This is a genomic window from Tenacibaculum sp. FZY0031 (genome assembly GCF_036350695.1).
Taxonomy (GTDB): Bacteria; Bacteroidota; Bacteroidia; order Flavobacteriales; family Flavobacteriaceae; genus Polaribacter.
Window position 1 is genome coordinate 141,601 of the sequence record NZ_JAZDVY010000002.1, and the last position, 48,174, is coordinate 189,774.

Consider the following 48,174-nt stretch of genomic DNA (forward strand, 5'->3'; position numbering starts at 1 on the left):
CACAATAGTCACTCCTGGTAACGGACCTGATTCATCTGAAACTACACCTGTAATTGTTCTTTGTTGCGCTGCAAGTGCTATTGAACTCAACAATAGCATTACATAAAATAGTTTTTTAAACATAGCTTTTCGTTTTAAAGTTTACATAAAACTAGCTAACCTTATATTTTTATAAAACCTTAAATGAGTAAACAAGCTTATTAGAAAAGTAAACGATACTTTTTAGTGAGGTAAAATTTTAGCGAGTGTTTTTTTACGTTGGATTTTTTTTGTCTCTGTTTCTACAAATCTATCTACAAAGTAAATATCTTTTGGAGTTTCATATTTAGTCAGATTCTTTGCTTCGTTCAAGATAACATTGTATTCTTTCCCTTCTATGACAAGTACTAACTTCTCTCCTAGTCTCTTGTCTGGAACACCAATAACAAAAAAACGATTCGAAATAATTTTAGAGAGTTTTTCTTCAATTTTCTCTGGATGTAGCTTAATTCCACCAGAATTAATGACATTGTCATAGCGACCTAGCCATTCAAATTCTCTTTCAGAAACCAACCGAACTACATCGTTTGTTATAATTTTTTCTTGAGCTACTTTTGGTGCCTCAATTACCAAACAATTTCGATTGTCTTGTGAAAGATGTACATCAGGTAAAGTCTTGTAATAAGATTTCTCACTATCGTTTGAAATGACATTATTCAGTTTTTTCACAGCAATATGTGTAATGGTTTCAGTCATTCCATAGGTAGCAAAAACTTGAGTAGATAAGTTCTGAATTTCTCCTATCAAGTCATTAGATACTACTCCACCTCCTACAATTAGTTTTTTTACTTTTTGTAAATCTTTTAACGAGTTTTGCAACTGCATTGGGACCATTGCAGAAAAATCATACATTGTATCTATTCCTTCTAATGGATTAGAAATTGCTTCTACAACATCAAGCTTCCACCCTAACGTTAAAGCTCGGACTAGCATCATTTTTCCTGCAATATAATCGGTAGAAAGACACAATAAAGCAGTAGTGTTTTCTTTCAATTCGAAAAAAGTTCCCGTTGCCTCTGCTGAGTTTTTCATAAACTCTTTTTTCAACGGAATTGGTTTCGGTTTTCCCGTAGAGCCAGAAGTTTGTACTATGACAAAATCTTCAGCATTAAACCAATCTGATAAAAATGAAAAAACAGAATTATTTATTGTTTTAGAAAAACTCAAGAGTTCTTCTTCCGAAGAAAAAGATATTCCATTTAACTGAAAACTTTTATGAAAATTTAGGTTATTCACTACGTCCAGAACACTGTTTTTATAGTTATTGGTTAATTATTTCTGGTTTTTCTATATTTCCAAACAGTTTTTCTTTCCAATTTTTCCAACCATATTTTTTTGAGAACAGTAGTAACATTAAAGGATATAAAACAAATACTGGTAAAAACATTTCTATCCCTACCGAAGGATCTGAAGTATCAACAAATAAAGCATCCGTTTGAAAAACGGTCCAATCTGTTGTTACCAAGAATGCAGCTACAATATTATTAATAGCATGCAAACCTAATGCTAATTCTGTTCCTTCATCCATTAGTGTTGTTATTCCGAAAAAGAAACCTGTTCCTATATAAAAAACCATTGAAATATACCCTAGCTTCTCTACTTCTGGATTTGCTCCGTGTAATAAACCAAAAGCTACCGAAGTTACTATTAATGGAACCCATCTGTTTTTAAACCAAGTACCAAGTCCTTGCATAAAATATCCTCTAAAAAGTAATTCTTCAAAACTTGTTTGAATAGGCAAAAACAAAAATGATACTATCACTAAAGTGAAAAAAGGCAGAGGTTTAAAGTTCCATGTATAATTTTCAGGAGATAAAAGAATATCAGAAGACACTACTACTACAGATAGTATTCCCCATACAAAGAAACCAAACCAAAAGCGATTCCAATCTATTCTATTTCTACTTGTTATAACTGTTTTAATAGCTCTTTTATGAATATATTTTATTCCTAAAAATAACGAAGCTAATCCAAAAGCAAACATCACCACCATCATAAATAAAAACAGGTTTTTATTTATTCCCAGACTCATAAAACTATCATCTGCCGCTCTTAAAAATTCACTCGTATTTTCAGAATGTAAAACTGCTGTTATTGCCAGAGGAATTACACCAATAAATTGCCACCCCAATAAAACTATAAAAATAACTAGTAGGTATACATACCACTGATTTTGTCCTTTATAGGCTTGTTGTATAAAATTCATAATTAAATATTAACGTTCCAGTTTTTATTTGTGTTATACCTCAAACTTCCATTCAAAACTTCCAACGGACTTTCAAAATTGTTGGTAAACAAGCTTCCTGTTCCTAACCCTTGTGGTAATGGATTATTTAACGTGTACGTCCATTGTGCGATTGCATTTAACCCTATGTTACTTTCCAAGGCACTGGTTATCCAATTACCTGCGTTATGGTTGGATGCTATTTGAATCCATTCCTTACTACCTTTAAACCCACCAACCAAACTAGGTTTTAAAATAATATACTGAGGTTGGATTGTAGCTATACAGTTTTCTTTTTCTTTGGAAGAGAAAACGCCTATCAATTCTTCATCTATCGCAATTGGCAAGGGTGTTTTTTCACATAAACTTGCCATTTCTTGCCATTGTCCTTGTTTTATTGGTTGTTCTATAGAGTGTAATTCTAACTCAGATAATTTTTGTAATTTTTCTAAAGCATTTTGGGGTAAAAAAGCTCCGTTAGCATCTACACGAAGTTCAATTTCTTTGGCTGAAAATTCTTTTCGTATTGATTGTAACAAGGCTATTTCTGTATCAAAATCTATCGCTCCAATTTTCATCTTTATCGTAGTAAAACCTTGTTGCAACTTATCTTTTATTTGTTGTTGCATAAAGGCTTTATCTCCCATCCAAATTAATCCGTTTATAGAAATTTGTTGCTTTCCTTCGGTAAACTTAGATGGAAATAATTCAAATGGTGTTTGGTTTTCTATGGATAAAAATGCCTGTTCTAATCCAAATTGTATCGACGGAAACTCGTTGAGTTCAAGTAATAATTTCTCTAAGCCAGAATTAATATTGTTACACACCCACTGTAATTTCTCTTCATAATCGGGTTTATCATCAGCACTTAAACCTCTGAATAAACCGCATTCTCCAAAACCTTTCTTTCCTTCATTTTCTAAAATTAGAAACCAAGTTTCCTTGGTTCTTAAAACTCCACGAGAGGTACCACTTGCCTGTTTAAAATTCAGTAAGTATTTATGGTAGGTAGCTTTTATCAATTGTTCGTGTTTTAATTATGAGCTTCAGAAGCTTTTTTAAAATTTTCTAAATATTGCTGACTCATTTTTTTCAATGCTCCTTTAAAATATGGAAATAAACAGCTCATTACATACGATTCACTAGTACAGGTAGTAGTTTGTACTATTTTAGTTGAGTTTCCTTCAGAAATAAATGTATAATCATCTGTTTTTAGCATATTTTCTGCATCAAAGTGAAGAGTAAGTTGTTCATTTTCTTTATACGCTAATACTTCTTCTGTCATAGTTATCAATTTACCTTGATTTTCAACAACTACTTTATATTTACTTCCAATTTTATTGGGCTGTTCTTTTAAAATTTCTATTGATTTTACTTCTGGCATCCATTCTTTCATCAGTTCTTTATCTTGAAAATCTATAAAAACTTCATTCACTGGCTTATTAATTGTTACCTCATTCACATATACAACTTCTTTTACTATGAGTCCTGTTAGGAAAAAAGCAAGAATTAAAACTGTTATTACTCCTAAAATTATTTTAATTTTTTTCATGTATATAATACCTAAATAAAAGGTTTACTTAAATAGTTATTGTTTGTCCGATTTCTAAAATTAACAATTCTTTTTTTGCTTGAGCAAACTTTTCTTTAGCTTCTTCTACATCTATTTCGATTGGAGGAAAGGTATTAAAATGACATCCTATGACCTTATTACAAATCACTAAATCACTTGCTATAATAGCATCATCAACTCCCATGGTAAAATTATCTCCTAAAGGAAAAATAGAGGCTGTTAAGTTTGTAGACATCGGTATTAATTGCATATCCATTGTTACCGCTGTATCTCCAGATATGTACAAGGACTTTTCTCCTGCTGTTATTACAAAACCACCCGGTTGCCCTCCATAACTTCCATCAGCAAATGAAGAAGTGTGAATAGCGTTGACATATTTGGCTGAAAACACCTCGTTTTTATATGTACCTCCATGGTTCACGGCATGTCCTTTTAAATCTTTAGCAGCATAATATGTTACAATTTCAAAGTTTGAAATAATTGTAGCTCCTGTTCTTTCTGCAATGTGCTCTACATCCAATACATGATCTTGATGCGCATGTGTAAGTAATATATAATCTGCTTTTACTTGATCTACGTCTATATTAGTAGCTAATGGGTTTCCTGTAATAAAAGGGTCGACTAATATGTATGTTCCGTTAATTTCAATACCAAAACATGCGTGACCGTAAAAAGTGATTTTCATGTATCTATTCTTTTCGTTTAATTCGTTTCTTTATGAATATAATTAATAAAACTATTAAAAGTATAAATGGCCAAATATTTATCAAACCGATAAAGAACCATTTTATATTGTCTACTCCATTACCAAAAGCATCAGCTATACGTCTTCCAAAACTTTTGGAATAAGTGTTACTTACTTCTTTTTTATAAAATCGAATTGATAAGGTTGAAAACGACACTTGATTTTGTAAATACTTCAAACGTCCTTCCATCGATTCAATGTCAGATCTTACATTGGCTAGTTCTCTTTCAACTTCTAAAATTTCTTTTACCGAACTAGCTTTATTTAGTATTTCGCTATATCGTTGTTCTACTTCTTTTTTTACTTTCAAACGTGCTTGTACATCCAAAAATTGTTCTGTTACATCGTTAACAGAGATATTCTTATTATCAAACCTTGCTACTTTTGATGAAATCTCATTTAAAAAAGTATCAAAACTTTCTGAAGGAATTCGAACCGTTAAATTTGAAGTAATATTTTGAGAAGATTTGTACTCGTTATCAGCAGAAATGTATCCGTTATATTTTTTTACTGCTTGCTCTATATGATTTCTTGTCTCTAATAAATCATCTGTCTCAAATGAAATATCTCCTGTTTTAATAAGTTTTCTTTCAATTGTTACTTCTTTATTCTCTGATGCAACTTCTGATGCTTCTACAATTTCTTTAGTAATATCAAAATTTCCTGAAGTTTTAAGCTCTCCATAAGAGGTTGGGTTCGCTCCTTTGCTATTGCAGCTAATAAATAATAGAAACGTTCCGAAAAAGACTAAAATAGTTCTCATAGTATTAAATTTTCTCGGGAAGTTACAAAATTTGACCTAATCCGAATAAAATTGAAAAAAGAAAGGTACTGAGCGCCACTTTTTTAAGCTCTCCATCTAACAAGGCTTCTTCTTTATTTTTATATACAAAAACTAAATGTTTTACCAAAGGAAGGTAAGCTATGACAAACAAAAATTGGTAAGGTGACTGAAACTTAATTACCGTATATAATAAAGCAACTATAAAAGACGCTATAATTAAAAAATAGTGATAAAATTTTGCAGATTCTCCTCCCATTTTCACTACCAACGTATTTTTTCCGGATTTTGCATCATTCTCTCTATCACGCATATTATTTAAATTAAGCACTGCAGTACTTAACAATCCAACTGTAATTGCTGGTAAAAAAATGATAAAGTTCAATTGTTTTGTATATAAAAAATAGGTTCCAACGACTGCTAACAATCCGAAAAAGATAAAAACGAAAATATCTCCAAATCCACTATAACCATAAGCAGATTTCCCAACGGTATATTTTATAGCAGCAACAATTGAAGCGATTCCTAATCCGAAGAAAATTACTGAATACAAAAAATTGTCTTTACCAAAGGAAACATAAATCAGTAGCAATGCAATAATAGTCGTAATGACTCCTGTAACAATCATTGCGTTTTTCATTTGTTTTGGAGTAATCGCTCCTGAAGCTACCATACGTGCTTCTCCTTCCCTTTCATTATCTGTACCTTTTATTCCATCTCCGTAATCATTGGCAAAGTTAGATAATACTTGAAAACCAATAGTGGTTAAAATTGCTAACCAAAAAATAGAAGACTCCAATATATTTTTTCTTCCTACACAAATAGTTGTATCAAAAAGAGTTGAAGACACTTTCAAAAAAGATTCATTTAATCCTAAAAAGGCTCCAACAATAATTCCTGAAACGGATAATGGTAAGGTACGTAAACGTGCTGCTTTTATGTAGTTTTTCATTGAGATAGTATGATTTTCAAAGATAGTTATTTACGCATAAAAAAAGGAAAGCTACGCTTTCCTTTTATCTTAAAGTATATGAGTTGTTTATTTATTTACTACTGCATCAAAACCTACTTTTGTTCCTGGTTTATCTATAAAATATTCTCTTTTATCTACTAAAACATTATCTCTAAAGATTTCCATTGTTAGTGTATAGACACTAAAATTGTCTGTGGCTTTATCTTCGTATTCAAAAGCTAAGTTAGCAGCAAAATTAATTTCATCTGTGTATGATTTCTTATAAGGAAAAACATTAGTTGTTGTAGTATTATCGTACTTAAAAAAACCTGATTCTAAAAAAACAGTTTTAATTCTTCCATTGTTGTCATTACTTGTACTCGTAATATTAAATGTTATTGTTGCCAAGTTTCCATTTCCATCAAGAGAAAAATCGGTATCATCACAGGATGTTAAAAGCACTAAGCATAAAAAGGTAAAAAGGTATCTCATTCTTTTTTGTTTTTGAATTATTTTTCAACAAACTTACTACAAAGAAAAAAGTGTGCTACTCTCGTAACACACTTTTAAGAAAACTTTATATCTCTTTACTATAGGTTATTTGCTTCCGCAATTAACTCTGCAATGTCTTTTACTTGTATTTGCGATTCTTTTTCTTTGAATTTTACACCATCGGTCATCATGGTATTACAGTAAGGACATCCAGTAGCAATAATTTGCGGATTTGTTTCTAACGCATCTTCTGTTCTTAACACATTTATATCCTTATCTCCTTTTTCTGGTTCTTTAAACATTTGTGCTCCTCCTGCTCCACAACATAATGCTGTTGACTTATGACGTTTCATCTCAGTCATCTTTACTCCTAAACGACGAATTAATTCACGTGGACTTTCATATACATCATTTGCACGTCCTAAGTAACATGGGTCGTGATACGTTAAACGCTTACCGTTTAAATTTTCGTCTTCAATAGTTAAACGCCCTTCTTTAATTAACTTACTAATATACTGAGTGTGGTGATACACTTTATATTTCCCTCCTAATCCAGGATATTCATTTTTTAAGGTATTAAATGAATGTGGATCGCAAGTTACAATCGTTTTTACTTCGTAGGCATTTAATACTTCTATATTAGTAACTGCTTGCATTTGAAATAAAAACTCGTTTCCGGCACGCTTTGCTGCGTCTCCTGTTGAACTTTCTTCGGTACCTAATACTGCAAAATCAACCCCAGCTTGTTGTAATATTTTTACGAAAGCTCTTGTTATTTTTTTTGCTCTATCATCATAACTTCCTGCAGCTCCTACCCAAAACAACACTTCTGGTTGTTTTCCTTGAGCCATCATATCTGCCATTGTTGGTACGTTCATAATTCTTTATCGTTTAATTGTTGAACTGTTTTTTTTGTTTACAACCTCAAACAGAGGTTACTTTTTAATTTTTACGGAATAAAATAGTTAAAAACTACTACTCTTCGTCTTTCCAGTTTAATCTATCCATTTGACTATACTGCCAAGGTGCTCCGTTATTTTCAATATTGGTCATCATCATATTTAACTCTTGTGGAGCTGCTGATTCTTCCATTACTAAATAACGACGCATCTCCATAATAATAGATAAAGGATCGATACCAATAGGACATTCTTGTACACAGGCATTACAACTTGTACACGCCCATAGTTCTTCTGGAGTGATGTAATCGTTTAATAATTGCTTACCGTCATCTTTAAACTCTCCTCCATTTTCATCAATATTCTTTCCTACTTCTTCTAAACGGTCACGTGTTTTCATCATAATAGCACGTGGTGATAATTCTTTACCAGTTAGGTTGGCAGGACAAGATGATGTACAACGTCCACACTCAGTACAAGTGTAAGCATTCATTAACTGTACCCAGTTTAAATCAGTTACATCTGAAGCTCCAAATTTTTCTGGTTCTCCTTCATCCTCTCCTTCTTCTGGCATAGCATATGGGTCAGCATCTGGATCCATCATCATTTTTACTTCCTTCGTTACCGCTTCTAAATTATTAAACTGTCCTTTAGGGTTTAAGTTTGCAAAAAACGTGTTAGGGAAAGCTAATAAAATATGTAAGTGCTTAGAATAGTATAAATAGTTTAAGAAAATTAAAATTCCTACAATATGCAACCACCAAGCTGTTTTTTCAATGGTATGTAATGATTCATTAGAAAAACCATCAAACCAAGGTGCAATAAATTGAGAAACTACATTTCCTACTCCTGCTTCTTGAAAATGTACATCTGTCGCATTCATTACCAAGAACAAAGTCATTAATACCATTTCAAAATATAAAATAATATTACCATCATTCTTTGGCCAACCTTCCATTTCTTTGTTCCAAAAACGTTTTACTTTCTCTATATTTCTACGGAACCAAAAAATTGTTACAGCTACAAAAACTAGTAATGCTAACACTTCAAAATTTCCTATCAAGAACCCGTATAAAGCATCTCCAATAATTGGTTGAAAAACACGATGTGTACCAAATAATCCATCAATAACGATTTCTAACATTTCGATATTGATTAAAATGAACCCAACATATACAACTATATGTAAGATACCTGAAACTGGACGTCGTACCATTTTATATTGCCCTAAAGCGATTTTTGCCATGTTTTTCCATCGTTCAGGCTTTCTATCCGTTCTATCAATATCCTTCCCTAATTTGATGTTTCGTATTAACTTACGAACATTCATTACAAAATACCCGATACCTGCAATTAAAATAAGTGCAAAAAAAATGTTTGGTACGTATTTCTCCATCGTTCTTTAATTATTAAGTTTTGTTAGATTTATAAAAATGTAAGCTTATTTATTACTTACATTTTTGGTATTATTCTCTTCGTTATACGGCTTTGCTTTTTTCCCAAATAATGAGAAGTGTACAAAACGTTTTGGGTTTAGCTTCATTTCTCTTAACAATTCTTCTAATTCTTTAGAAGCATTGGTAAGATTAGTATACATTTTTTCATCAGTCATTAACTTTCCTAAAGTTCCTTTTCCTGATTTCATATTAGCTAACAACCCATTTACATTTGCTAAAGTTGCTTCTAATTTTTTAACGGATTCTCCTAAGTTAGCCTTTGCTAAATCATCTGATACTTTAGAAAAATTGTCTGTTATCTTTTTGGCATTAGCCAAGGTAGCATTTAAGTTTCCTTTATTATCTGCTAATAATGAATTTACAGAAGATAATGTTTTACGAACATCAGAAATAGTTACTTCCAAACCTAAAATACTTCTGTTTAAACTCTGACGCGATTTTTCGTCTAATACTTGATTGAATCCAATTAATAAAGAATCGGCTCCTACCAACACATTTTCTAGTTTTGCTTGAATTGGGTTTAATTTTTCACCTACTGATGAAAATATATCTGACTCAACCTCTCCTTTTAAATAATCTCCTGACTTGGCTACTTCTCCATCATATTTAGGAATAATTGCTAAATTTTGACCTCCCATTAAGCTAGCTGAATAAATCTTAGCAATACTGTTTTTTGAGAAGTTAAAGTCGGTATCTAATGAAATTTTAACAATTAAATTCCCCTTTTTATCTGGGTTCTCATTGAATCTAATTTCATCCACCTTCCCTACTTTTAAGCCATTAATGGTGACTGAGCTCGCTTCATTCAAACCATTAATATTATTGTACTCTACAAAAAAGTGTCTTGCATTAGCACTGAACAAATCTTGTCCTTTTAAGAAGTTATAACCCCAAATAAATAGTGCAATAACAACGACAGCAACAATTCCTGTTTTTAGTTCTTTAGACATAGAATATATTTATACGAGCGAAAATAATAATAATTTTGGGAGTATAAATATAGAATACCTCTAAATTAACGGTTTTTCAGTGCTTCTTTTATCGAAATTCGTTTTCCATTTTTAAAAGCGACTACCCAAGCATCTTTATACCCTTTCCTTCTTACCTCTGGTAACACCTTCTTTATTCCAGATAAACTTGGTGAATTTCCGTAGTAATATTTGTAGTAATCATCTATAAATAAAGACTCAACATTTTCTAACCCTTTAAAACTACTTGTAGAAAGTTTTTTTCTAGAGGCGGCTATTTGTATTCTAAATACAACGTCTGTTGATACAGGTTTGGATTCTGTAGTTTTTTTCTTTGGGGGCGTTTCTTTTTTAACAACTTGCTTAGGCGTTTCTTTTTTTATAACAGGTTTAGAAATCTCTTTTTCTACTAACGGTGCATTCACTGTTAGTGTTTCACTAATTGTATTTAACTTTAATCGCTCAAAATATTTTCTTATTGCTTGAGCGATTGACTTCGCCATTTTTATTTGACCACTTCTAGAGTTTAGAAATTTTCCCTCATTCTTATTCGTTAAAAAACCCAACTCTATTAAAACACTGGGCATAACCGTTTCTCTTAACACTAAAAAGTTTGCTTGTTTTACCTTTCTATTATTTCTTTTTATGGCTACAAAATTATTTTGAACCAAGCCTGCGATTCCTAAACTATTTTCAAGGTTTTCTTCTTGTAGTACTGATAGTCCTATTACTGATTCTGGTGAATTCGGATCGTAATCGTAGTTCTGCTTATAATTATCCTCTAATAAAATTACCGAGTTCTCTTTTTTAGCTATTTCTAAGTTTTCTTTATTTCCACTTAATCCTAACACAAAAGTACTCGCTCCATGCGGATCTGACCTTCTAAAGGCATCACAGTGGATGGATACAAATAAATCTGCTTTCTTATCATTGGCTATTTTAGCACGATTATGCAGCTCTACAAAAACATCTTTTTTACGAGTGTAAACTACTTCAATATCTTTAGAGGTTAACAACTCCTTACCTACATCTAGCGCAACTCTTAAAGCTATGTTTTTTTCTCTAAAACCATTCCCTAAGTTCCCTGGGTCTTTTCCTCCATGGCCTGCATCAAGAACAACTGTGTATTTTTTTTGCGCTGAAACCGATAATATTCCCCCATACAAAATAGTTATAGAGGTTAGAATGATTAAGCTTAATTTTGAGATATTATATTTACGGAAATTTAAGAATTGCATCAATAAAATTTAACTATTTTTGGTTTTTAAAATATAGGCATTCAAATAACACGCCAAAGTTTTTAAATATAACACAAAAATAGTATTAATAATATTGCGAGCAAATCCAACTTACATACTTTTAGCTTTCTATCTTTTTTGTTTTCAATTAAGTACTGCGCAAGAATTTGGCAAGAAAGGTATTACTCCTCAAAAACCTAGTAAAGACTCTATATTCACTAGTCCTAAAGACACCTTAATAGGTTTAAAAAACAATGCTCTTGTTCATAGAAAAAGAGATACCATTGCTAACGATTCTATTAAACCGAAAGAAGTAATTGATGGTATAATTACGCACGATGCTGAAGATTACACCATACAAAATGCCAAAGACAAAACAATTACCTTATACAATAAAGCCCAAGTAACCTATACTGATATTGATTTAAAAGCAGGGATAATTATTCTAGATTACAAAAACAATATGGTATATGCTAAAGGTATAAAAGATAGCACTGGGTATCATCAAAGACCTCAGTTTAAACAAGGTGGACAAGAATCTGAACAAGACTCTATTCTGTTTAATTTTAAAACTAAGAAGGCACTGGTTTACGGTGTTAAAACAGATCAAGCTGGAATTATTACCTACGGAGAAAAAACAAAACGTGTAAACGACTCAACTATATACATGCGGAGGTTGCGTTTTACCACTTCAAAAAAGAAAATTCCAGATTATTATATTCAAACAAACAAAGCTAAGCTAGTTCCTGGTAAAAAAATTATTGTTGGTGGTAGCAATTTAGTATTGGCAGATGTTCCTACACCTGTTTATTTACCTTTTGCTTATTTTCCTTTAACGGATAAGAGAACCTCAGGTTTTATCATTCCTTCTTGGGGGGAAAGTAACAATCAAGGCTTTTTTATGCAAAATGGAGGGTACTACTTTGCTTTAAGTGATTATTTTGATTTAACGGTATTAGGTGATTTATATACCAATGGTAGTTGGGGGTTAAATGCTACTTCTAACTATTATGTTCGTTATAAATTTAGTGGAAACTTTAGTATACGTTTTGAAAATCTTGTTCAAGGGATACGTGGTTTAAGTGATTATCAAAAATCTTCCAACTTCAATCTCAGATGGAGTCATAGCCAAGATGCTAAATCGAGTCCGAACTCCCGTTTTTCCGCTTCTGTTAACTTAGGAAGTAGTAAGTATTATCGCCAATCTTTAAACGAATTTAATAGTTCTCAATTTTTAAACAACACCTTGAGTTCTTCTATTTCTTACTACAAGAAGTTTGTTGGTACTCCTTTTAATGTGAGTGTAACAGCAACTCACTCACAAAATACCAACACCGAGTCTATTACCATGACACTCCCTTCTTTACAACTTAACATGGATCGTATTTATCCGTTTGAAGGAAAAGGTGGGGTTAAAAAGAATGCCTTTCAGCGAATAGGCCTTAACTATAATATGCAAGGTCAATATCAGATCAATACTACTGATGATGAGTTTTTTACTTCTAAAATGTTTAAAACTGCTAAAAAAGGAGTTCAACACAACTTAAGTAGCAGTACAAGTTTAAAAGCTTTAAAATACTTTACGTTATCACCTAATGTAAACTATAAGGATGTTTGGTACTTTGATCGAATAAAAAAACGATACGACCCAACTGCGGTAAACAAAGATGATAATCTTGGTGCTGCTGTTAATGACACTATTAGTGGTTTTACTCGCTATAATGAATATAATTTAGCGGTTTCTTTGTCTACGACGATCTATGGAATATTCCCTGTCAATAAAGGGCGTTTAAAAGCCATACGCCATACGATTACCCCTGCTATTTCTTATCAATACCGCCCTGATTTTGCAGATGATTACAACTTAACAGTTCGTCAAAGTTCTGATCCAAATGACTTATTAACCTACTCTCCTTTTGAAGGTGGTATTTATTCGGTTCCAGGAAGTGGAATTTCAAATTCTATTGGTATTTCTGTAAAAAATGTTTTAGAAGCAAAAGTAGCTCCGAAAGAACCTGACAGTGACGAAGAAGATAAAAAAGTTATAATTCTTAACAATTTAAACTTTAGTACGAACTACAATTTTGCCGCTGATAGTTTACGTTGGAGTACTGTAAACGTTAGTGCTGGCACACGTTTTTTTAAAGACAAACTAGCTTTAAATATGCGTGCCGATTTAGATCCATATCAAGTAAACAGTAAAGGGGTAAGAATTAATAAATTTAACAGTAGTCTTTTTAGAATGACTAATTTAGGAGTAACAGCAAATTATTCTATTTCTAGTAAGGATTTTGAAAAAAACAAGGATGATAAAGACGACTCCGATAGTAAAAATGGAAATGGTGCGCAAGACACCCCAGATGTTTTTGGAGAAAATATAGGTCCGACTAACGGTTTCCCAAATAATAGAGATAACAAAAAAGGCGAAAGCGAAACTAAAGAAACCGAACTCTATAGAGCTAAAATTCCTTGGACTCTTAATTTAGTCTATAGTATGACCTATACAAACAATGGTTTAAACAGTAGAATTAATAACAATGCATTGATGTTTAGTGGTAATGTAGAATTATCTCCTAAATGGAAAATAGGCTTTTCTTCTGGTTATGATATTAAAGACAACGCTTTTACCTATACCAGACTTAATTTTTCAAGAGATTTAGACAGTTGGCGATTTAATTTTAATTGGACTCCTTTTGGTGTTAACTCGTCTTATAACTTCTTTATTGGGGTAAAATCTTCAGTGCTAAGCGATTTAAAATGGGATAAGAACAAACCCCCGGACAGAGTGTTGTTTTAAGGCTGTTGGCTGTTGGCTGTTGGCTGTTGGCTGTTGGCTGTTGGCTGTTGGCTGTTGGCTGTTGGCTGTTGGCTAAAATGTTTTTTTTAATTTTAAAACTTAAATAGATATGAAAAAAATAATCACTACAAGTAAAGCTCCCGCTCCAATTGGTCCATACAACCAAGCAGTACTTAGTGGAAATACTTTGTATACTTCTGGACAAATAGCTATCAACCCTGAAACTGGAGAGTTAGTTTTAGACTCTATCGAAGCAGAAACTCAACAGGTAATGCAAAACATGAAAGAAGTATTAGCTGCGGCTGGTATGACTTTTGAAAACGTTATTAAAACTTCTATTTTTATTTCAGACATGCATAACTTTTCAAAAATTAATGCTGTTTATGGTGAGTATTTTGATGACACCACTGCTCCTGCTCGTGAAACAGTAGAGGTTGCTAACTTACCTAAGTTTGTCAATGTTGAAATTAGCATGATAGCTATTAAATAGCTTAAAAAAACTAACCACTTCGTTGGCGGTATCAGTATTAAAACAACAAGTATTTTAACTTGTATAACACATTTGACTAAAATAATAAGATGAAGAAAAACAAATGGAATATTCTTACTTTTTTAATGTTATTACCAGTTTTTGCAATTGGGCAAATTCCAAAAGGTCATTTTTTAGACGCAGACGATTCTGCTGAAAAAGGGTATAAAGTCAAGCCATATAAACAGAAAAAAGAAGGTATTTATCATTATGCAATTCTAACTGAATTGCCATTCGAAAATGATTGTAAAAAAGACTTATCTGAAAAAGAACGAATTGACTGTTCTGAAAACAGACTAAACGAATTGATAAATGAAAAACTGAGTTTTGAAATTGAATTTAAAGGGAGCGTTTATGTCTATTTAACTGTAACTGAAAATGCAGAAATTCAAAACATCAAAGTAAAGTCCTATCCACAGACAAATGAAATAGACAACTTATTTAGGGAAGCAATTGAAAAAATTGAGGTTATCCCTGGAAAATACAAAAAAAAAGTTGTCAAATCGAGACTTTGGACCAGTTTCGAATACGAATAAAACGTGTAACCAATTCGGTAATTAACGGGTACACGAACACTATAGCCAAACATTTTTATCAATCAAAAAAGAGAAACAATTATGTTTCTCTTTTTTATTTATAATTTTTATATTGCTTTTATCAACAATTCTGCTGTAGATGGATTTGTAGCTAACGGCACATCGTGTACATCACACAAACGCATTAGCATAGATATATCTGGTTCATGTGGATGCTTTGCTAACGGATCTCTAAAAAACAAAACCATTTGACATTTTCCTTCTGCTACCCTGCCTGCAATTTGCGCATCGCCTCCAATAGGTCCTGATAAAAATTTTATTACTTCAAAACCTGCTTTTTCTGCTTTTTCTCCAGTTGTTCCTGTAGCTATTAATTGAACACTTTTTTGACGTAAGACTTCTTTGTGTTCATTTAAAAACTGAACCATTTCAGCTTTCATTCCATCATGTGCTATAATTGCTATTTCCATAAATAGTGTTAAAAAAATATTACCAGTTGTGCTTTTTGATATAATTCTGTCAATTCGAGTGAATTTCACGATTGCAATGAGTGAAATTTGTATCGAGAAAAAGAATTTTGATTGTTAAATTAGTTCTCGATACGATTTTTCGTACCTCAAAATCACTCGAACTGACAATCTATAATATTGTTGTTTCAAAATGCACTACGGATAAAATATTTATGCTTTTATAAAGAAGCCGAATACTCTAATAAGTCTACAATCTTAGTTGCGTAACCAAACTCGTTATCGTACCAAGATATTACTTTAAAAAAGTTTTCATTTAATTCTAAACAAGCATCGGCATCAATTACTGAAGTTCTCGTTTCTGACACAAAATCTTGTGATACCACCTCATCTTCAGTATATCCTATAATTCCTTTAAATTCACCTTCAGAAGCCTCTTGTAAGCTTGCTAAAATTTCTTTTAACGAAGTCGCTTTTTCTGTTCTAAACGTTAAATCTACTAAAGAAACATCTGCCACAGGAACTCTAACTGCCATTCCTGTTAATTTCCCTTCTAATTCTGGAATAACCTTTGTTACAGCTTTTGCTGCACCTGTTGAAGTAGGAATAATATTATTTACTACTGAACGTCCTCTTCTCCATTTTTTATTCGGTCCATCAACGGTGTTTTGTGTTGATGTGGCTGCATGCACTGTAGTCATCAACCCCTCTTTCAATCCAAAATTATCGTGAATTACTTTAGTTAATGGCCCTAAACAGTTTGTGGTACATGAAGCATTTGAAAAAATAATTTCATCAGCTGTTAAATCTTTATGATTTACTCCCATCACATACATATTAGCATCTTTTGAAGGTGCTGAAATAACTACTTTTTTTGCCCCTCCAGTAATATGCATTGCTGCTTTATCTTTATCGGTAAAAAAACCTGTAGATTCGATTACATATTCTGCCCCTGCTTCATTCCATTTTAAGTTTTCAGGATTTCTTTCAGCAGTAATTCTTATTGTTTGTCCATTTACTACTAAGTTTCCGTCTTTGACTTCAACAACTCCTTCAAATCGTCCATGAACAGAATCATACTTCAATAAATAGGCTAAATAATCTACATCTAACAAATCGTTAATAGCCACAACTTGAATGTTGTCTCTTTTCATTGCAGAACGGAATGCCAATCGACCAATCCTTCCAAATCCGTTAATTCCTATTTTTATCATTATTTAAAATTTTATATTCGTATTTAAGTGGTCATAATATCTGATACTCTTAATAGTTCGGTATCAATATTATGTTGCCCTTTGATTGCTTTTTCTAAATCGGTAGCAGTTACTTTATTATCTTTCAACCCCACCATTAAATTTGTTTTTCCATCAAGTAATAGTTCTACAGCACTTACTCCTAACCTACTTGCTAAAACCCTATCAAAACATGACGGAGAGCCTCCTCTTTGCATGTGCCCTAATACTGAAACTCTCACTTCGTATTCAGGTAAGTTTTTTTCTACGTAATCAGCTAATTCAAATACATTTTTACCGGTTTTATCTCCTTCAGAAACCACTACTATACTAGATGATTTTCCTGATCTTCTACTTTTCTTTAGAGACTCTAACATTCTTTCTAATCCTAAATCTTCTTCTGGTATTAAAATCTCTTCCGCTCCTGCACCAACCCCTGCATTTAATGCTATAAACCCTGCATCACGCCCCATAACCTCGACAAAGAAAAGTCGATTGTGAGAAGACGCTGTATCTCTAATTTTATCAATTGCCTCTACAGCTGTATTTAACGCTGTATCGTAACCAAGTGTATGACTTGTTCCAGAGATATCATTATCTATGGTTCCCGGAATTCCTATGATAGGAAAATTGAACTCTTTATTAAAAATCACTCCTCCAGTAAAAGAGCCATCTCCTCCAATCACCACCAACGCATCTACATTGTTCTTTTTTAGACTTTCATAGGCTTTTTGCCTCCCTTCTTTTGTTCTAAACTCTTTTGAACGAGCCGACTTTAAAATAGTACCTCCTTTGTGAATGATATTATTTACACTTCTAGCGGTTAACGGAATTAAATCTCCTTCAATCAATCCTTGATACCCTCTATATATTCCCATACAATCTGTTCGATAATAAGCACAAGTTCTTACAACAGATCGTATAGCCGCATTCATTCCTGGAGCATCCCCTCCAGAAGTCATCACTGCTATTTTTTTTATTTTTCTCATAAAACGAATATCAAATTTACTCAATTTTAGTCATTTTTAAACAAAAAACAATGATTTCATTTTTACTTTTTAATTGAAATTTAACGTTTCCTTTTGGTCGGTTACTTGCAACCTACATCACTCAACAAAGTACATAATTCTCTTTCTTCTAATTACAGTCGTATTACAAGGTTTTATTCTCCTTGTAATTAATTACTTTCATACTTAAGAGTTAACTTGTGAAGCACTAAAAAATTAGCAGACATAAGTTTGCAAAGAAAAAATAAGAACCACAAATTTTATTTGTGTTCTTAATTAGAAGATTTAGTAATAATTCTCAACAATTAATTTTAATAGCAATTTCGTAAGTAGTTACTGAATGGCTTTGTTGTAACTAGATATGATTTGTTGTATTCTTTTATTTTCAAAGACAGAAGGATACAACTCTTTTACAATTGTATGGTATTCGAAATCGATAGCCAAAGCATTATTTAAATGTGTTACACTATACTCTTCTTTTCCAAGAATCATAAATAACCCACAAAGCCTGTATTCAATTTCTGCAAACTCCTTATATGTTTTTTTCGCTTGAATTAATGTCTTAAGTGCTTCATTAAATTCACCTAAAAACAATAATAAATCTGCTAATGCCACATAGATTTCAATTTCTCTATCGCCTAATGACAAGCACGTTTTAAAAGCTTTAACGGACTCTTCGTAAAAATTAAGCTTCAAGTTGATGTCTCCATAACGTCTCCAGTACAAAACGTTTGCTTCATCTATATGAATCGCTTTATTGATATAATACAGTGCTTTTTGATAATTTTCTTGGTTATAACAAGCGTTTGTTAGCAAAATCCAACCTCTATCTAAAAGAGGATCTTCATGTACGGCTTTTTTATAAAAATGAATTGCGGTTTGAGTATTCTCAAGTTTCTCATAACATTCTCCTATTCTTATGTAGGCGTAAGCGGTTGGATCATCTAGTTCAAGGGTTACCAAATAATTTTCTATAGCTTCTTCATAACGCTTTAACTCTTCTAATGATTTTGCTTTCTCTAAATACCCTCCTATAAAACTATCATCAATTAATACCGCATAGTCAAAAGCTGTTAACGCTTCTTTAAACATTCCTAACTCAAAATACTGTCTTCCTAGTTGATGCCACGCTACTTCGCAATATGGGTTTTTATCTAAGTAAGAGTTTAAAAAATTTATTGCATCTTCATGACTGTCTTCCATATCAAAACAATACACAATATTGTATAACGAAGAATAATCTTCGTAATCTACCTCAATACACTTTGCAAAATTCAAACGTGCATTTTCAAAGTCATCAAGGTATAAGTACTCCATCCCTATCATTGACCAAATATCGGATGGATCTTCTATATACTGTAAAGATTCTTGTAAAATAGCAATTGCCTCTATGTGCTGTTTCTTTTTAGATAAAATAATTGCTTTTTGAATGAATACTTCATCATTATGGGGTTCTACGGCTTCGATGTTAGACAACATCTTAATTGCTTCATGCAATTCATCTTCAAAAATTAAAATTTCTACTTTCATTAACTTCAATTGAATTGAAGACGGATGCTGCTCCAAACCTAACTGCACCGCTTTTTTTGCCAACGACTGCTTACCTATATTTAAATAATGCTCTATAATTGTTTCAAACTCTACAGCATCGAAAAAATATACCTCGTTGGTTTTCAACATGGATTCAAATTTTGATATTGACATAGGCTACAGATTTGAATTTATATAAAGTTACTACAAGAATAATACCCATTTACTCAGGTGTTCATTTCTTTTCAACAATTTAATTAACAATAGCTACCTCTCTTTCTTATTAACACTTAGATATTTGAAAGAGTTAATTATTTTTCTATATTTGAAAGAACAAAAAATTAATATCTAATTTTAAACAAAAAATCATGAGTAAATTTGACGAGAAAGTAGCACTTTATAAAAAATTTATGGACGACAGAGATATTCGTTCTAACACTGAGTTATTAACTGCTGTTACAAAAGGATTAGGGCCTTCTATTTATAAAAATGATGCAGAAACAGTATCTGGTAGCGACCCTAAAGAACTAGAAACAGTTAAGAAGAACTTTTTAATGAAAAAATTAGGTTTAGCTGATGGACCTGAATTAGATAAGGCTATTGGAGAAGTGATGGAGAGAATTGGAAAGTCTGAAAGAAATAAGTATCGTGCAGTTGTATACTACATGTTAGTTAAGAAATTTGATAAGGAGTCTGTTTACGGAATGTAGTTGCTCTCTTTTTAAGAAAATATAAGTCCTGTATTTAAGTTTTAAATACAGGATTTTTTTATTTTAGCCACCAACAAACAACTTATATTTATGTCGCAATTTATCAGCGTTTTTGACATGCTTAAAATTGGGGTGGGACCTTCTAGTTCTCATACCTTAGGCCCTTGGAGAGCGGCTCAACAATGGATACAAAAATTAAAAGAGACCAATGAATTTCTTTTAATTGAAGAAATAAAAGTAGACTTGTATGGTTCACTTTCACTAACTGGTAAAGGGCATGCAACAGACTTAGCTGTTTTATTAGGTTTAAGTGGTGCTGACCCTGAATATATTCCTATTGAAACCATTGATGTTATAATTAGCGATATTCAAACCAAAGAATTTTTATTTTTTAATAACGAAAGAAATATTGTTTTTGCCAATGGTTCTGTAAAATTTAATAAAGAATTTTTACCTTTTCATGCTAATGGCATGACCTTTAGAGGCTATTCAAATGGTGTAGAAATTTCTACAGAAACATACTATTCTATTGGTGGAGGTTTTATTGTACAGGAAGATGACCACCTTGCTGAAGATATTGAAATTAACAAACAAAACTTCCCCTTTCCTATCAACAGAGCTACCGAACTCGAAGCGTATTGTGAAAAGGAAAGTGTAAACATTTCTGATATTGTTTATCAAAATGAACTTGTAATTAATTCTGCTGAAGATATCGACAAAGAATTACATCGCATATGGAGTACTATGTTAGAATGCATGTATATTGGTTGTCATACTCAAGGAATTTTACCTGGTGGATTGAATGTAAAACGTCGTGCATTTGAAACACACCAAAGACTTATAAAAGAAGCAGAATATACCAACCAACAAGAGTGGATTACCGCTATTAGGAGTACGGAAGTAAAATTCCGTGAAATTTTAAAATGGGTAAGCTGCTTAGCTCTGTCTGTTAACGAAGTAAATGCCTCTTTGGGTAGAGTCGTTACTGCTCCCACCAATGGAAGTGCTGGAGTAATTCCTGCCGTAATTATGTATTACCTAGTAATAGAAAACCACAACGCTACTTTTGAGCATGTTAAAAAGTTCTTGCTAGTTGCTGGAGAAATAGGAAGTATTTTTAAGAAAAACGCTACAATTTCTGCGGCTATGGGGGGATGTCAAGCTGAAATTGGGGTATCCTCTGCTATGGCGGCGGCGGCATTAACAGAATTATTAGGCGGAACCCCGTCACAATGTTTAGTTGCTGCTGAAATTGCCATGGAACATCATTTAGGACTTACTTGTGATCCTATTGGAGGGTTGGTACAAGTGCCTTGTATTGAGCGTAATGCTATGGGAGCTATTAAAGCTATTAATGCTGCTGAATTAGCCTTAGAAACCAACCCTAAAGAATCTAAAGTTCCTTTAGATAAAGTAATTGATACAATGTGGGAAACAGCTAAAGATATGAATAGAAATTATAAAGAAACTTCTGAAGGTGGCTTAGCTGTTACAGTTCGTTTAGCGGATTGTTAAGGGTTATTTTATTTCAATAGGTTCTCCTAAAAACTTAGGATTGACATTTAAGAGAATATCTACAAATACTTTTACTCTTGCTAAATATTCTCTTAATTGAACTTTTATAGCTTTTTTTCCAGAAACCCCTCTGGCGTTATATCCAATTGCATCAACACCAAAATGGTTTGCCAAGTACAAGGCTCTTTCGTTATGAAATTGTTGAGATATTATAGTTATAGAGGTTTGACCAAAAACTTCTTTCACCCGTACTACCGAATCTAAGGTTCTAAAACCTGCATAATCTAAAAAAATTGTATCCTCAGGAATTCCTGCTTCAATCAAATCATTTTTAAAATCAGTTGGCTCATCATATCCTTTACTCCCATTATCACCACTTACTAAAATGAAATCAATTTTTTTAGCTTTATACAGCTCTACTATTGCATTCAATCGAAACTGGTAGTACAAATTGACTCTACCATCAGACAAATACTTTGCTGTACCTAATAACAGCCCTACTTTATTTTTGGGGATGTTTTCTGTAGAGTTAAATAGTTTTCCTTCTGCATGATTAATTATTACTTTATTTGAAACATAAATAGAAGCAATAATTAACAAACAGCTTAAAAGAAAAAGAATAGCAACTTTTTTTCGTTTCATTTATCGTGTGAATACTAATTCTGTTTCAGTAGACATTTCTTCAGAAAAACCATATCCATCCACATCAAAACCTTTTAACTCTTCTAAAGTTTCCACATTATTATCTATAATATAACGTACCATCAATCCACGTGCCTTCTTAGCAAATGTCATAATAGTTTTGTACTGTCCGTTTTTTAAATCTTTAAAAACAGGAGTTATCATCGGTACTTGCAATACTTTTTTAGGAAGTGCTTTAAAATACTCGGTACTTGCTAAATTAATTAACAATTCACCTTCTCCTAATTCTTCATTTAACGACTCGGCCAATGTAGTATCCCAAAACTTATATAAGTTTTCTCTTCTTCCTACTTTTAATTTAGTTCCCATTTCTAAACGATAGGGCTGAATTAAATCTAACGGTTTTAACAAACCATATAATCCTGATAAAATTCTTAACTTCTCTTGTAAAACTGAAATTTTATCTTCTGCTATAGAGTTAGCATCTATCCCCCTATATACTTCACCTGTAAAAGCAAAGACAGCTTGTTTTGCATTGTTTAAAGAAAAAGGGGGTTGCCAATCTTGATTTCTATCATAATTTAAACTAGCTAATTCATCAGAGATCTTCATTAATTCACTCAATTTTTTTCTAGATAGTGTTTTTAGCTTTTTATTCAGTTTTTCAGATTGTTCTAGGAATCTAGGTTGTGTATACACATCGGTAGTCGCTTTGCTTTCAAAGTCTAACGATTTTGCTGGCGATATAATAATTTTCATGCTATAAATATTTGAAAGTAAAAATAAGAAGCTATTTTAAAATCATCAATTACTTCAGGTAATTTATATTGATTGTAGTATTGATATTTTTAATACTACACCTGTAGTCCATCATAAGCTAAAAACACATTTTCTGGTAATTCCTTTTCTACCTCTTCATGTAACCCTAAAAGTTCACTTATATGCGTTAAATATGCTTTTTTCGGTTTTATCTCTTCTATAAAGCTTAACGATTCTTCTAAATTAAAATGTGTTTTATGGGGTTCTCTTCGCAAACCTGTAACAATTAAAACATCAAGATTTTTTAGCTTTTCTTTTTCATTTTCTGAAATCGTTTTAATATCGGTTATATATGCGACATTATTAAAGCGATATCCGAGAATAGGTAAGTTACCATGCATTACTTCAATTGGCCTGACCTTTACTCCTGCTAACTCAAAACTTTCGTTATGTGAAATAATGGTTGGAGCCACACTCGGTGCACTTGGATATCTATTTTCGGTAGCAAAAATATAATCGTATCGCTTTTGTAAAACCCCTAGTACTCTTTCTGTTAAATATATAGGTACAGGTCCTATTTGAAAGCAGTACGGACGTATTTCATCTAAGCCTGCAATATGATCTGCGTGCTCATGGGTAAATAAAATCCCGTTGATTGATGCCACTTCTTCACGCATCATTTGCTGACGAAAATCGGGTCCACAATCAATCACATAATTAGCATCCTTCCATGAAACTAGCACCGAAGATCGTAATCTTTTGTCTTTGGGGTTTTTAGACAAAGCTACAGGATGTTTACTTGTAATCATTGGAACTCCAGTAGAAGTTCCTGTTCCTAAAAAAGTTATTTTTACTTGATTTTTTTTCTTCATTTCCACCACAAAAATACAACAAAAATTGTCTGTTCGTTTGTAATTTCAGTACATTTGTACTACGTAACAAAAAACAACAAAATGGCAATTACGTTAAAAGGAGATCAAAAGATAAGTACTGTACCAACTACCAAAATGAAATCGTTAAAGATTAACTTAAACGCTCATATATATGGAACTTTTGCAGAAATTGGGGCTGGTCAAGAAACTGTTCGTAATTTTTTTAGAGCTGGTGGAGCCTCTGGTACAATAGCAAAAGCAATGAGTGCTTATGACAAAGACTTCTCTGATGCCATTTATGGAATTGAAAAAGACAATCGTTATGTTACTGAGCCCCGATTAAAAAAGATGTTGAAGCATGAAATGGACTTAATTGAGGAGCGACTTGACCGCCAAAAACATCCTGATAAATTATTTTTTAGTTATGCTAATACGGTAGCAACAATTAACTTTACCAAGAAATTTAAAGGACATGGTTGGGTTGGTATTCGTTTTCAATTAGATCCATTAGAAGATTACAATGAAATTGTTTTACACCTTCGTTTTAAAGAAACGGATGCGCGTCAACAACAAGAAACATTAGGTGTTTTAGGTGTAAACTTAATTTATGGCGCTTATTACTTAAATGATAATCCGAAAGATTTATTAAAATCTTTTTATGATAATATTGACAAGGATCGCTTAGAAATTGACATGATTAATTTCTCTGGACCTCGTTTTATGTATGTTGACAACCGTTTAATGAGTTTACAGCTTGTTAAAAACGGAATGACAAATGCTGTAATGTTTGGTCCTGACGGTAATAATTTACTACCAGCACAAGTACTTTACAAAAAGAATATTTTGGCTCTTCGTGGAAGTTACAGACCTGTAACAAAGGTTAACATGGATATGTTTGAGCGTGCTAAACAATCATTCTATAACGAGAATAAAGTAGATCCTAAAAAAACAAAAATAATTTTTGAAATTACCTTAAGTAATCTTCGTGCTGAAGGAGAAATTAACGAGCGCGATTTCTTAGACAGAGCTGAACTACTATGTTCTCTTGGTTTAAATGTTATGATTACCAATTATCAAGAGTACTTTAAACTTGTAGAGTACTTTAGCGAGTATACTAAAGAACGAATGGGGCTTGCTATGGGAGTTTACAACTTGATTCAAATTTTTGATGAAAAGTACTACCGTGATTTAAGTGGTGGTATTTTAGAAGCTTTTGGTAAACTTTTTTACAGAGACTTAAAGGTATATATGTATCCTTATAAAAATGAGGAAACTGGCGAGTACATTACTAGTGAAAACCTAAAAGTTCACCCTAGGATGAAAGAGCTTTATAAATTCTTTAAAAATAATGGTCGATTAATTGATATTAAAGACTTTAATCCTGACATTTTACATATATTCTCTAGAAAAGTTTTAAAAATGATTAAAAACGGAGAAGATGGTTGGGAAGAGATGTTGCCAAAAGGAGTATCTGAAACCATCAAAGAAAAACGTTTATTTGGCTGCACAAAAAGAAATTAATTAATCTTTTTAAACCTTTTATTATCTTTAGAGTCTAACAACTAAACAGTTTTAGTTGATTGACGAAATTACACTTATAGATCAATTACAGCAACCTACCACTAAAGAGATTGCTTTTAAAAGTCTTGTATCGCAATATAAAGAGCGATTGTATTGGCATATACGAAAAATAGTGATTTCTCATGAAGATGCTGATGATGTTTTACAAAATACCTTTGTAAAGATTTTTAAAAATATTGATTATTTTAAAAGAGATAGTAAGCTATTTTCTTGGATGTATAGAATTGCTACTAACGAATCTATAACTTTCATCAACAAAAAAGCGAAAGAAAAAAACATCCATATTTCCGACTATCAACTACAACTCACTTCTACCCTTGATAGCGATTATTGGTTTTCTGGTGATGAGATTCAGCTTATTTTACAAAAGGCAATAGCTACATTACCTCAAAAACAACAATTGGTATTTAATATGAAGTACTTTGACGAAATGAAATACGAGGAGATTTCTGAAGTTCTTGAAACATCTGTTGGTGCTTTAAAAGCCTCGTATCACATAGCTGCAAAAAAAATAGAACATTTTATAAAGAACTATAATTAAACCTTTTACAAAAACAATAGTCTTACTAGGGTAATGAATGAAAAAATAAAACATACTATAAATTTCATAAACCAAAAAGCTGGTAAAAATTGTAGTTTTTCAGTTCCTCAAAACTATTTTGAAGAAGTTGAAGAAAGAATTAACACCTCTATTTTTATAGATAGTTTACCTAAAAAGAAAACATTCAATACTCCTGATGATTATTTTGACACAATTGAAGCTCAAATTCAATCGAGATTAATTAAAGAGCAAACTACTGAACCAAAAGTAATTTCATTACGTAAAAGAGTTTTACAGTACATTCCTCTAGCTGCTGCGGCTTCCGTTTTACTTTTCATCGGTATTAATTATTTTAACACCCAAAAAATTACTTTTGAAGATATAACCACTACTGATATAGAATCTTGGTATGAAAATGGATATGGTGATATTGACAATAGTGAGCTTGCGGCAACATTAAACACTTCTGAACTAGACGAAGATATACTCGCCTCTATTAGTGATGAAACATTAGAAGATTACTTAAATTCTGTTGATACACCAACACTTATAAACGAAATAGAACAATGATGAAGAAACATTTACTTATACTATTTATAGCTTTCATATCCTTCTTTTCTGTTCAAGCACAAACAAGAAAAGGAAATTATGAAAAGGTTAAAGCTTTTAAGGTTGCTTTTCTTTCTGAAAAGTTAAACTTAACAGAAGAAGAAGCCAATAAGTTTTGGCCACTATACAATGTATATGACAAAAAAATGATTGAACTTTATAAAGCAGAACGCTACAGTATAAAAAAGAAAATACTGAGTTGTGGAGGAATTGATAGCTTAACCGATAAAGAATCTAAAGAAATTGTCAACAAAATTAAGTTAGTTTCAAAAGAACGATACGAAACTAAGACTAATTTTTATGATAAACTTTCTATCTTTTTATCAGATAAAAAAATCCTCACCTTAGAGGTTGCTGAACACGAATTTCACCGAAAGCTTATCAAAAAGCTAAAGGGTGAAAAAAAGAAACATCGAAAATAAAAAAAGGAAGCTTTTAAGCTTCCTTTTTTTTTACTTATCGACTAAGGCTAAACAAACATATAAATCTGGTTTATTAGCCGTAAATTGTTTTAGCCAAATAGTTAGTTCATCTATTTCATAAGGTAATAATCTACCTAGTGCTTTTTCAAGCTCTTTACAAAATAAATCAGCGTTAAAACTAACTTTTTGAAGTACAGTTTTCGTGTACTCATACATAGCTCTTGCCATATTTATTGGGGTTATCTATTATTAAATACTGAACGTAATTTACGAAATTTTATTCCAATGTGAGTGTTAAAATTTTTCAAAAAAAAAAGCGAGACTTAAATAAGTCTCGCTTTGTAAACATGTAATTTACACTATTTATAAATTATTTACTTTTTCTATCAAAGCATTAGCTCTTGACTCTAACTCAGCATTTACTGATTTGTAGTGAGCTTTTTTATCTTCAACATTTTTTGCATTTACTTTTGCTATTAAATCATCAAAAGTTACAATAACCTCATCTACAATAGCATCTGCTTTTGCTTTATCTGCTTCTGGATTTAACTCTTTAGTGATGTGACAAATACTAATAATGTCTCCTAATGTATAGTTAATATCTTTCTTTAAATTTTTTATGCTTGCCATAATTATAAATTTTGATGCAAAACTAATCGATTTTATCTAATTCTTCTTGAAATTTTTCAAAAAACTGTCCTACATGATACCCATCTACCAAAGCATGGTTTACATTTATCGCTACAGGTAGTAGCATTTCTTCATTTTGCTGCTTTATTTTACCAAAGGCTAATTGAGGTACACTATCATTTTTATTTCCTGAAAAAGGTTCTTTGTGTCCTGTAAAACATACCCAAGGAATGGCCGAACAATGTATACATCCTATAGAGTACTTAGGAGGAAACAATTCATTAGAGTTTAAAATTCGTTCTTTTTCCTTTTGAAAGTTAAAATTGAATTCCTCAAAATTTTCAGAATAATCTATATACGAAAACCCAAAGGTATTATCTGGTCTTGCAATCGTTGCTGAAGCATTAATTGTTTCATAAATAGCTATTTTATCCTCTTCTAATCTATATTTTAAATTTTCAACTGTATTAATAGCTTTCATACAGGCATGTAAGTATCGAACAAAAAAGGACTGATTTTTTTCTTTTGCAGATAAATAAGCCTTAGATACAGTTACATCTGCAACTAAACCAAAAGTAGGATCTGCTAAAGTTCGAAAATGTTTAAATAATTCTTTCCTGTTCCAGTCCTCAATATCTAGGTACTTCATCTATAAAACTTTTAATACATCTGTAATACTAGACACTGTTTTATAAGCGTCTGATTTTTGTTCTTCATTAACCTCCTCATGCGCCCATGTTGTGTGAAACGGAACATGAATTGCAGCGGCTCCTATTTCTATCAACGGTAATACATCTGATTTTAATGAATTTCCTATCATTAAAAACTCTGAAGGATTAATATCTAAGCGCTTTACTAATTTTTTATAATCTGCTTTCTTTTTTTCACTCATCACTTCGGTATGATGAAAATATTTTAAAATTCCTGATTTCGCTAGCTTACGTTCTTGATCTAACAAATCTCCTTTGGTCGCTACAATTAGCTTGTATTTTCCATGCAATTCTTGCAACACTTCTTCAACACCGTCTAACAATTCAATTGGTTTTTCTAACATTTCTTTTCCTATTTCAAGAATCGATTCCATTTTTTTAGGGCTGATTTTATAGTTAGAAATTTCAAGAGCGCATTCTACCATTGACAACATAAACCCTTTTACTCCATAGCCATAAATTTTAAGGTTTTCTATCTCTTTTTTAAACAGTTCTTGATGAATTTTATTCTCTGTTTCGTAATCAGACAGCAATCGTGCAAAATCATCTTCAGCATCACGAAAATAAGTTTCGTTTACCCAAAGTGTATCATCAGCGTCAAAGGATATAATTTTAATGTTTTTCATTTTCAAGTTGTTTTATGGCTTTTTCTAAATCTTCAGGGGTATCTATACCGATACTCTCCACCGAGGTTTCTATCATTTTTATTCTTTTTCCTACTTCTAAGTAACGAATACATTCAATTTTTTCAGCAGCCTCTATAGGTGTCATAGGAGTATGGTAAAAATCAATCAATGCTTCTTTTCTAAAAGCATAAACTCCTTTATGCTTATAGTAACTGACTGTTATTTCTTTATCTCTATGATAGGGAATGACACTTCTCGAAAAGTAAATGGCAAAATTATTTATATCTGTAATTACCTTAACGTTATTGGGGTCTTGAATATCCTCAGCATTCGTCATTCTTACTTTCAGTGATGCTAAATCAATTTCTTTTTTACTATCAGATTTAAAAACACTAATCAATTTTGATAGCGACACTGTGTCTATAAATGGCTCATCTCCTTGTACATTTACCACAATATCTACCTCTAAACTTTCCACTGCTTCTGCTATTCTATCAGAACCGCATTCGTGTTCTTTTTTACTCATTAGTACCTTACCCCCTATCTTATCTATAGTATTGTAAATTACTTCCGAATCGGTTACTACATATACTTCATCAAATAAACTAGCTTTTACTGCTGCTTCATAAGTTCGTACAATTACAGGTTTCCCTCCTAAATCTTTCATCAATTTGCCTGGAAAACGTGATGCACTATATCGTGCAGGAATCATGGCTATTATCTTCATAAATAATCATAAGTGTTTACGTATCAAAGATACGTATTTATACTACTATTATAAAGCACTTATAAAACTCACATTGATAAAACTTTAACAATAAATATTTTTAAGTTTTGTTTCATTATTAAAAACTTTTACTACTTTTGGTTCTCTATGAAGGCGCTTTTAGGCACATACACGTTTATTTTTAACACAATCAATTCGATTATGTGTGTTGCCCGCATGCACAAACAGTATGTATACGTACCTAAAAGCACTCTAAAAAACAGATTTAAACATCGATTTTAAATAATCAATTTTAATATAAATTTAACCAAAGGTGCTTTTTAAAAAAAGCACCTTTTTTATTTACTAATATTTTAAATTTTAAACATTATGAACACTTTTAAGTATCGAAACTCTATTAGAAAACACTTAGCCTCAACTGTAATGTACTCAGTGCAAAATCCATTTTACAGAGACCCGGAATTACTAATACTTAATCCTTAAACTTATTATGAAAACGTTAAACATTACATTAAACAGTCAGCCAAATCAATTCATAGTTAACAAAAAACACCTTAGCAAAAACAAGGTGCTAAAAACATCAGTTTTATACGATAAAATTGAATCTAGCGCAAATACTTCTTTAAGCTTTTATCCAGATTCTTCTAATGTTAGTTTTAACAGCATCGAATTTGATCTGTTACATAACGCCTACCTTAATGATAAGCTTATTATTAAAAATAATATCAAAAAATTGAGTGATACTGAGATTGTTTTCAATATAACGGTATCTAAAAAAGATGAAAAGAAGCAAAATATTATCTGTACAGCTACTTTTGGCTATACCATTAAAAAAGCATCTTAATTATTTTGTGAAATTGATTTTAAAAATCGATTGAGCAGTCGTTTAGTTTGTTATAAGCTTAGGAGATTTTCTCTTAAGCTTATTTTATATATGTTTCTAATAACTCAGAAGAGTGCTGTTCTGATAAAATTTCTACTCCATCAATACATGCTGGTACTAAAATTGTTTCTCCTTTTCTTACAACCTCCTGTTGGTTTTTGTAAAAAAATGTTACCTCTCCTTCTACACACATGTAAATTATAAAACAATCTTTTTTAGATAAATCTACCCTCGTCTTTCCTTTTACAGGAAGTATGTTTGTTGTAAAATAAGGACAAGTAACTACCTGATTCGCTATGTTTTTTTGTTTTTTATACGCAGTTTTATAGGAATTCTTCGCAGAGAAATCAATCGCTTCTAAGGCTTTTTTTGTATGAAGTTCTCGGTAATTACCGTCTATATCTTTCCTATCCCAATCATAAATGCGATAAGTTATGTCTGAAGTTTGCTGAATTTCTGCAATTAATAAACCAGCACCAATGGCGTGTACTCTTCCTGGTGGCACAAAATAAACATCTCCTTTAGCTACCTCATCTACATTTAAAATATTTAAGAGAGTTTTGCTATTAAGGTGCTGTATGTATTCCTCTTTACTGGAGTTTTCTTTAAAGCCTATAATAATATTCGCTTCGTCATCGGCTTGCATTACATACCACATCTCTGTCTTTCCAAAAGACTCTTGAAGCCCCGCTAAATTGTCATCAGGATGTACTTGAATACTTAAAACTTCTTTAGCATCTATAAACTTTATTAATAATGGAAACTGTTCTCCAAAAGTGTTATAGACATAGGTACCTACTAAATCGTGCTTGTGCTCTTTTAAAAGACTTCTTAATGTTCTTCCTTTTAGATTAGCATTACTCACAACAGATTCATCTCCATCTACATCAGAAATCTCCCAACTTTCACCAATATTGGATCCATCAGAATTTTTATGAAGTAGTTGGTTCAGTTTTTTTCCTCCCCAAATTTTTTGTTTTAAAATTGGGGTAAATCGTAGTAATTGGTTTATCATAAATTATGTACCTCTATAAGTTACGTAGTTTCTTGGGGTTTCGTATAATGTAACTTCTAAGTCTAATTTTTCTGGAATACTTACACGTAACTTATTATAAATTACCACTGATATGTTTTCTACTGTTGGATTAACGTCTTTAAAATCCTCTACTTCAATGTTTAAATTTTTATGATCTAAAGCATCTTCAACTTTTAACTTAATTAAATCTTTCAACTTACCTAAATCGTATACATATCCCGTTTCTTGATCTATCTCACCCGTTAATGAAACAATTAACTCATAGTTATGACCATGATAATTAGGATTGCTGCACTTTCCAAAAACCTCATAATTTTTCTCATCAGACCATTTAGGATTAAATAACCTATGGGCAGCGTTAAAATGTGCTTTTCTATGAACTGTTACTTTAGGCATATTAAATGAACTTAGCTATTTTACTGTGAGACTCTTTAAAAATTATTTTAAACCAAGCTGTATACTTTTCTGGATGACTTTCTATATCATTTTTAACCTCTTCTAAAGGCATCCACTTGTATGAAGCTACTTCCTCTGGGTTTACAATAGGTTCGTCGTTAAACCTACCAAGCATTACATGGTCGTATTCATGTTCTGTTAAACCATTATCAAACGGAGCTTTATAAATAAAAGAAAATACTTCTTCCAATTCACACGAAAACCCCATTTCTTCTTGTAATCTACGTTTCCCTGCTTCAATATTTGTTTCCCCATCTCTTTGATGTGAACAACAAGTATTCGTCCATAACATAGGAGAATGGTATTTTTCAGCAGCTCGCTGTTGTAGCATTAACTCGTTTTTATCATTAAAAACAAATACCGAAAACGCTCTATGCAATAACGCTTTTTCATGTGCTTCTATTTTTTCCATTAGCCCTATAGGGTTGTCTTGCTGGTCAACTAAAATTACTTGCTCCTTCATACAGAAAATTTATGAAAAGCAAACTTACGAAAATCAGTTAATTTTAATCAGTTTATGCATAAAAACATAACGCTTATACCTAAATTAAAAAACTTGTTGTTTAGTTTTCTTAGCTTAGAAAAATTAAATTAATTCACTGCAAAATTTAATTAAAATGATTCAATTAACTCAAAAAAGGCTAAGTGCTATCAATCCTGATATTTTATTAGTTTATGGTAACTTACAGCCAAAAACACCTAAAGAATATTACACTGTAAAAGTTAATACTCTTATTCAAAAAAGACTCCCTGGTGCACCATCAATTTCTATTGATGAAGAGAACTTAACGACAGAAATTAAAGTGGCTAAACCAGAAGATGTTCCTAGTATTCCAAAAGAATTAGAACCAAATATGAATTGTCTTAAAAGAGGCATTATCGACGAATACCCGTTACTTCCTAACGAAGTAACCGTGAGTAGTAGAATGACTTTTCTATCAGAAGCATTTCAAAGTTTCCCTAAACGAACTCTTGTATATGAACTTACCACTAACAAAGCTATTTTATACTTTTTAATCAAAAATATAGGGCTTAATAACGATCGTAGTCTCATACTGCAAGAGTATGAATTTACAACACCTTCAAAGCTATACTCTAATTTAGATTCCTTATCATTAAAACTCAATGTTACAAGTATTGCTGTTTCTATTGGAAAAGGTATTGCTTCTGGAATGCTAAGCGCTATAGGAGGAGCTATTGCTAATGCTATTTTAGACGAGATTTTCCCACCAAAAATTCCTGATTATTTTGACGAGGTATACGCTCAAATTACCAAAATAGTTAAACAAGAAATACAACAAAGTAAAATTGATTCAATTAGCGGTGCTATAACTAATTTAGTTCAAAAAATTAAGAACGAATATGTGCCTGCTTTGCAACAAAGTAATATTAAGGATAAAGAAGATCGCCAAGCTCTTTTTAAGTTATTACAAAAGTATGATCAAACCTTTCTTTCAGGTGCAGAAGGTATGCTAGGTGCACTACAGCAAAAAGAGTATGCCAAAGCAGGCTTTACTGTTTTTATGCTGGGTGCTTCACTACAACTAAGTCTGTATCAAGAAATGGCAAATGTTGATCCAAAAAATAAAAAGAGCAATGGTGAATGGCAGTCTGCAAGTGAATCTAGCTATGGAAAACCCCAAATAGGAACCGTAGCTAAAACAGCCAATGATTTTATTGAACATGCGCAAAAAACTTACGATGAAATTATAACTGATAGTAACAACGCTGTTCAAGCTAAGAAATTCATGACTGAACATAGTTATGTAGTAGGGCAAACTTTAGTTACCAACAAAACTTATTATTGTAGAATTGTAGATAATGGTGTTGCTACAAATGTTATTTGGGAAATAGGTAAGGATGAAAAAAACGGTAGCAATGCTAAGTTTGAAAATTTTAAAAACATTGAAATTCCTAAGTATCAAAAAACCAAAAGAGAAAATTTAGATAAAGAAATGAATTCCCCTCTAGAAGTTATTAATTTTTGGAAAGCACTAAAAGATTCGCCTATAAAATTAACGTAGTTTTTCTCATAGGGTAAAAAAAAGGATTCTGAAAACCTTCTTGACCTTTTAAAGGTTTCGATGTATCTTTGCGACCTTAAAATTTATAGATGAGTTTTTTAGAAGAAATACAGAAGAGACGTACATTCGGAATTATATCACATCCCGATGCTGGTAAAACAACCTTAACTGAAAAGTTATTACTTTTTGGTGGGGCAATTCAAGAAGCCGGGGCGGTTAAAAATAATAAAATTAAAAAAGGAGCAACTTCCGATTTTATGGAAATTGAGCGCCAACGTGGTATCTCTGTCGCCACTTCTGTATTAGCTTTTATTTACAAAAACAAAAAAATAAATATTCTTGACACTCCAGGTCACAAGGATTTTGCAGAAGATACTTTTAGAACGTTAACTGCGGTAGATAGTGTTATTGTCGTAATTGATGTTGCTAAAGGAGTTGAGGAACAAACCGAAAAATTAGTAGAGGTTTGTCGCATGCGAAAAATTCCAATGATTGTTTTTATCAACAAGTTAGATCGTGAAGGTAAAGATGCCTTTGATTTATTAGATGAAGTTGAGCAAAAACTCGGGCTAAAAGTAACTCCATTAAGTTTTCCTATTGGGATGGGATATGATTTTAAAGGAATCTATAATATTTGGGAAAAGAAATTAAATATTTTTTCTGGAGATCATAAACAAACCATCTCAGAGGGTGTTGAATTTGATGATATAGATAACCCTGAGCTGGATAAAATTGTTGGAGAAAATTCTGCGAATACACTTCGTGAGGAATTAGAGTTGGTAAATGAAGTATATCCAGATTTTGATCAACAAGCTTATATTAATGGAGATTTACAACCTGTTTTCTTTGGTTCAGCTCTAAACAACTTTGGAGTGAAAGAATTATTAGATTGTTTTATTGATATCGCTCCTAATCCTCAACCTAAAAAAGCAGAAGAACGCTTGGTTGACTCTAAAGAAGAAAAACTAACTGGATTTGTATTTAAGATTCATGCAAACATGGATCCTAAACACCGTGATCGTTTAGCTTTCGTAAAAATTGTATCGGGTACTTTTAAAAGAAATACACCTTATCTTCACGTTCGTAATGGTAAAAAAGTAAAATTCTCTAGTCCGAATGCCTTCTTTGCTGAGAAGAAAGAAATTGTAGAAGAATCTTTCCCTGGAGATATTGTGGGACTACACGATACTGGAAACTTTAAAATTGGTGATACCTTAACCGAAGGAGAACAATTAAACTTTAAAGGAATTCCTAGCTTCTCACCAGAACATTTCCGTTATGTGAATAACGCTGACCCTATGAAGGCTAAACAACTCTACAAAGGACTAGACCAATTAATGGATGAGGGAGTTGCCCAATTATTTACCTTAGAAATGAACGGACGTAAAATTATTGGTACTGTTGGAGCCCTACAATATGAAGTAATTCAATACCGTTTAGAACATGAGTACGGTGCTAAATGTTCGTATGAAAATATTGCGGTACACAAAGCTTGTTGGGTAGAACCAGAAGACCCTAAGAATGAGGAATTCAAAGAGTTTAAACGTGTAAAACAACGTTATTTAGCTAAGGACAAACAAGGACAACTAGTTTTTTTAGCCGATTCTCCGTTTACTATTCAAATGACGCAACAAAAATATCCAACCGTAAAATTACATTTCACAAGTGAGTTCTAAAAAAAACTACATACTCTTTTCTCTTTTCTCTATTTTCTCTTTTCTTTCAACACACAGTCAAGAGAGTTTATCTAATTTACAAGGAAAAGAGTTGCACAATAAGGTTCGTTTGAATTTTATTCCTGTTGAAATGCCTTCGGATGAATTTCCTAGTTTAAAACCAACAATGGGTTTAACCGGTTTGCATTATCAAGTTCCTATTAACGATTGGCTATATGGTGGTGCTGGATTTCATTTCGCTGTAACTGGAGACCAAGGAGGGTTGTTTACCTTAGGAGCTGAATTAGGAATCAACAAACAACTATACAAGAACTTATATATAGATGCTAACTTCCATTTTGGTGGCGGTGGTGGGTATCGTTACTTGGTAAATGACGGTGGATTTATCAATCCCAATATAGGGTTGCAATATAAAAAGAACGATTACTCCTTCGGAATACAATACAGTCATCTTAATTTTTATTCTGGAGAAATAAAAAGTAACTCCGTTTCTTTCTTTGTAGAGATACCAAGTATTTTACGTTTTACTGATTATGATAAAGCACATCAAAAATTTGTAGCAGACAACCTTTCTCCTGACAGTTTTTGGAGTAAACCAGTTGTTAAAAATGCGCAGCAAATTCGTTTTGACTTCTTTAAACCTATCGGAAGCTCAAAAAAAGACAATGGTGATGATTTAAATGAAATATTGTATGTACTAGGTTTTGAATATCAGAAATATTTGAACGAAAATACTTTTCTATTTGCTCACACCGATGCAATTTACAGAGGGCTGCGTGCTGGCTTTATGGATTTATTTGTGGGTGCAGGGTATCATCCATATCAATCAAAGTACATTAATCTCTTCGGAAAACTAGGTATTGGTGCTGCTGGTGGTCGTGTAGCTCCTGAAGGCGGATTGATGATCTACCCTTCCGCAGGATTTGACTTAAAACTATTTAAAAACATTGCCATTAGTGGTCATGGTGGATATTATCGTGCCATTACTGGTGATTTAGAAGCGTATACTTTCGGATTTGGTTTAAAATACTTCGGGTTAAATGGCGGAACATCTTCCGAAGAGAACAGTACTTATCTTACAAAAGGGTTACGTTTTGAAATACAAAACCAAAGCTATATTGATGTAGCAAAAACCGATGATGTTTATAACGCTACTAAAATTGACTTGCAATTAATTGGTTTTAAAGTTAACTATGACTTAAATCACTCGTTATATATTGCTGGAGAAGCTGGTTTTGCATACGATGGCCGTTCAGGTGGGTATGCTCACGGATTAGTGGGTGGTGGCGTATACAGTCCTTATTTTTTTAACAATAAAATACGTGGATTTATAGAAGTTATGGCAGGTGCTGGTGGAGGTGCTGGCGTAGATACTGACGAAGGAATTATAATTCGTCCTACACTTGGATTGAGTTATGATATCGTAAATCAAGTTTCTATAATTGCATCTGGAGGTAAATATTATTCTCCTTTTGGGAATGTTAACTCAAACAATATTAACGTAGGTTTAAGCTTTAACCTTTCAACTTTATCAGTAAAAAACTAACTTTGTCATTGCTAAGAAAAACAATGATTTAGCTATTTTAATAAAAGATTCTTTTTTCCCTTAAATTTTGGACACTGGAATCATACATATATAAATAAACAAGAGAAAAATGGATAACGGAATTTATGCAAAGTTCACCACTCCAAAAGGTGATATTTTAGTAAACTTGGAATATGAAAAAACTCCTGGAACTGTAGGTAACTTTGTTGCTTTAGCAGAAGGAAATTTAGAAAACTCAGCAAAACCACAAGGAACTCCTTATTACAATGGATTAAAGTTTCACCGTGTAATTGCCGATTTTATGGTTCAAGGTGGTTGCCCACAAGGAACTGGAACAGGAAATCCTGGTTATAAATTTGATGATGAAATTCACCCTGAATTGAAACACGATGCTCCAGGAAAATTATCAATGGCTAATGCAGGGCCTGGAACAAACGGTTCTCAATTTTTCATTACACATGTTGCTACTCCTTGGTTAGACGGTAAGCATACTGTTTTTGGTAGTGTTGTAGAAGGACAAGATGTTGTTGATGCGATTGCTCAAGACGATACTATGGACGTAGAAATTATCCGTGTTGGTGATGCTGCTGAAGCTTTTAATGCAGTAGAAGCTTTTAGAACTTTTGAAGGAGCTCGTGAAAAACGTGAAGCTGAAGCAAAAGCTAAACAAAAAGAATTATTAGATCAAGTAGCTGCTGGGTACGATGAGACTCCAAGCGGTTTACGTTATAAGATCTTACAAAACGGAGATGGGAAACAAGCTACTAAAGGAGCTATGGTTTCTGTACACTACAAAGGTCAGTTATTAGATGGAACTGTATTTGATTCTTCATACAAACGTAAACAACCTATTGATTTTGCTATTGGTGTTGGGCAAGTAATTCCTGGATGGGATGAGGGTATTCAACTATTAAAAGTTGGAGACAAAGCTCGTTTAGTTATTCCATCTGACTTAGCATATGGTGCACAAGGTGCAGGTGGAGTAATTCCTCCAAACGCAACGTTAATCTTTGATGTTGAGTTAATGAATGTAAAGTAATAACATACAATATATTATATAATTAATAAAGCCTTCATAATTTATGAAGGCTTTATTTTTAATCTAATTTTGCTTAATGTTAAATTAATATTCATAACATTAAAGACTATTTTATTTAATAGATTTATCATGATTCCTTAAGAAGATGAACGCAAAAAAAGGTGATTTTTACAACACCAAACAACCTCTTAAGCCTTATGAAAACAACTTTACTTTTTTTTGCGTCGCTCCTACTTTCCTTTAATGCTTTAAACGCACAAGAAGTTTGTACTACACCTGAAGATAATAGTATTGATTTAAATATTATAAATGTAAATAAATGTGATATTGTTAACGAAAAACAAAATTCAAGAGAAAGAACTACCCAAACACTAACTGCAAGAAACAGAATAAAAAAAATAAGAAAAGCTCCTCAAAAAAATCAATCGAGTTTGAGTGCTTCTTCTAAAGTTACGATCATCACAACCAACAATGATTTAGCGATCAAAAACTCTTTAAAGACTCAAACTAAAGAAGTTTTATTCTCTGTTGTTGAACAAGTTCCTTTATTTCCTAAGTGTAAAAAAAGTTCTAATGAAAAGGCTAAAAAATGTTTTAAAGACAGCATGCAAAAACATTTTTCAAAAAACTATTATCCAGAAGTATTTTCTGAAGAAGGCATACATGGCAGAATTTTAATTCAATTTACTATAGATGTATACGGAGCTCCTAAAAACATTCAAGTGGTAAGCTCAAAACCAAGTGAAGTTATTACTAACGAAATTAGTCGAATTATTAATAAGTTACCTCAGTTAGAATCTGGGAAAGAAAAGGGGATTCCTGTTGACGTAACATATTCTTTTCCTATAAATTTAATATTAAATTAATATAAGAGAGCCTAGCTAAATTTTAGATAATTCTATTTTTGCCAACTATCAAATAATTCTTCCTTAAAGTATACAAATGAGACTTATCTTAATTCTTTTTTTTCTTTCAATATCTTTTTCTTATTCACAAGAAAAATGTGAAACTCCTAATAAAAATATTCAAGACTTGAATACAATTAGCATTACAAAATGCTCTATAGACGATGTAAAAGAAGCTCTTGAAAATACTAAAATTAAAGAACTTTCAACAAGAAAAAGACATCGTAAACTTAGAAAAGTTAATAGTATTTCAACAAAATCAAATGAGGTTGAACAAATTAAAAACAAAAACTCTCTTGTTGAAAAACTAACAATCGAAGAAGATATTTTAACTAGTTTAGATAAAGTTCCTTTTCACTTAGTGGAACAAATTCCTTTGTTTGATGACTGTAAAAAAATTCCAATCATACACCAATCAAAATGTTTTGAAAGAGAAATGATAAAACATATTGTTAGAAATTTTGATTATCCTAAAGAAGCTTTACGTAAGAAAATTGAAGGTAAAATTTTAGTCCAATTTACCATTAATAAAGAAGGAAATGTAGTTGATATAAAGAAAAAAGGGCCAGAAAACAGTACTCTTTTAAAAGGGGAAGCTCATAGATTAATTGCTGCTCTCCCTCAGTTTATTCCAGGTAGTCATAAAGGGAATGCTGTTAATGTTAAATATGCTTTGCCTATAATTTTTAGGGTTCCATAAGAGGTGTTTATTAGTTTTTTTAGTGGTAAAATACTTTCTAGTAAACTGAATAACAGAATAAATTTGTTATATTCTATTTTTTATTTATATTTACAGCGTTAGTTAACGTTTAATTAACTAAACCAAACACTTAAAATAGAGCACACATGATTAAAAAATTCCCCTTAGTAGTAGCGACTATGCTACTTTCTTTAGCGGCTGTAGGACAGGAAGTATGTACTACTCCAGATGAACAAATCGCCGATCCAAACAGTATCACAAAATGTGCAATTGAAGACACCGATAATGGTGCAAAAAAACAACTATCTATTGAAGTTTCGACCAGAAGGCGTGTTGTTCGTAAGAACAAAGAAGCTGTTTCTGCAATTGGAGGAATCAATTCTTCTCAAAAGGTAGCTGATATTAAAAAGAAATCTTTGTTAATTGGTAAATTAGAATTGGAAGATAATTCTTCTACTATTGAGAAAGTTCCTTTTAACTTAGTTGAAGAAATTCCATTGTTTAGTAAATGTAACAACGTTCCTTTAATTAAGCAAGCGAAGTGTTTTGAAACAAATATGACTAAACACATCATTAAAAACTTCAACTATCCTCAAGAAGCTATTGATGCTGGTATACAAGGAAGAGTATTGGTACAATTTACTATAAACGAGCAAGGTGATGTTCAAGACATCTTAATGCGTGGTCCTAAAGGTGGTGAATCTTTAGAAAAAGAGGCTAGCAGAATTATCAATAACCTTCCTAAGTTTATCCCTGGTAAACACAATGGGAAAACAGTTAAGGTTAAATATGGAGTTCCTATTACATTTAAAGCACCAGGAGCAACTAGTAACAGTTCTACAGTTAAGAAAAAAGTTGTTGCTAAGAAAAGTTCTAATGTGGTAAAGGAAAAAGTTATTACTGATTTTGTAAAGTTTATAGAGGTACAGAGTATTCCTCAGTTTAAAGCTTGTACGAAAGTTCCTGATATGCAAAAATTAACATGTTTTAATGAAAGAATGGTTAGCCATATTCAAAGAAACTTTAATTATCCAGCGGCAGCTGCTCAACAAAACATTGAAGGTAGAGTTTGGGTACGTTTTATAATTGACAAAAAAGGAGAAGTAACTAATATTAAAATGAAAGGTCCTGAAAATGGTCAATTATTAGAAGAAGAAGCTAAAAGAATGGTTTCTAAACTACCAAAATTCATTCCTGGAGAGCATAATGGAAAAACAGCAAATGTTGAATACTACATTCCTGTTAACTTTAAATTACACGAATAATAACAACTCTTATAGTGTTTATATAAAGAAGCTTCTAATTAAAATTAGAAGCTTTTTTTTCTACAAATATCTTTGCAAATCCCTTTTTACAAAGTTCCTCTCTGATTTACATAATCCAAACTGCATACTCTTGTGTATTTGCGCTTCAACATAAAATACTTATCTATTCTCGTTGATAAAAAAACTTCCTTAACTAGGAAGAGCACTTTGCGATGTATCTTTTTAAAACAAAAAAGAGAGATAACACTTTAACTGCTATCTCTTCTCTTTTATACTTATTCTTATTTAAGTTACTACTACTTCTCTTCTGTAAATAAAATCTTCTTTAAAGCCTCTTTATCTTTTTTGATTTTCTCTTTTTGTTCTTGAATTTTTTTATCAAGCTCGCTAAGTTTTTCATTCGCTTTGCGTACTACTTCTTCTTTTTCTTTAGCTTCTTCCTCTGAGATTTCCTTCTTTTCTTTAGCTTCTTTAATTTTTTCTTGGGCTTTTTTAACCTTTTCCCTTCCCCTATTTAAAACACCTTCACTATCACGGATATTTTTTTCTTGCTCTTCGATTCTTTCTTTAGCTTCACTTGATCTCATTTTACCGAACTCTCTTCCACTCATTCCTCCCTTGTCTCGACCATAAGCATTGCCTTTCCCTTTATTTTCTTTATCTACTTTAGGCTTGTCCTGCTTTTTAGCTTTATTTTCTTTCAACCCTTTCTTCTTTTTCATTTCCAGAGCTTTGTTATTCCCTTTTTCTTTTGTTTCATCTACCTCTTGCTCAAGTTCTTCTTTTATTTCTTTTCCTTTTTGCTTTATTTCAGTGCTCTTTTCCTTTCCTTTACCTTTTCCTTGAGCAAATGTTTGCTGAGTTCCTATAAAAGCAAAAAGCATTATAATAGATACTATTAGTTTTATATTTTTCATAATGTTTGAGTTTTTAATTATATAATACTGTCTAATTCTTGCAACTGTTTTTCAAACTTCTTAGTTGCTTCATTTAATTTATCAATACCAGCTTTTACTTCATTCTCAATAGAATCAATTTTTTTTATAGCTGCTTCAATTTTCTGTTTCTCTTCTTGTTCTTTCTTTTTATCTGTACAAGAAATCATTAAAAGAATTCCGAATATTACAATCAATAGTTTTTTCATAATTTAATTAAATAGGTTCATATATAATAAGACACTTAAACCACTATAAAGTCACTATAACTATAGTAGTTGGTTAAACCAAAAAACCAGCATGATGCTGGTTTTTTGTTATTTTGAAATACTTAAGGTTTAATATTTTCTTGCTCTGCTAATAAACCGAAAAATTTATCTAGATTTGGTAAAATTACAATTCTAGTTCTCCTGTTTCTAGCCCTATTAGCCGCCGAACTATTTTCAACAAGAGGTACTGAACTCCCTCTTCCCGATGCTATTAATCTACTAGGGTCAACCTTGTATTTTTTTTCTAAAAGTCTAACAATAGATGTGGCTCTTTTTACACTTAAATCCCAGTTATCTTGAACAATTTCATTACGAATTGGTCTTGAGTCTGTATGTCCTTCAATCATTACATCCATACTTGGCTCAGAATTGATCACATCAGCTAATTTTTTTATTAACTTGTGCGCATTACTTTTAATTCTATAACTTGCTGTATTAAATAACATTTTGTCGGAAACAGAAATCATCACAACTGTTTGATCAATATCAATATTTACATCTTCATCATTTTCTAATTCTGATGTGTTTATTGATTTTTTAAGATTATGAGCTATTGCTACATTCATAGAGTCCTTTAATGTTTTAGCATTTGCCAGTTCAGCTGGATCAACATTTTTAAGTGTTTCTCTCATTTTTTCTTTTACAGAATTAGAAATTACAGCTGATTTTCCAACCATGTCTAACTTAACGTTATTTTGTTCATGGAGTGATTCATTTACACTTTTTAACGAGTTAATTTTTTCATTGTAATCATCAACTCTCTTCTCAATCTTAGCAAACTTAGCTTCAAGCTGCTCTTTTTCTAGAGTTGTTTTTTGTAAATTTCCCCTTGTGTCATTGTACCTCTGTTCTAACTCAACGTACTTCTTTTTTGATACACAAGACGTCATTGTTAGGGCCAATAACGCTAAAGGAATAAATAGTTTTTTCATAATTAATAATAATGATATAAGTTAATGTAACCTTATAACTTTATTTTTCTCATAATATTATACTCATACAAATAAAAAGCCCCTTTTTAAAAGGAGCTTTTTAACTTAATAACATAAGGATATTAGTGGGGAAATCTTAGTTCTTGTAATTTATGTTAACTTCTTTAGTTACTTTTTCACAATCTTCTTCTTTGTTATTAAAACACTTATTATTTTCTGGTCTTGAACTTCTTCCAGATTTCCTTAGATTCTTACTTAAAAATTCTAAGAAGTTACTTTTTTTGGTAGCTATTCTTTTTCTTACCTTTTTCTTTTCTTGCTCTTGCCTTATTTCAACAGACTCACTTCCTTTTACTATATAAAAATACGATCGTCTGTTTAATTGATATTCTTCTTCTGTACATCTTTTGCCATCTACACAATCATTTAAAGGTTTGTCTTCACCATAACCTATGGCGCTTTCAATTCTATTACTAGCAATACCTCTTGATAAAATATAATCTCTAGTAGATTTTGCTCTTTTGTCAGACAGCATTCTATTATAATCGCTACGGCCACGACTATCTGTATGTGATTCTATTTTAATTACTAACTCAGGATGATTGGTCATTACTGTTACAATATTTTCTAACTCATATTCAGCATCTTCTCTAATAACAGACTTATCATAGTCAAAATAAATTGGCTTTATTACTATTTGGTTTCCTATAATTAATGGTGTTAAATTTAGATTAACTGTAACTTCTTCGTTTCTTTTACTATTGGTAGAAATAACACTTCTACTTGGTCTATGGTCTAATTTAGTTGCAGTAATTGTATATGAATTATCACATGGTATATTTTTAAAAATATAGTTACCAGATACATCAGAAACCGTTTCTCCTATAATTTCTTTTTCTGAATTAATTAACTTTATTACTGCCGCATCTACAGGCGTATTTGTGTTATTATTTTTTATTACTCCGTTAACAACTTGTAAACAAACAGGGGGATCTGTATAAATAAAGAAACTATAAATATCGTCATCTCCTTTTCCTTTCTCTCTATTTGATGAGAAGAACCCCCTTTTTCCATTTTTACTTATAAAAAATGAGAAATCATCTTTTTTACTATTAAATGGATATCCTAAATTTTCTGGTGATGATAATGTACCGTCTTCTTTAATATTTGATTGAAAAATATCAAGAAGTCCTAAACCTAAATGTCCGTTGGATGAGAAATATAATACATTATCATTTCCTACATAAGGAAAAACTTCTTTTTCTGGTGTATTAACAGTGCTTCCTAAATTTATAGGTTCTCCATACTCATCTTTCCCTTTTATATCTACTTTATAAATATCAGATTGTCCATATCCTCCAGGCATATTAGAAACAAAGTATAATGTTTTTTCATCAGGGCTTAAGGCGGGGTGCCCTATGGAATACTCATCGTTATTAAATGGTAATTCTTTAACATTTATCCAATAACCATTTACATAACTAGCCTTATAAATCTTTAAATTAGAGGTATTTTTCTTACTTTTTCTTGCTCTTTTTCCTTCTGAATTATTCCTCGTAAAATAAACTGTCTTTCCATCTTTTGTAAAAACTGGCGTAGACTCATGAAGCTCAGAGGCTATTGGCTCACCTAATTTTTGAATATTTTCTAAAACTAATATGGTATCTTGTTTACTCCCTTCTAAGGTTTGTATGTGCTCTTCTGCCCTGTAAATATTTAAAAATGGTTGGTTATTCCATTTATATATTTTTTGTCTTTTTGAATCATTAGGTACAGCGGATGTAAAATATGATTTTCCATTCAATAAGAACCCTCCAAAATCTGAGTAGGGTGTATTTATTGCCAGATTTCTTACTCCTATCCTTTTTTCTTGACTATTGTAATCTAATAAGTAACTATCCTTTTTAAGCTCTTCATTTAGACTACTTTTTTGAGATTGTGCTAATTTTAAAAATATAGAATCTGATTTTTTATACTTTCCATTACTCCTCAATGCTTGAGCGTACTTAAATAAGTGTTTTTCTTCAACCTTTTCGTTAAAATTAGAAATAAGTTTTTGGTACCAAATTTCTGCTTTATCAGTATCTGAATTGTTATAGTAAGATTCTGCCAACCTACTTAATACATGTTGAGAGCTATCTCCTTTAATCAATACTAAATCTTTATACAATTTAGCTGATTGTATATAAGAAAATTCTTCAAAATAACGATCTGCTACTTTTCTACTTTGACTAAAACAGTTTAAACCCAACATTGACAATACTGTTAATGCTAGTAATTTTTTTAACTTCATTTTTCTTTTATTTAAAAGAATCTGGGGGATCTATATCTTATGTCTCTAAATATTTCGTATTGTAACATAATTTCGTGTGTTCCTGAGTTTGTTACATTATAATTTGAAGTTGTTAAATCATATGAATACCCAATAAGTAAAGAGTCTGTTGCCTGAAACCCTAAAAGAGCACTTACAGAATCGTCCCATCTCCAAGATGCTCCTACTCTAAATTTTTCATTAAATAATAAGTTTGCTGAAATATCTAGTGATAAAGGTGCTCCTGAAACTCCTTTTAACAAAGCTGCTGGTTTGAACTTTAAGTCTTCATTTATATTAAAAACATACCCTGCTATTAAGAAAAAGTGCATTCTTTCTACAGCCACTTCTCCTGGTGTGTCTGCATCGTAATGCTCCATTCTCAAAATATTGGGCACAGACAATCCGACATACCATTGCGGTTGATGATAAAAAATACCTGCTCCTATTGTTGGTAAAAACTTATTTATATTATCTTGAAAGATGACTTCATCATCTTTATACGTTCCTTTTGACCAATCTATATTTAATAACCTTCCTCCTAAACGTAGACCAAAAGCTAAATTTCCTTCCTCTCCTGTTTGAATATTATAAGAAATATTTGCGTCTAAATATATTTCACTTGACGGACCTATTTGATCATTCATTAAGTTAATACCTAATCCTAATCCCGAATATCCTAAAGGAGTATCATAAGATAAATTTTGAGTATTAGGAGCTCCTTCAAAACCTACCCATTGCATTCTTCCTAAGGCTGTAATTACTGTATGCCCTTTAGATCCTGCATAAGCTGGGTTTACATTCATAGTATTATACATATACTGTGTATACTGAGGATCTTGTTGTGCATGAGTAGCTGTAAATACACAAATACTCAATACACATGTTAAGATTAAACTTAAATATAATTTCATTTCATTAAAGCTTTTATTCATCAGTCCTTTATTCTTTATCTGTTAATATAAATCCACCCTTTTTTAACCTTACTTCCGTTTCCAAGATCTAAGATATAGAAGTACGTTCCAACTGGCAATTTATCGCCCACATTTATATTAGCTCTACCTTCTGAAATTCCTCTAAATACAACGCTACTATTGTTATAACCTCTAGCTTTATACACTGTATTACCCCATCTGTTAAAAATTTCAAGAGTATTATTTTGGAATTTTTCAATACAATCAATATGTAAATAGCTATTTGTAGTATCTCCGTTCGGGCTCATAAGATTATTAACTTTTACACAGGTGTCTTCTATAATAGCATCACCAAAGCCATCTAATCCATCTACACTATCAGCTATACCATCTCCATCAGAATCAATCCCACTATCAGTAACAACACCGTTTCCTCCGCTATTAGGATCTGTTGGATCTGTATTATTATCTGGAGAATTGGCATCTCCGTGACCATCCAATCCATCTACACTATCGGCAATACCATCTCCATCCGAATCTTCAGTAGGGTTATCAACTTGACCGTCTCCATCTTCATCAGAATTTCCTCCTTCTACTACATCATTGATTCCATCATCATCACTATCTAAGTCTTGATAGTCAGGAACGCCATCTCCATCTGTATCTGGTTCTTCATCTTCATCTACTGAATCATCAGCCTGTCCATCTCCATTAGCATCTGTATACCCTGAATCATTCGAATCTATAACACCATCTCCATTCGTATCTAAATCTCCATTACCTCCTTCTATCACGTCATTAATACCATCGTTATCTGAATCTAAATCTAATGAGTCTGGAACCCCATCATTATCTGTATCTACCAAGCCATCTCCCTCATCAACATCTGGTATACCATCATTATCATCATCTACATCTATAACATCTGGTATACCGTCATTATCTGTATCTACACAATCTCCTCCTGACAATCTTCCATTTACTATAAAGTCTTCAGAAGAACCTCTACCACAACTACTATTCACACTTACTGTATAAGTAACTCCAAAAACATATCCATTAATGACACCATCTCCATCAACATTCAATGTTGGATCGTTGAAAATATAAGTCAAGCTTGAATCGTAATTTATAATTACAGCTCTTCCTGACGTTGAACAAGTCGCACTTTCAACGGATATAACAGGACTTGAAGGAACTGTTTCTTCTGTTACCACTACATCAGCAGTCGCATCGGTAGCACAAGGTGCTGTAGCTGTTACTGTATAGGTATAGGTTAATCCAACATTTGACCATGTTCCTCCTGCATCTGGTGTTCCGCCTAAGGCTGCAAATAACTCTGCATCTGTAGGAGTTGTTCCTTCACATACCGTTAATGTTCCGTTAGATCCTGCATTTGGTAATGGGTTTACTGTGATCGTTACCTGAGCGGTATTCTCACATCCGTTGGCATCTGTTCCCGTTACGGTATAA

Annotated in this window: 51 protein-coding genes (1 of these 51 only partly in view); 17 read left to right on the forward strand and 34 right to left on the reverse strand. The window is 31.9% G+C overall.

What is annotated here, in order from left to right; all coding sequences use genetic code 11:
• The 13 genes from V1T75_RS02975 to V1T75_RS03035 form a co-directional block, all read right to left on the reverse strand.
• A protein-coding gene (locus tag V1T75_RS02975; RefSeq protein ID WP_330487082.1) for a vWA domain-containing protein crosses the window boundary here: on the reverse strand, nt 1–123 show its start. It extends 1,653 nt beyond the left edge of the window; only the first 123 of its 1,776 coding nucleotides appear in the window; its start codon is at nt 121–123; its stop codon lies beyond the left edge, outside the window.
• 99 nt (nt 124–222) lie between these two features.
• Nucleotides 223–1,275, reverse strand: coding sequence for an AMP-binding protein (locus V1T75_RS02980; protein WP_330487083.1), 1,053 nt, complete (start codon nt 1,273–1,275; stop codon nt 223–225).
• A gap of 25 nt (nt 1,276–1,300) precedes the next feature.
• Nucleotides 1,301–2,245: a CPBP family intramembrane glutamic endopeptidase gene (locus V1T75_RS02985; RefSeq protein ID WP_330487084.1), complete on the reverse strand. Its 945-nt coding sequence runs from the start codon at nt 2,243–2,245 to the stop codon at nt 1,301–1,303.
• Between the two features lie 2 nt (nt 2,246–2,247).
• Nucleotides 2,248–3,285, reverse strand: a complete 1,038-nt coding sequence (locus V1T75_RS02990) for an o-succinylbenzoate synthase (protein WP_330487085.1) — start codon at nt 3,283–3,285, stop codon at nt 2,248–2,250.
• Between the two features lie 11 nt (nt 3,286–3,296).
• A complete protein-coding gene (locus V1T75_RS02995; RefSeq protein ID WP_330487086.1) occupies nt 3,297–3,815 on the reverse strand; it encodes an SRPBCC family protein in 519 nt (172 codons plus the stop codon).
• Nucleotides 3,816–3,843: 28 nt separating this feature from the next.
• The gene (locus V1T75_RS03000; protein WP_330487087.1) at nt 3,844–4,521 is read right to left on the reverse strand and encodes a metal-dependent hydrolase; all 678 of its coding nucleotides are present in this window, start codon (nt 4,519–4,521) and stop codon (nt 3,844–3,846) included.
• A gap of 4 nt (nt 4,522–4,525) precedes the next feature.
• Nucleotides 4,526–5,344, reverse strand: coding sequence for a DUF4349 domain-containing protein (locus V1T75_RS03005; protein ID WP_330487088.1), 819 nt, complete (start codon nt 5,342–5,344; stop codon nt 4,526–4,528).
• A 22-nt stretch (nt 5,345–5,366) separates the two neighbouring features.
• Nucleotides 5,367–6,314: a 1,4-dihydroxy-2-naphthoate octaprenyltransferase gene (menA, locus tag V1T75_RS03010; protein ID WP_443082039.1), complete on the reverse strand. Its 948-nt coding sequence runs from the start codon at nt 6,312–6,314 to the stop codon at nt 5,367–5,369.
• Between the two features lie 87 nt (nt 6,315–6,401).
• Entirely contained in the window at nt 6,402–6,806 is a 405-nt protein-coding gene (locus V1T75_RS03015) for a hypothetical protein (protein WP_330487089.1), read from the reverse strand.
• A gap of 98 nt (nt 6,807–6,904) precedes the next feature.
• The gene (locus tag V1T75_RS03020; protein WP_099216248.1) at nt 6,905–7,684 is read right to left on the reverse strand and encodes a (Fe-S)-binding protein; all 780 of its coding nucleotides are present in this window, start codon (nt 7,682–7,684) and stop codon (nt 6,905–6,907) included.
• 97 nt (nt 7,685–7,781) lie between these two features.
• Nucleotides 7,782–9,101 (reverse strand): 4Fe-4S dicluster domain-containing protein, encoded by a 1,320-nt coding sequence (locus V1T75_RS03025; RefSeq protein WP_330487090.1) that lies wholly within the window; start codon nt 9,099–9,101, stop codon nt 7,782–7,784.
• 45 nt (nt 9,102–9,146) lie between these two features.
• Complete coding sequence (locus V1T75_RS03030; RefSeq protein WP_330487091.1) at nt 9,147–10,112, reverse strand: MlaD family protein; 966 nt, start codon at nt 10,110–10,112, stop codon at nt 9,147–9,149.
• Between the two features lie 65 nt (nt 10,113–10,177).
• Nucleotides 10,178–11,368, reverse strand: a complete 1,191-nt coding sequence (locus V1T75_RS03035; protein ID WP_330487092.1) for an N-acetylmuramoyl-L-alanine amidase family protein — start codon at nt 11,366–11,368, stop codon at nt 10,178–10,180.
• A 94-nt stretch (nt 11,369–11,462) separates the two neighbouring features.
• Between V1T75_RS03035 and V1T75_RS03040 the strand changes: the two genes are divergently transcribed.
• The 3 genes from V1T75_RS03040 (at nt 11,463) to V1T75_RS03050 (ending at nt 15,230) form a co-directional block, all read left to right on the forward strand.
• Entirely contained in the window at nt 11,463–14,165 is a 2,703-nt protein-coding gene (locus tag V1T75_RS03040) for a putative LPS assembly protein LptD (RefSeq protein ID WP_330487093.1), read from the forward strand.
• Nucleotides 14,166–14,274: 109 nt separating this feature from the next.
• Entirely contained in the window at nt 14,275–14,655 is a 381-nt protein-coding gene (locus V1T75_RS03045; protein ID WP_330487094.1) for a RidA family protein, read from the forward strand.
• An 89-nt stretch (nt 14,656–14,744) separates the two neighbouring features.
• Entirely contained in the window at nt 14,745–15,230 is a 486-nt protein-coding gene (locus V1T75_RS03050) for a hypothetical protein (protein WP_330487095.1), read from the forward strand.
• A gap of 107 nt (nt 15,231–15,337) precedes the next feature.
• Here V1T75_RS03050 and V1T75_RS03055 read toward each other — a convergent pair whose 3' ends face one another.
• From V1T75_RS03055 to V1T75_RS03070, 4 genes are all read right to left on the reverse strand, one after another.
• Entirely contained in the window at nt 15,338–15,700 is a 363-nt protein-coding gene (locus V1T75_RS03055) for a methylglyoxal synthase (RefSeq protein ID WP_330487096.1), read from the reverse strand.
• 218 nt (nt 15,701–15,918) lie between these two features.
• Nucleotides 15,919–16,911 (reverse strand): type I glyceraldehyde-3-phosphate dehydrogenase, encoded by a 993-nt coding sequence (gene gap, locus V1T75_RS03060; protein WP_330487097.1) that lies wholly within the window; start codon nt 16,909–16,911, stop codon nt 15,919–15,921.
• Nucleotides 16,912–16,934: 23 nt separating this feature from the next.
• On the reverse strand, nt 16,935–17,918 hold the full coding sequence (pfkA, locus tag V1T75_RS03065; protein WP_330487098.1) for a 6-phosphofructokinase: 984 nt from the start codon (nt 17,916–17,918) through the stop codon (nt 16,935–16,937).
• Nucleotides 17,919–18,269: 351 nt separating this feature from the next.
• Complete coding sequence (locus V1T75_RS03070; RefSeq protein ID WP_330487099.1) at nt 18,270–19,640, reverse strand: tetratricopeptide repeat protein; 1,371 nt, start codon at nt 19,638–19,640, stop codon at nt 18,270–18,272.
• A gap of 194 nt (nt 19,641–19,834) precedes the next feature.
• Here V1T75_RS03070 and V1T75_RS03075 point away from each other — a divergent pair, with 194 nt between their 5' ends.
• Nucleotides 19,835–20,176, forward strand: coding sequence for a DUF2853 family protein (locus tag V1T75_RS03075; protein ID WP_330487100.1), 342 nt, complete (start codon nt 19,835–19,837; stop codon nt 20,174–20,176).
• A gap of 90 nt (nt 20,177–20,266) precedes the next feature.
• Nucleotides 20,267–21,691 carry an L-serine ammonia-lyase gene (locus V1T75_RS03080; protein WP_330487101.1) on the forward strand — a complete coding sequence of 475 codons (1,425 nt, stop codon included), beginning with the start codon at nt 20,267–20,269 and terminating at the stop codon, nt 21,689–21,691.
• Between the two features lie 3 nt (nt 21,692–21,694).
• Here the strand turns inward: V1T75_RS03080 and V1T75_RS03085 are convergent, their stop codons facing one another.
• The 3 genes from V1T75_RS03085 to V1T75_RS03095 all read right to left on the reverse strand — a co-directional run bounded on the left by V1T75_RS03085 (nt 21,695) and on the right by V1T75_RS03095 (nt 23,964).
• Nucleotides 21,695–22,333, reverse strand: coding sequence for a SanA/YdcF family protein (locus tag V1T75_RS03085; protein ID WP_330487102.1), 639 nt, complete (start codon nt 22,331–22,333; stop codon nt 21,695–21,697).
• Complete coding sequence (gene yaaA / locus V1T75_RS03090) at nt 22,334–23,092, reverse strand: peroxide stress protein YaaA (RefSeq protein WP_330487103.1); 759 nt, start codon at nt 23,090–23,092, stop codon at nt 22,334–22,336.
• Nucleotides 23,093–23,187: 95 nt separating this feature from the next.
• Nucleotides 23,188–23,964, reverse strand: a complete 777-nt coding sequence (locus V1T75_RS03095; RefSeq protein ID WP_330487104.1) for an MBL fold metallo-hydrolase — start codon at nt 23,962–23,964, stop codon at nt 23,188–23,190.
• Between the two features lie 81 nt (nt 23,965–24,045).
• Here V1T75_RS03095 and V1T75_RS03100 point away from each other — a divergent pair, with 81 nt between their 5' ends.
• The 4 genes from V1T75_RS03100 to V1T75_RS03115 are packed head-to-tail and all read left to right on the forward strand — an operon-like array spanning nt 24,046 to nt 27,117.
• Complete coding sequence (locus V1T75_RS03100) at nt 24,046–25,485, forward strand: TonB-dependent receptor (protein ID WP_330487105.1); 1,440 nt, start codon at nt 24,046–24,048, stop codon at nt 25,483–25,485.
• Nucleotides 25,486–25,540: 55 nt separating this feature from the next.
• On the forward strand, nt 25,541–26,086 hold the full coding sequence (locus V1T75_RS03105) for an RNA polymerase sigma factor (protein ID WP_330487106.1): 546 nt from the start codon (nt 25,541–25,543) through the stop codon (nt 26,084–26,086).
• 33 nt (nt 26,087–26,119) lie between these two features.
• Nucleotides 26,120–26,656: a hypothetical protein gene (locus V1T75_RS03110; protein ID WP_330487107.1), complete on the forward strand. Its 537-nt coding sequence runs from the start codon at nt 26,120–26,122 to the stop codon at nt 26,654–26,656.
• The gene (locus V1T75_RS03115) at nt 26,653–27,117 is read left to right on the forward strand and encodes a hypothetical protein (RefSeq protein WP_330487108.1); all 465 of its coding nucleotides are present in this window, start codon (nt 26,653–26,655) and stop codon (nt 27,115–27,117) included. Before V1T75_RS03110 ends, V1T75_RS03115 begins: the two co-directional genes overlap by 4 nt.
• A gap of 30 nt (nt 27,118–27,147) precedes the next feature.
• On the opposite strand, the gene V1T75_RS03120 is transcribed toward V1T75_RS03115, so the two are convergent.
• From V1T75_RS03120 to kdsB, 5 genes are all read right to left on the reverse strand, one after another.
• Entirely contained in the window at nt 27,148–27,345 is a 198-nt protein-coding gene (locus V1T75_RS03120) for a hypothetical protein (RefSeq protein WP_047789135.1), read from the reverse strand.
• Nucleotides 27,346–27,480: 135 nt separating this feature from the next.
• Nucleotides 27,481–27,747, reverse strand: coding sequence for a hypothetical protein (locus V1T75_RS03125; protein ID WP_330487109.1), 267 nt, complete (start codon nt 27,745–27,747; stop codon nt 27,481–27,483).
• Between the two features lie 22 nt (nt 27,748–27,769).
• Nucleotides 27,770–28,396 (reverse strand): CatA-like O-acetyltransferase, encoded by a 627-nt coding sequence (locus V1T75_RS03130; protein ID WP_330487110.1) that lies wholly within the window; start codon nt 28,394–28,396, stop codon nt 27,770–27,772.
• Nucleotides 28,397–29,083: an HAD family hydrolase gene (locus tag V1T75_RS03135; protein ID WP_330487111.1), complete on the reverse strand. Its 687-nt coding sequence runs from the start codon at nt 29,081–29,083 to the stop codon at nt 28,397–28,399.
• Nucleotides 29,070–29,810, reverse strand: a complete 741-nt coding sequence (gene kdsB, locus V1T75_RS03140) for a 3-deoxy-manno-octulosonate cytidylyltransferase (protein WP_330487112.1) — start codon at nt 29,808–29,810, stop codon at nt 29,070–29,072. The genes V1T75_RS03135 and kdsB overlap by 14 nt, the downstream gene beginning before the upstream one ends.
• Nucleotides 29,811–30,300: 490 nt before the next feature.
• Between kdsB and V1T75_RS03145 the strand changes: the two genes are divergently transcribed.
• Nucleotides 30,301–30,654: a hypothetical protein gene (locus V1T75_RS03145; RefSeq protein ID WP_330487113.1), complete on the forward strand. Its 354-nt coding sequence runs from the start codon at nt 30,301–30,303 to the stop codon at nt 30,652–30,654.
• Between the two features lie 79 nt (nt 30,655–30,733).
• On the opposite strand, the gene V1T75_RS03150 is transcribed toward V1T75_RS03145, so the two are convergent.
• From V1T75_RS03150 to idi, 3 genes are read right to left on the reverse strand one after another with little or no spacing between them, the layout of a single operon-like run.
• Nucleotides 30,734–31,708, reverse strand: coding sequence for a type I phosphomannose isomerase catalytic subunit (locus tag V1T75_RS03150; protein ID WP_330487114.1), 975 nt, complete (start codon nt 31,706–31,708; stop codon nt 30,734–30,736).
• A 3-nt stretch (nt 31,709–31,711) separates the two neighbouring features.
• Nucleotides 31,712–32,125, reverse strand: a complete 414-nt coding sequence (locus tag V1T75_RS03155) for a 6-pyruvoyl trahydropterin synthase family protein (RefSeq protein ID WP_330487115.1) — start codon at nt 32,123–32,125, stop codon at nt 31,712–31,714.
• 1 nt (nt 32,126) lies between these two features.
• On the reverse strand, nt 32,127–32,648 hold the full coding sequence (gene idi / locus V1T75_RS03160) for an isopentenyl-diphosphate Delta-isomerase (RefSeq protein WP_330487116.1): 522 nt from the start codon (nt 32,646–32,648) through the stop codon (nt 32,127–32,129).
• A gap of 154 nt (nt 32,649–32,802) precedes the next feature.
• Here idi and V1T75_RS03165 point away from each other — a divergent pair, with 154 nt between their 5' ends.
• The 7 genes from V1T75_RS03165 to V1T75_RS03195 all read left to right on the forward strand — a co-directional run bounded on the left by V1T75_RS03165 (nt 32,803) and on the right by V1T75_RS03195 (nt 41,340).
• Nucleotides 32,803–34,209, forward strand: a complete 1,407-nt coding sequence (locus V1T75_RS03165) for a hypothetical protein (RefSeq protein ID WP_330487117.1) — start codon at nt 32,803–32,805, stop codon at nt 34,207–34,209.
• 89 nt (nt 34,210–34,298) lie between these two features.
• Complete coding sequence (locus tag V1T75_RS03170) at nt 34,299–35,885, forward strand: peptide chain release factor 3 (RefSeq protein ID WP_330487118.1); 1,587 nt, start codon at nt 34,299–34,301, stop codon at nt 35,883–35,885.
• Nucleotides 35,875–37,431, forward strand: a complete 1,557-nt coding sequence (locus tag V1T75_RS03175) for a hypothetical protein (RefSeq protein ID WP_330487119.1) — start codon at nt 35,875–35,877, stop codon at nt 37,429–37,431. The genes V1T75_RS03170 and V1T75_RS03175 overlap by 11 nt, the downstream gene beginning before the upstream one ends.
• A 109-nt stretch (nt 37,432–37,540) precedes the next feature.
• The gene (locus V1T75_RS03180) at nt 37,541–38,470 is read left to right on the forward strand and encodes a peptidylprolyl isomerase (protein WP_330487120.1); all 930 of its coding nucleotides are present in this window, start codon (nt 37,541–37,543) and stop codon (nt 38,468–38,470) included.
• A gap of 197 nt (nt 38,471–38,667) precedes the next feature.
• The gene (locus V1T75_RS03185; protein WP_330487121.1) at nt 38,668–39,336 is read left to right on the forward strand and encodes an energy transducer TonB; all 669 of its coding nucleotides are present in this window, start codon (nt 38,668–38,670) and stop codon (nt 39,334–39,336) included.
• A gap of 76 nt (nt 39,337–39,412) precedes the next feature.
• Complete coding sequence (locus tag V1T75_RS03190) at nt 39,413–40,075, forward strand: energy transducer TonB (RefSeq protein ID WP_330487122.1); 663 nt, start codon at nt 39,413–39,415, stop codon at nt 40,073–40,075.
• Between the two features lie 146 nt (nt 40,076–40,221).
• Nucleotides 40,222–41,340, forward strand: a complete 1,119-nt coding sequence (locus V1T75_RS03195; RefSeq protein WP_330487123.1) for an energy transducer TonB — start codon at nt 40,222–40,224, stop codon at nt 41,338–41,340.
• 296 nt (nt 41,341–41,636) lie between these two features.
• Here the strand turns inward: V1T75_RS03195 and V1T75_RS03200 are convergent, their stop codons facing one another.
• From V1T75_RS03200 to V1T75_RS03225, 6 genes are all read right to left on the reverse strand, one after another.
• Nucleotides 41,637–42,257 carry a hypothetical protein gene (locus V1T75_RS03200; protein WP_330487124.1) on the reverse strand — a complete coding sequence of 207 codons (621 nt, stop codon included), beginning with the start codon at nt 42,255–42,257 and terminating at the stop codon, nt 41,637–41,639.
• 17 nt (nt 42,258–42,274) lie between these two features.
• Nucleotides 42,275–42,484 (reverse strand): hypothetical protein, encoded by a 210-nt coding sequence (locus V1T75_RS03205; RefSeq protein WP_330487125.1) that lies wholly within the window; start codon nt 42,482–42,484, stop codon nt 42,275–42,277.
• A 122-nt stretch (nt 42,485–42,606) separates the two neighbouring features.
• A complete protein-coding gene (locus V1T75_RS03210; protein WP_330487126.1) occupies nt 42,607–43,476 on the reverse strand; it encodes an OmpA family protein in 870 nt (289 codons plus the stop codon).
• Nucleotides 43,477–43,612: 136 nt separating this feature from the next.
• Nucleotides 43,613–45,769, reverse strand: a complete 2,157-nt coding sequence (locus V1T75_RS03215; protein WP_330487127.1) for an OmpA family protein — start codon at nt 45,767–45,769, stop codon at nt 43,613–43,615.
• An 11-nt stretch (nt 45,770–45,780) separates the two neighbouring features.
• Nucleotides 45,781–46,701 carry a PorP/SprF family type IX secretion system membrane protein gene (locus tag V1T75_RS03220; RefSeq protein WP_330487128.1) on the reverse strand — a complete coding sequence of 307 codons (921 nt, stop codon included), beginning with the start codon at nt 46,699–46,701 and terminating at the stop codon, nt 45,781–45,783.
• A 35-nt stretch (nt 46,702–46,736) separates the two neighbouring features.
• The coding region (locus V1T75_RS03225) for a gliding motility-associated C-terminal domain-containing protein (protein WP_330487129.1) at nt 46,737–48,174 on the reverse strand (1,438 nt) is incomplete at its 5' end.

Coding starts and splice junctions, on each gene's coding strand:
- V1T75_RS02985 (WP_330487084.1), bottom strand. CDS start 2,245: ATGAATTTTATACAACAAGCCTATAAAGGACAAAATCAGTGGTATGTA.
- V1T75_RS02995 (WP_330487086.1), bottom strand. CDS start 3,815: ATGAAAAAAATTAAAATAATTTTAGGAGTAATAACAGTTTTAATTCTT.
- V1T75_RS03000 (WP_330487087.1), bottom strand. CDS start 4,521: ATGAAAATCACTTTTTACGGTCACGCATGTTTTGGTATTGAAATTAAC.
- V1T75_RS03005 (WP_330487088.1), bottom strand. CDS start 5,344: ATGAGAACTATTTTAGTCTTTTTCGGAACGTTTCTATTATTTATTAGC.
- menA (WP_443082039.1), bottom strand. CDS start 6,314: ATGAAAAACTACATAAAAGCAGCACGTTTACGTACCTTACCATTATCC.
- V1T75_RS03015 (WP_330487089.1), bottom strand. CDS start 6,806: ATGAGATACCTTTTTACCTTTTTATGCTTAGTGCTTTTAACATCCTGT.
- V1T75_RS03020 (WP_099216248.1), bottom strand. CDS start 7,684: ATGAACGTACCAACAATGGCAGATATGATGGCTCAAGGAAAACAACCA.
- V1T75_RS03025 (WP_330487090.1), bottom strand. CDS start 9,101: ATGGAGAAATACGTACCAAACATTTTTTTTGCACTTATTTTAATTGCA.
- V1T75_RS03030 (WP_330487091.1), bottom strand. CDS start 10,112: ATGTCTAAAGAACTAAAAACAGGAATTGTTGCTGTCGTTGTTATTGCA.
- V1T75_RS03035 (WP_330487092.1), bottom strand. CDS start 11,368: ATGCAATTCTTAAATTTCCGTAAATATAATATCTCAAAATTAAGCTTA.
- V1T75_RS03045 (WP_330487094.1), top strand. CDS start 14,275: ATGAAAAAAATAATCACTACAAGTAAAGCTCCCGCTCCAATTGGTCCA.
- V1T75_RS03050 (WP_330487095.1), top strand. CDS start 14,745: ATGAAGAAAAACAAATGGAATATTCTTACTTTTTTAATGTTATTACCA.
- V1T75_RS03055 (WP_330487096.1), bottom strand. CDS start 15,700: ATGGAAATAGCAATTATAGCACATGATGGAATGAAAGCTGAAATGGTT.
- gap (WP_330487097.1), bottom strand. CDS start 16,911: ATGATAAAAATAGGAATTAACGGATTTGGAAGGATTGGTCGATTGGCA.
- pfkA (WP_330487098.1), bottom strand. CDS start 17,918: ATGAGAAAAATAAAAAAAATAGCAGTGATGACTTCTGGAGGGGATGCT.
- V1T75_RS03070 (WP_330487099.1), bottom strand. CDS start 19,640: ATGTCAATATCAAAATTTGAATCCATGTTGAAAACCAACGAGGTATAT.
- V1T75_RS03075 (WP_330487100.1), top strand. CDS start 19,835: ATGAGTAAATTTGACGAGAAAGTAGCACTTTATAAAAAATTTATGGAC.
- V1T75_RS03080 (WP_330487101.1), top strand. CDS start 20,267: ATGTCGCAATTTATCAGCGTTTTTGACATGCTTAAAATTGGGGTGGGA.
- V1T75_RS03085 (WP_330487102.1), bottom strand. CDS start 22,333: ATGAAACGAAAAAAAGTTGCTATTCTTTTTCTTTTAAGCTGTTTGTTA.
- yaaA (WP_330487103.1), bottom strand. CDS start 23,092: ATGAAAATTATTATATCGCCAGCAAAATCGTTAGACTTTGAAAGCAAA.
- V1T75_RS03095 (WP_330487104.1), bottom strand. CDS start 23,964: ATGAAGAAAAAAAATCAAGTAAAAATAACTTTTTTAGGAACAGGAACT.
- V1T75_RS03100 (WP_330487105.1), top strand. CDS start 24,046: ATGGCAATTACGTTAAAAGGAGATCAAAAGATAAGTACTGTACCAACT.
- V1T75_RS03110 (WP_330487107.1), top strand. CDS start 26,120: ATGAATGAAAAAATAAAACATACTATAAATTTCATAAACCAAAAAGCT.
- V1T75_RS03115 (WP_330487108.1), top strand. CDS start 26,653: ATGATGAAGAAACATTTACTTATACTATTTATAGCTTTCATATCCTTC.
- V1T75_RS03120 (WP_047789135.1), bottom strand. CDS start 27,345: ATGGCAAGAGCTATGTATGAGTACACGAAAACTGTACTTCAAAAAGTT.
- V1T75_RS03125 (WP_330487109.1), bottom strand. CDS start 27,747: ATGGCAAGCATAAAAAATTTAAAGAAAGATATTAACTATACATTAGGA.
- V1T75_RS03130 (WP_330487110.1), bottom strand. CDS start 28,396: ATGAAGTACCTAGATATTGAGGACTGGAACAGGAAAGAATTATTTAAA.
- V1T75_RS03135 (WP_330487111.1), bottom strand. CDS start 29,083: ATGAAAAACATTAAAATTATATCCTTTGACGCTGATGATACACTTTGG.
- kdsB (WP_330487112.1), bottom strand. CDS start 29,810: ATGAAGATAATAGCCATGATTCCTGCACGATATAGTGCATCACGTTTT.
- V1T75_RS03145 (WP_330487113.1), top strand. CDS start 30,301: ATGAAAACGTTAAACATTACATTAAACAGTCAGCCAAATCAATTCATA.
- V1T75_RS03150 (WP_330487114.1), bottom strand. CDS start 31,708: ATGATAAACCAATTACTACGATTTACCCCAATTTTAAAACAAAAAATT.
- V1T75_RS03155 (WP_330487115.1), bottom strand. CDS start 32,125: ATGCCTAAAGTAACAGTTCATAGAAAAGCACATTTTAACGCTGCCCAT.
- idi (WP_330487116.1), bottom strand. CDS start 32,648: ATGAAGGAGCAAGTAATTTTAGTTGACCAGCAAGACAACCCTATAGGG.
- V1T75_RS03165 (WP_330487117.1), top strand. CDS start 32,803: ATGATTCAATTAACTCAAAAAAGGCTAAGTGCTATCAATCCTGATATT.
- V1T75_RS03170 (WP_330487118.1), top strand. CDS start 34,299: ATGAGTTTTTTAGAAGAAATACAGAAGAGACGTACATTCGGAATTATA.
- V1T75_RS03180 (WP_330487120.1), top strand. CDS start 37,541: ATGGATAACGGAATTTATGCAAAGTTCACCACTCCAAAAGGTGATATT.
- V1T75_RS03185 (WP_330487121.1), top strand. CDS start 38,668: ATGAAAACAACTTTACTTTTTTTTGCGTCGCTCCTACTTTCCTTTAAT.
- V1T75_RS03190 (WP_330487122.1), top strand. CDS start 39,413: ATGAGACTTATCTTAATTCTTTTTTTTCTTTCAATATCTTTTTCTTAT.
- V1T75_RS03195 (WP_330487123.1), top strand. CDS start 40,222: ATGATTAAAAAATTCCCCTTAGTAGTAGCGACTATGCTACTTTCTTTA.
- V1T75_RS03200 (WP_330487124.1), bottom strand. CDS start 42,257: ATGAAAAATATAAAACTAATAGTATCTATTATAATGCTTTTTGCTTTT.
- V1T75_RS03205 (WP_330487125.1), bottom strand. CDS start 42,484: ATGAAAAAACTATTGATTGTAATATTCGGAATTCTTTTAATGATTTCT.
- V1T75_RS03210 (WP_330487126.1), bottom strand. CDS start 43,476: ATGAAAAAACTATTTATTCCTTTAGCGTTATTGGCCCTAACAATGACG.
- V1T75_RS03215 (WP_330487127.1), bottom strand. CDS start 45,769: ATGAAGTTAAAAAAATTACTAGCATTAACAGTATTGTCAATGTTGGGT.
- V1T75_RS03220 (WP_330487128.1), bottom strand. CDS start 46,701: ATGAAATTATATTTAAGTTTAATCTTAACATGTGTATTGAGTATTTGT.